Raw genomic sequence first — 47710 nt, 5'->3', positions numbered from 1 at the left:
GTCCCCCCCCCCCCCCCCCCCCCCCCCCCCCTCCCCCCCCCCCCCCCCCCCCCCCCCCCCCCCCCCCCCCCCCCCCCCCCCCCCCTCTCCTGTGCGTGGTGGGTCAGTCCAGCCCGGCCACGAGCCGGAACGCCGAGTCCGCCCGGTACAGATCGCCCTGCTGGTACGGGTCCAGCCGGATCTGGAAGTCCTTGTGGCGGAGGTAGCGGCCCGGGTAGTTCACCGACTCCAGCATGACCGCGCCGGAGTAGGAGGAGGAGCGGGCACAGAAGGTGGCGTCCTGCTTGAACAGCGAGGATCCGTCGCTGCGTTCGGAGCGCAGGACGAAGCTGCGGTGCCGCAGGTACGTCCCGTCGGCCGTGGCGAAGGAGTAACAGGAGCTGTTCGCCAGTCCCTTGACCACGGTGAAGGTGGAGTCCTGGCGTGACTCCGAGCCACGCACGCGATCCAGCTTCACCTGCCCGCCGCTCACGTGCCAGTACCGGTCGGGGTAGTTGACCGAGCGGACCGAGCGCTCCTGGTCGGCCGGTCGGGGATCGGACGGCTCCTCGGACGACGGCGCGGAGGCCGAGGCCGAAGCACGAGGCGTCGAACTCCCCTGGGGCCGGGGCGAGGAGCTGGCTTCTGAAGCGGACGGGGAAGCGCTTGCCGACGCTTTCCCGCCATTCTTCTTCCCCTCCGAAGCGGTCGCCCCGCTCGCGGAGGGCGTGGCGAAGGAGATGAGCCCGCCCGCGGTCTCGTCGTCCGACAGGGTCTGCCCCTCGCGGGACTTCGACGCCTTGTCAACTGGCTTGTCGTTGATGGCGATCGCGGTCACGCAGGCCACGATGGTGGCCACGGCGAGGGCGCTGGCCAGCCAGAGCCGACGGGTTCCGGGTGCCCGGGACGTGTCCGGGGCCCAGCCGTTCTCCCAGGGTTGTTCCTGGGGCGGCCGGGACTTGTCTATTGGCATGCGCTGTTCCTCCAGCGGCGCCTCCGAGGGCCGCCGCGGCTGCGATGGCCCGGTGTATGAACGGTGAAACAGTAGTGGAAGCCGTGGCTCACGTTCAGCCGTTTGAGTGAGAGGTTTCGATAACGCTTTCGTAGCACCGGCCCGCATGTTCAACGAAGGGCCGCACCACATGAGTCGGGCCCGGCCGCACACGGCCGCCCGTCGATATGTACGCTCGTACACATGGGATACCTGACGCTCGCCGCAGCCATCGTCGCCGAGGTGGCCGCGACGACCGCCATGAAGTACAGCAACGGCTTCACCAGACTGTGGCCCACCCTGCTGACGGCCTTCGGGTACGTCATCTCCTTCCTCCTCCTCGCCCAGACCCTCAAGTCCGTGGGCATCGGCACGGCCTACGCGATCTGGTCCGGCGTCGGCACCGCGACGATCGCCGTCCTTGGCCTCGTCCTCTTCGGCGAGGCCCTCACCCTCACCAAGATCGCCGGAATCGTGCTGATCGTCGGCGGAGTGGTGGTCCTGAACGTCGGAGGCGCGCACTGATGCCCCGCCGCTACGACCCCGAACGCCGCCAGCGGATCATCGATGCCGCCATCCGGGTCGTCGGGGAGAAGGGCCTGGCGGGCCTGAGCCACCGCACGGTGGCCGCCGAGGCGGACGTACCCCTCGGCTCCACCACGTACCACTTCGCGACCCTCGACGACCTCCTCACCGCGGCCCTCCGCCAGGCCAACGAGGGCTTCGCCAAGGTCCTGACGGCCCACGGCGACCTCACCTCCCCCCACGGCGACCTCCCCACCGCGCTGGCCGCGCTCCTGGGCGCCTGGCTGGCCGGCGACCGCACCGGCGTGGAACTGGAGTACGAGCTGTACCTGGCCGCCCTGCGCCGCCCCGCCCTGCGCCCGGTGGCCGCGGAATGGGCCGACGACGTGACCGCCCTCCTGTCCCTGCGCACGGACCCCCGTACGGCGAAGGCCCTGGTCGCTCTGATGGACGGAATCTGCCTCCAGGTCCTCCTGACGGACACGCCGTACGACGAGGAGTACGCCAGAGAGACGCTGGCCCGCCTGATCCCTTGACGAATGAAGGGGAAGGCCGGAATCGGCCTTGCTCACCCGCATCGACGACCGGGAAGGCCGCGAGACGGCGGGAGCGGGCCGTTGCCCGCTCCCGCGTCGCAGCCCGTCGCGTAGCTCGTCACTGCCCCGTCGAACCATGGCAACAGGCAGCAGTACGCCCAACGCGCGACGGGCTCGACGCACCGCAACGGCCCCGACCCACCCCGCCACCCCGCGCCGGCGCCCCACGGGCGGCCGGGCACACCACCGGAGCCCGCCACCGGAGCCGGCCCCGGAGCCCCGCAGCCCACAGCGGCCGCACGCCCCTCGGAGCACCCCGCCCGAGACCTGAGACGCCCGCCCCGCTGGTTAGCCTCCGCACGCTTCGTCCGGTTAGGTTGCCCTCATGACCGACACGACTGCTCCTCGCACCACCGGCGCCGCGGCCGCCGGCCTCGCCACCCTCGCCGCCGACGGCACCGTTCTCGACACCTGGTTCCCCGCGCCCGAGCTGATCGCCGAGCCCGGCCCGTCCGGCACCGAGCGCCTGTCCGCCGAGAAGGCCGTGGAGCTGCTCGGCGAGGGCGCGGCGAAGTCGATCGGCCCGGACGCCCGCCGTGGTGTGGAGGTCGTAGCGGTCCGCACGGTCATCGCCTCCCTCGACGAGAAGCCGGTCGACGCCCACGACGCCTACCTCCGTCTGCACCTCCTCTCCCACCGCCTGGTGAAGCCGCACGGCCAGAGCCTGGACGGCATCTTCGGCCACCTGGCCAACGTCGCCTGGACCTCCCTCGGCCCGGTCGCGGTGGACGACGTGGAGAAGGTCCGCCTGAACGCGCGCGCCGAGGGCCTGCATCTCCAGGTGACGTCGATCGACAAGTTCCCGCGCATGACGGACTACGTGGCTCCCAAGGGCGTCCGGATCGCCGACGCCGACCGCGTCCGCCTCGGCGCGCACCTGGCCGAGGGCACGACGGTCATGCACGAGGGCTTCGTGAACTTCAACGCCGGCACGCTCGGCACGTCGATGGTCGAGGGCCGTATCTCGGCCGGCGTGGTCATCGGCGACGGCTCGGACATCGGCGGCGGCGCCTCCACGATGGGCACGCTCTCCGGCGGCGGCAACGTGATCATCTCCATCGGCGAGCGCTGCCTGATCGGCGCCGAGGCGGGCGTCGGCATCGCGCTCGGCGACGAGTGCGTGGTCGAGGCCGGCCTGTACGTCACCGCCGGCACGCGGGTGACGATGCCCGACGGCCAGATCGTCAAGGCCCGCGAACTCTCCGGCGCCTCCAACATCCTCTTCCGCCGCAACTCGGTCACCGGCACGGTGGAGGCCCGCCCGAACAACGCGGTCTGGGGCGGCCTGAACGAAATCCTGCACAGCCACAACTGACCGACACGGCACAACCGAAGTAGAAGTACCGAAACAGAAGTACCGAAGCAGAAGAACCGGAGCGCCCTACCGCACCCGCGGCAGGGCGCTCCGCCGTACCGACGGCCGGGCCGAACGAGCCGAGGAACCTCGCCTGAACCCGATGGTGAACCCGATGGTGAACCCGATGGTGAACCCGATGGGGGAAGGGAGGCATAGCCGCACCGGCCCGCAGGCGTCACAAGGGACACAGGGGCCGGGCACAGGGCCCGCTCCCGGGGGAAGTGAAGGTGACGATGGATGCCGAAGGGCTGGAAGGTTTCCGGGACTTCGTGGACAACAGGTCGTCCGCGCTGCTGAGGACCGCCGTCCTGCTCAGCGGCGGGGACCGGCACGCCGGCGAGGACCTGCTCCAGAACGCCCTGGCCAAGGCGGCGGGCCGCTGGCACCGTATCGACGAGCCCGAGGCGTACGTACGGCAGGTGCTCTACCGGCAGCAGATCAGTCGCTGGCGGCTGAAGTGGCCCCGGCGGGAGGTGAGCGTCGCCGAACCCCCGGAACAGGCCGCGGCCCCCGACGCCTCCGCGGCCGCCGAGCTGCGCGTCGTGATGCGCGCCGCCCTGTCCCGGCTGACCGCCCGCCAGCGCACGGTGCTGGTGCTGCGCTACTTCGAGGATCTGCCGGAGGCCGACGTGGCCCGGCTCCTGGGCTGCTCCGTGGGCACCGTACGGTCCACCACCCACCGCTCCCTGGCCCGGCTGCGCTCCCTCGCGCCGGAACTCGCCGCCCTCGGTCCCGCGGACGTCGAGCAGCGGTCGTCCCGTGACTACTCGCCCGTGGAGGTGCGTCCGTGAACGTCGACGAACTCGTGCGTGACTCCCTGCGCGAGCAGGCCGACACGCAGGCACCGGCCGGGCCGGGGCTCGCCGACCGGGTGCTGGCCCTGCGTCGGCGCCGCCGTACCCGCAGGTTCGCGTCGATCGCGGCCGCGACGGCCGCCGTGGTGGCCGTCGCGGTGGCGGTGCCGATGCTGCGGTCCGACGGCGCGACCGATGTACGCCCCGCGGACGTCACCCCGCCGAACCGGATCGCCGCGCACCCGGACCAGTCCCCGCCGCGGGACCTGATCGCCGCCGGCGGGAAGGCGCTGGCCGCGTACTACGCGACGACGGTCGTCCCGCGGTCGGCGGACCGGGCGGTGTCGACGCGCACGTACTGGCTGCTGGACCCGACGACGAAGAAGTACGTGAAGACCACGAAGTGGTCGTGGGTGGCCGTCGCCCCGGGTCTGAAGACCGCCGCCGTCCTGGAGCAGAACCTGCCCGCCCGCCGGATCGGTCTGCTCGACCTGGTCAGCGGCGAGGTCAAGCGGTGGATCCCGGTCGACCACACCGTGGGCGGGCTGGCGTTCTCCCGTGACGGCCGCGAGCTCGTGGCGACGACGTACAGCGCCGACCCCGACCTGCGGATCAAGATGGACGGCTCCGAGGACTGGATGGCGGCCATGGAGTCCTCCCGTACCGGCTTCTACGTCTTCGACGTGGCCTCCGGGCAGGGGTCCTGGACCCAGACCGACGACAAGGGCAGCTCCGCCGCCTTCAACAGCCGCCAGGACTTCGCCTTCAGCAGGGACGGCCGGCTCATCTGGTCGGGCATGCCCATGGAGCCGGGCCACCAGTACTTCGACCGCAAGGGCAACAAGGTCGACCCGCCGGCCGCCGAGAAGTACATCCAGTGGTACGTCGACGCCGGACTCTCGCCCGACGGGAAACGGCTGGCCGGCGACTTCGCGGGCGTGAAGTACAAGACGTCCTCCTGGATCCTGGACCCCCGCACCGGCAAGCCGCTCACCGAGAGCCACGGCCAGCAGCTGCTCGCCTGGGCCGACGACTCCTCGCTGATCGCCTGGGACATCGGCAAGGACGGCAACGAGTTCCACCAGCGGCTGGTGCTGGTGACGCCGGGCAGCGAGAAGGTCGTGGTCCTGAGCGACTTCCGGGCCGTGAAGGACGACACCCTGGGACGCTGGGAGCCGGTCTTTGCGGATCGCTGACTGGCCCTCGCCGGGCGCCTCCCGGGAAGCGACAGCAGGTCAGGCCACCGGGCCCGCGGTCCGCCACGCATCGTCCACCAGCCGCTCGTAGGCCGCCCGCAGCCCGTCGACCGTCTCCCGGTCGGCGGGCCGCAGCGGGGCCCGGACCGGTCCGGCCGGCAGCCCCAGGTCGCCCAGCAGCCCCTTGGCGGTGACGGTGCCGGGCAGCCCCGAGGACATCATCAACCCGACCAGTTCCGTGGCGCGTCGCTGGAGCGCGGCCGCCCCGCGGGTGTCCCCGGCGTCGAAGAGGTCCAGCACGGCCCGGAGTCGCCCGGGGACCACGTTCGCGACCGTGCTGACGTATCCCGCCCCTCCGACGGCGTACAGCGCGAGGTTGTGCTCGTCGCAGCCCGCGTAGTACGCGAGCCCGGTGCGCGCGAGGACCTGCTGGGCGCCGAGGAAGTCGTAGGAACAGTCCTTGACCGCCACGATCCGGGGGTGCTCGGCGAGCCGGATCACCGTCTCCGGCTCGATCCGGGTGCCGGTGCGGCCGGGGATGTCGTACAGCATCACCGGCAGCGCGGACGCGTCCGCGACCTCCCGGAAGTGGGCTTCGAGGGCGTCCTGCGGGGGTCGGCTGTAGTACGGGCTCACCACCAGCACACCGTCCGCGCCGGCCTTCTCGGCGGAGCGGGCGAGTTCCACGGTGTGCCGGGTGTCGGAGGTGCCCACGCCCGCGACGACCGTCGCCCGGTCGCCCACCGCCGCCCGCACCGCCGCGACCAGCTCCGCCTTCTCGGCGTCCGAGGTGGTCGGCGACTCGCCCGTCGTCCCGGACAGTACGAGCCCGTCGCAGCCCTCTCCCACCAGCCGTTCGGCGAGCTGCGCCGCCCCGTCGAGGTCGAGCGCGCCCTCCTCGGTGAAGGGGGTGACCATCGCGCACAGGGCGCGGCCGAAGGGAGGGGTGGGGGAGGGCGCGTTCGTCATGGGAGTAGTGTCGGCAGCGCGATCGTGAAGCTCCACTTAAATCTTCTACGAGATATGAGTAAGGAACACTGAGAAGTCGCTCGGCGGACCCCGAATCGCCCTCTGCCCAGAACGCCTCTTCATGGGTCACCATGGCCGCAAACGGTCATCCATGGGAGGCGTCATGAAGCTCGGCAAGGCACTGGCCACCGGAGTCGCGACGGAAGCCCCGATCGTCGTCACCGCCGACGACGAACTCGAACTCCCGCAGAAAGCCGACGAGTCGGCGGAACCGACGGTGTCCGAAGAGGTCCCGGCCGCCCGATGAGGCTGCGGCTTCCGGAGGAACGCCCGACGGAGCCGCCGACCGGCTACAAGATCGCCCACCCGATGCTGTCCCAGGACGGCGGCCGGGCGGGGTTCACCGGTGTGTCGCTGGGCGGTGCGCTGCCGTACGGGGTGCTGGCCGACGCGTCCTGCGTCTACGGCCTGCGGCACCGGGCACCGCACCGCCGTTGCGACTGCGGTTTCCACTGCGTGCGCGATCGCGCGGCCGCCGAGGCGCTGCTGTGCACCACCGAGCACCGGGCGGCGGTGCTCCTCGAGGTCACCGTCCTGGGCGCCTACATCCGTTTCGAGCGCGGTTTCCGCTACGCCCGCCAGCGTGTGCGGACGGCGACCATCGGCCCGTGCGGCTGCGGCGCACCGGCCGCCGCCCTCGCCGATGCCGGCTGGGGCCGGCCCGGCTGGCACGCGCTGGCCCCGACCTGTGCGAGCTGCGCCGGTCCGCGGACGACGGTGTCGCCGACGGCGTTCGCCCGGCTGGCCGGGGACGGACTGCGGGTCACGCTCGCCTCCCGGACCGCGCCGCCCGACGCGCCGGACGACGGGCTGGGCGTACCCGAACTCGCCGCCGAGGCGGCCCTGTTGCAGGCCCGCCTCGACTGGTTCCAGACCCAGCTGGCCCGCCTCGACGGGCGCGGCGCGGGGGAAGGGTAGGGGGAAGGGCAGCCGGACAGGCAGCCCCTGCCCGGCCCCCCACCTTCCGGTCGTCCAGCCTCCACCGAAGACTGGATCTCACCGAAAAATGAACCTCACCGAAAACTATATCCGCCTGGACAAAAAAAGTTTTCGGTGGGAGGGTGGACGCATGCTGGACGTGACCGTGATCGAGGACCCCGAGGCCGCCGCCGTTTCCCTGGACCCCATACGGGCCCGGCTGCTGGCCGAGTTGGCTGCCGGCCCGGCTTCGGCCGCCATGCTGGCCGGGAAGGTCGGGCTGCCGCGGCAGAAGGTGAACTATCACCTGAAGGCGCTGGAGCGGCACGGCCTGGTCGAACTGGCCGGTGAGCGCCGCAAGGGCAACGTCACCGAGCGGCTGATGCGCGCGACCGCCGCGTCGTACGTGATCTCGCCGCTCGCCCTCGCCGAGGTGCAGCCCGATCCGGACCGTTTCCGTGACCAGCTCTCCGCCCGCTGGCTGCTGGCGCTCGGCGCCCGGCTGGTCCGGGACGTCGGCTCGCTGATCACCGGCGCGGACAAGGCCCGCAAGCGGCTGGCGACGTACGCCCTCGACGGCGAGGTCCGCTTCGCCTCGGCGGCCGAACGGGCCGCGTTCATCCAGGAGTTGACGGCGGGCGTCAGCGCGCTCATCCGCAAGTACGACGCCCCCGACACGGAGGGCGGCCGTGATCACCGGATCGTGGTCGCCGTACACCCCACGGTCAAGGACCAGCCCGCCATCCCCGAACCGGACCAGTAGTCAGCAGGAGTTCGCCATGTCCAAGGAATTCGAGATCATCCGTGACTTCGAGGTCGACGCCACTCCGGAGCAGGTGTGGGAGGCGGTGACCACCGGCACCGGAGGGTATCTGTGGCCGATGGAGCCGCCAGAGCCGCGGGTCGGCGGCAGGGGGCCCTTCGGGTCCACGGTCACCGCCTGGGATCCGCCGCACCGCTACACCAACCGCGTCGAGGACGTCGAGGGCATCTCGGAGCAGACCGTCAACCAGCTCGACTACACCGTCGAACCCCGTGACGGGGGCCGGGCCTGGGTGCGGTACGTGCACAGCGGCATCTTCGTCGACGACTGGGACAACCAGTACGACGGCGCCGCCAAGCACACCGACTTCTATCTGCACACCCTGCGCGAGTACCTGGTCCACTTCGCGCCCCGGCCGGCCGCCTTCGCCACCTTCGACGGGCCCGAGGCGTCCAAGGCCGCCGACGCCCTCGCCGTCGTCGGACGGGCGCTCGGGCTCGGCGACGACGTCGCCGCCGGCGCCCGGGTGACGGTCCGAGGGCCGGACGAGTTCGACGCCCTGCTCGATTTCCGCAGCCCGTACTTCATCGGGCTGCGGACGGACCGGGGCCTCACCCGCTTCTTCGGGCGCAACCACTGGGGGTACCCGGTCGGCATCTCCCTGCACGACTTCGCGCCGGGCGCCGACATCAAGGAGTGCGAGACCGCATGGCAGGGCTGGCTGAACGGTGTGTTCAGCCGGCCCTGATCCACCGGGACCTACGGCTCGAACCGCAGGATCTGCGGGTCGTGGTCGCTGATCTGGTCGTGGAACTCCGAGTTGATGTGCACGCTGTCGTACTCGAAGCCGCAGGCACGCCGGATCGACGGGCTGACCAGGATCTGGTCCAGGACCTGCTGGTTGCCCTGGTAGTCGTAGGAGTACCGCTCGCTCCTGGGCAGCGACTTGATCGCCGACCACAGCTCGCCGTCACCCTCCAGGATCTGCGCCGTGCCGGAGAACTCGAAGTCGTTGATGTCGCCGAGGGCGATCACGTCCGCGTTCTTCTGCACGTCGAGGATGTCCTTGACGAACGCGTTGACCAGCGTCGCCTGCTGGTGGCGCTGGGTCTCCGAGCTGCGCACCACCGGCTGGTACTGCGCGTGCAGCGCCTGGTCGCCGCCCTTGGAGTTGAAGTGGTTGGCGATCACGAAGACCGTGCGGCCACGGAAGGCGAACTCGCCGACCAGCGGCTTGCGGCTGGCCTTCCAGGCCGTGTTCGCCGGGTCGATCCGGCCGGGGGAGACCGTCAGAGCGGCCTTGCCGCGCTGCTTGGTCACGCCCGCGGCGGTCGTCGTGTCGCCGCCCGCGCGGTCGGTGAAGGAGACCCGCTCCGGGTTGAACAGGAACACCTGGCGGATGTTGCCGCCCGGCTCGCCGCCGTCGGTGTTGTTCGCCGGGTCGATCGAGCGCCAGTCGTACGTCGGGCCGCCCGCGGCGACGATCGCGTCGATCAGCTTGGTGACCGTGGCGTCGGCGGCCGTCGTGCCGTCGTTCGTCGCGCCGTTGTTGTCCTGGATCTCCTCCAGGGACACGATGTCGGGCGACTGCAGGTTGTGCACGATCGCGGCGGCGTGCTCCTCGAACGTGGCGTCGGAGGGGTCGAGGTTCTCGACGTTGTACGTCGCGACCGCCAGCTCGCCCCTCTTCTGCTTCTCGGTCGTCTCGCGCTCGAGACCGCCGCTCTTCAGCGTGCCGAGGCGGCCGGCCACGAGGGTGTAACCGCCGAACTGGTTGTAGTCCAGCGGGCCCGTGGTGGTGCCGCTCAGGACGTCACCGACGTTCGCGACGGGGAAGTCGGCGGGCGCGCCGAGCGACTGGATCTGGAGCCGGCCGGTGTTCTGCGCGGTGTAGGCGCCGTACACCGTGCCGCCGCGGCGGCTGGCGTTCTCGTGCGGCTTCACCGTGACCCACAGCTCGGTGTACGGGTCGGTGGCGGTGACCACGCGCGCGTCGGCGACCTGGATGTTCATGCCCTCCAGGGACTCGTAGTAGTCCAGGGCGTACTTCTTCGGCAGCAGGGTGAGCCCGTTGACCGAGTTGTTCGCGGCGGAGTCGCCGGCCGGGGCGTACGCGGCCGGAACCGACCGGGCGTTCACGACGGCCGGCGCGGGGAGCGCGTTGCCGCTGGAGACCACCGTCACCGTGGGCTTGGTTATCTCGGTGATCGACTGGTTGCCGGAGGCGGCGCCGCCGGGGACGAACTCGGAAACGGTGCCGGAAACGGTGACCGCGTCACCGACCGCGACCTTCGGCGCGGAGCTGGTGAAGACGAAGACGCCCTCACTGGTGGCCGGGTCGGCGTCCGGGTTCGGATCCTGGATCCAGAAACCTCTGGAGCCGTACGTGCGCACGCCGGTGACGATTCCGGCCACATCCGTGACCGCCTGGCCGGCGTACGGCGACATCCGGGTCGTGCCCTGGATGTCGTGGACTGCCACCGTGGCCGCGTGCGCGGGCGCGGTCAGGGCGACGGTGGACGCCGCGGAACACACGGCGGCGACGGTGAGCGCGGCGGCGCGCGCGGACTTCTTGCTCGGCAACGGGATCCCTCCGGGGACATACGTGGGTGCCGGGACGAGGTGTGGTGCGTGGAACGAGGGGCCGCGACCCGTGGGGTGGTGGCGACGCGCGTAGAACTTACAGTGAACAGATGTCCATCAAGTTTCTACGCGCGTCAATCTCCTGCCTGGTCAGGCCACTTGTCAAGGTTTCGGCCATGTACAGCTCCTGACGGAGACATGAACCGGGCGGCATGGGTGGATATCCGTCTAGGCTGAGTGGCCCAGTGCCCCAGTGGGACACGGGCACGACGCGCCCTAGGAGAACCCGCCGATGTCTGACAGCTCCCCCCTGCCGCCCGTGCGGCTGCACCCCGAAGCGGAGCTGGCGCGCGACGCGCTGTCCACACCGTTGCTCTCCCGCGCCGCGCGGCTCGCCCGCTGGGCCGGCCCCGGCACCCGGGTCGACGCCGGGGGCGGACTTGTCGAGGAGCAACTGCCGACCGCCGCCGAGGTGCTCGGGCTGACCGGGGACGACGCGGCCGCCTACGCGAGCGAGGCCTGGCGGATCGCCGTGGACGCGGGGCTCGTCGAGGTCACCGACGAGGCGGCCGGCACTGTCGCGGCCGCCGAGGACCTGACCCTGCTCACCGGCGGCACCCCGCACGACGTCCTCGCCGTCTGGCTCGCCGCCGTGGAGACCGTCATCGCCGACGCGGCCGTGCCCGACCTCGACGAGCTGATGGACGCCATGGACGACGGCGGCGAGGTCGACTTCTCCCGGCTGGACTGGGACCCCGAGGGCGAGGCCGAGTTCCTCGACGGTGTGCTCGGCAACCTCTACCTGCTCACCGCCAGCGAGGACGGCCCCGGCGACGGCCCCGTGCCGCTCCCCGCGCTCGCCGCCTCGATGATCGTCCCCGGCGACATGGGCGAGCCCACCAACGACGTCCTGGAGCAGGTCTCCGACGCGATGATGCGCCTCGACGACCAGTTCCGGCTGCTGGAGCCGATCGGACTCGTCGTCTACCGGCCGGTCGACGAGGCCCTGATGGCCGACCCCGACGAGGAGCCCGCCGCGGCCCCGGTCGACGAGACCGACGTCTCCCGCTACGGCATGGTCCGCCTCACCCCGCTCGGTCTCTACGGGCTGCGCGCCCGCCTGTTGGAGTCCGGCTTCGAGGCCCCGGCCGTCGGCGAACTCGCCGACAAGGGCGCCGACGTCCTCCTCGACGGCAGCGCCGGCTATGGCCCGCGCGCCGCCCGCGCCGAGACCGAACAGTGGCTGGACCGCCGCGAACCCCTCGCCGCCGCACAAGAGCTGCTCGCCGCCGCCCGCGGCTCGGACGCCGGGGCACCGCTGCGCCGGCTCCGCTGCCAGGAGGCGCTCTCCCTCGTCGGAGCGCCGGCCGAACCCGCCGTACGCGAGGTTCTCGACGACCCCGAGCTGGGCGGCCTGGCCCGCGTCTGGCTCACCGAGCTGGGCGCGACGGACGTCCCCGCCCCCTCCGAGGACCTCGTCTTCTGGCTCACCATCGACACCCTGGCCGCCCAGCTCGCCGCCGAGGGCAACTCCGAGGAGCTCCAGGCCCTCGTCGAGGGGCTGGCCCGGCAGCACGGCGGCTTCTTCGCGGCGGCCTGGCGTGTCGATCACCCCGCTACCCCGGAGGTCCTGGAGGCTATGGGCCGACTGCACCCGGACAAGAGGATCGCCAAGGAGGCGCGCAAGGCCGCGTTCAAGGCACGGTCCCAGCAGGGCGGCTGAGCCGTCCGCTGAGCCGTCCGGGGGCGCGCGAAGGAGTGTCGACCGGGAGCCGTACGGATGACCGGAACCGATACTCCGGAAGCCGCCCCCCGTTCAACTCCCGTTCAGGCATGGGCGGGACGGTGTCGCCGGACCGCGGCCCGCCACCCTCCACGGCACACCCACCGTCTCAGGAGACACCATGTCGCTCACCCGCAGGGACTTCGCCAGACGATCCGCGCTCACCGGTGCCGGCGTCGCGCTGGCGGGCAGCGTAGGAGCCCTCGCCACCGCGCCGAACGCCCTCGCGTCCACGGACACCGAGAGCGTCGGGGACACGGACGAGGAGTCGGCGGCCGCGCACGGAGGGGTCGGCTACGGGCCGCTGATCCCCGACCCGAAGGGCATCCTCGCGCTGCCCGCCGGCTTCACCTACAAGATCATCACCTACAGCGGCAGGACCAAGCTGGAGTCGGGCGAGTTCACCCCCTCCAACCACGACGGCACGGCCACCTTCGACGGCCCGCGCGGCACCACCCTCCTCGTCAACAACCACGAGCTGAAGGGCCCGCGCGCCAACTGGACGTACCCCGTCCCGCTCACCGAGGGCCTGGTCTACGACCCGGCCGCCTCCGGTGGCTGCACGGTCGTCGAGGTGCGCCCCGACGGACGGGTCGCCGAGTGGGTCGGCATCGCCGGCACCTCCACCAACTGCGCGGGCGGCAGGACCCCCTGGGGCACCTGGCTCACCTGCGAGGAGAACTCCGACAAGGCCGGCGTCAACGGCATGACCAAGGACCACGGCTACGTCTTCGAGGTCGACCCGGCCGACCGGCGCGCCAACAAGAACCCCAAGCCGCTGAAGTTCTTCGGCCGTTACGACCACGAGGCCGTCGTCATCGACCCCAAGCGCGGCCACGCCTACCTCACCGAGGACGCCGCCACCCCCAGCGGCCTGCTCTTCCGCTGGACCCCGCCGAAGGGTTTCGCGTACGGCCGCGGCGCGTTCCGCACCCTCGCCGACGACGCCGGCGTCCTCCAGGCGCCCAAGTGCTACGACTCCGGCGGCCAGTTCGTCGACGACCTCTCCCGCGCCACGAAGATCGGCACGGTGTACGGCGTCGACTGGATCGACGTCCCCGACCGCGACGCCCGCACCACCCCCGTCCGCAAGCAGTTCGCGGACGGCGAGATCACCCGGGCCCGCAAGCTGGAGGGCATGTGGTGGGGTGACGGCGGCGCCTACATCGTCTCCTCGTACGCCCGCGCCGAGAGCCCGAAGCAGCACGACGGCCAGGTCTGGTTCTACGACCCCAAGCGCCGCACCCTCACCCTGAAGGTGCTGCTCGGCGTGAACCCCGACCCCGCCGCCGACGGCGCCTTCGACGGCCCCGACAACATCACCGTCTCCCCCTACGGCGGCCTCGTCATCGCCGAGGACGGCGAGGGCGTCCAGCACCTGTTCGGCGCCACCGACAGCGGCCGCACCTACCCCATCGCCCGCAACGACCTGAACATCGGCACCGCCGAGGAACCGGAATTCAGCGAGTTCACCGGCGTCACCTTCTCCCAGGACGGCCGCACCCTCTTCGCCAACATCCAGGAACCGGGGATCATGCTGGCGATCACCGGGCCCTGGAAGCGCCAGAAGCGCTGCTGAATTAATTCAATGGCCCCGCCCTTGCTGCGCCTCCTACAGTGAGATCACGAACAGCGCACCTCCCGGTGCGAAGGCAGCGGCTACTTCTTTTGCCAAGAATCAGACGCCGCCGCCGAATTGATCTCGGGAGGCGCAGCATGCGGTGGGTGCCCGGTGCGCAGGCAACGGTTACTTCATTGGATCGGACGGTTGCGGGTTCGAGTCCCGTCATCGACCTCGGGTCGGTGTAGCTCAATGGGTAGAGCATCTGGCTAAGTCCGTCGCCGACTCCTGATCTCGGGCGCCCTCCCTTTGCTGTGCCTCTCTCCGAAATGGACCATGAATTCGGGGGAATTCAGCAATGGCGCGCTTCAATACGCGTATCGCGAAGGCACGGCCTCTCTCGCCCGTGAAGACCACGGGCCGTACGCTCCGCACCGCTCTCGGCGGCCGGGGCCACGAGCGGGACGCCCGCTCCGAACTGTTCCTGCTGGCGCTCGCCAACTTCGTCTCCCAGCAGACCTTCCACGAGTCCGGCGCCGACCGCGACGACCGCTTCGCGAAGCTCGTGCGCGAACTCGCCGTCGGCGACCCGTCCTGGACGGCCGGCCTGCTGCGCTGGCTGCGCGGCGAGGGCAACCTCCGTACTGCCGCACTGGTCGGCGCCGCCGAGTACGTGCACGCCCGGCTGGCGGCCGGCGCGACCGACGGCCCGTCGAACCGGCAGGTCGTGGGCTCCGTGCTCCAGCGGCCGGACGAGCCCGGCGAACTGCTCGGGTACTGGACCACGAGGTACGGCCGGGCCGTCCCCAAGCCCGTCAAGCGCGGGATCGCCGACGCCGTACGACGCCTCTACAACGGCAAGGCGCTGCTGAAGTACGACACCGCGTCCAAGGGCTACCGCTTCGGCGACGTCCTCAACCTGGTGCACGCGGCGCCCGACCCGGGCAAGCCGTGGCAGGGCGAGATGTTCCGGTACGCCCTCGACCGCCGGCACCACCCCGACACCGCCGTGCCGCCCGCGTCGGACCGGGTCCTGACCGCGCACCGCGAGCTGATGGCGCTGCCGGTCGAGGAGCGGCGCTCGGTCGTGACGTCGGACGGCGGCGCCGAGCGGCTCGCCGCGGCCGGGATGACCTGGGAGACGCTGGCGGGCTGGCTCCAGGGGCCGATGGACAAGGCGGCCTGGGAGGCGGTCATCCCGTCCATGGGCCCGATGGCGCTCGTCCGCAACCTGCGCAACTTCGACGAGGCCGGTGTCTCGGACGAGGTCGCCGCGCGGGTGGCGGACCGGATCGGCGACCCGGCGGAGGTCGCACGGTCGCGGCAGTTCCCCTTCCGGTACCTCGCCGCGCACCGGCACGCGCCGTCGCTGCGCTGGGCGTACCCGCTGGAGCGGGCGCTCGGCCACTCGCTGGCCAACGTGCCCGCGCTGTCCGGCCGCACGCTGGTGCTCGTCGACCGTTCGGGTTCCATGTTCTACTCGCGGCTGTCGGAGCGCTCGGAGCTGAACCGCGCCGACGCGGCGGCGATCTTCGGCACGGCGCTCGCGCTGCGGGCGGCGGACGCGGATCTCGTCGAGTTCGGCACGAGCAGCAACGTGGTGGCCTTCCGCAAGGGCGAGTCGGTGCTGAAGGTCCTGGAGCGCTTCGGCGACCTGGGCGGCACCGACACGACCGAGGCGGTGCGCCGGCACTACCGGCGGCACGACCGGGTGCTGATCGTCACCGACGAGCAGTACGCGTTCAGCCGCCACGGCGACCCGACCGACCAGGTCCCGGCGGATGTGCCGGTCTACACCTGGAACCTGGCCGGCTACCGGGCGGGCCACGGCCCGTCGGGCCGGGCGAACCGGCACACGTTCGGTGGGCTGTCGGACGCGGCGTTCCGGATGGTGCCGCTGCTGGAGGCCGCCGACGACACGCGCTGGCCGTGGGCGGCCTGACGGTCAGCTCAGGCGGGAGACCTGGTAGTGGCCGATCTGCCAGCCCAGCGTGAGGTTCCCGAACAGCACCCCGCGACCGTGCCGCAGCTCTGCTGCCCGGCACGCTGCCCGGCCTCGGTCTCCTCGAACAGGCGGCGCAGCCGCACCAGCGGTTCCGCCTCACTGTGCAGCACGCGGGCCCACGCGCGTCGCTGCCCGTCCCAGTGCTCGTCGATGACGGCCAGGGCGAGCGCTTCCTTGGACTCGAAGAAGTAGTAGAAGCTGCCTTTCGGCACCCCGGCCGCCTTGCAGATCTCGGCGACCCCCAGTGCCGAGTAGCCGCGCAGCTCGATCAGCGACTGCGCGGCGCCGAGGATCTTCTCCCGTGCGTCGCTGGTCCGTCCCATGCCGTCGAGTGTACGAACGGTCGTCTATCTGCCGTCCCTGTGCCCGAGTGCGCTCGGGCCTTGTGACCGCCCGAACTGACATCTAACATTTCAGTTCATGGAGGCCGTACCCCGCACCCTGCTCAGGGACCGCGCCTACGCCGCGATCCGGGACGCCATCGTGACCGGGGCCATCGAGCCCGGCACCGTGGTGCGGGACGCCGATCTCGCCGAGCGGCTCGGGCTGTCCCGGGCGCCGGTGCGGGAGGCGTTCGCCCGGCTGGTGGACGAGGGGCTGCTGGAGAGCAAGCCGCAGAGCTACACGAGGGTGACACCGGTCGTCGCCGCCGACGTACGGGACGCGGCGGCCGTGGTCGGCGCCATGCACGAGCTGGTCACCCGGGTCGCGGTGCCCCGGCTGTTCGCGGCGGACGTCGAGGGGATGCGCACGGCCAACGAACGGTTCGCCGCCGCGGTCGCCGCCGGTGACGTGGACACGGCCCTGCGCGCCGACGACGAACTGCACGACGTCCTCGTCCGGGCCGCCGCCAACCGCGCGGCCGCCGCCACCATCGCCCGCTACACCCCTCTCATCCGGCGGCTGGAGCGACGGCGCTTCGGCGAGGGCGGCACCTGCCGCTCGGCCGGTCTGCACGGACGGCTGATCGAGGCGTGCGCCGCCGGTGACGTGGACGAGGCGGTCCGGGTCACGGCGGAGATCTGGCGCACCCTCGCCGACCTGGCCGACACCGAATGAGCCAAGGAGGCTCCATGGCCCCGAAGTCCCTCTCCTCGTACGAGCGTTACCCCCTGCTCTTCGGGCCCTCGCCGGTCCACCCGATGGAACGGCTCACCGCGCACCTCGGCGGGGCCGCCCTCTGGGCCAAGCGGGAGGACTGCAACTCCGGGATCGCGTACGGCGGGAACAAGACCCGCAAGCTGGAGTACCTGGTCGCCGACGCGCTCGCGCAGGGCTGCGACACGCTCGTCTCGATCGGCGGGGTGCAGTCCAACCACACCCGGCAGGTCGCCGCCTGCGCCGCCCGCGCCGGGCTCAAGTGCGTGCTGGTCCAGGAGAGCTGGGTGGAGTGGCCCGACCCGGTGTACGACAAGGTCGGCAACATCCTGATCAGCCGGCTCGCCGGGGCCGACGTACGACTGGTGCGGGCCGGGTTCGGGATCGGGTTCAAGGAGAGCTGGGAGCAGGCGCTGCGGGAGGTCGAGGAGTCCGGCGGCAAGCCGTACGCCATTCCGGCCGGGGCCTCCGACCATCCGCTGGGCGGGCTCGGGTTCGCCGGGTGGGCGTACGAGGTCGCCGAGCAGGAGCGGGAGCTGGGGGTCTTCTTCGACACCGTGATCGTGTGCTCGGTGACCGGGTCGACCCAGGCCGGCATGGTCGCCGGGTTCGCCGCGCTGGAGGAGGCGGGCGGCCGGCCCCGGCGCGTGATCGGTGTCGACGCCTCCGCCAAGCCCACCGAGACCCGGGAGCAGATCGCCCGGATCGCCCACCGCACCGGCCGGCTCATCGGGGTCGAGAGCGAGCTGACGGTCGACGACATCGAGCTGGACGAGCGGTACCACGCCGGGATCTACGGCGTCCCGGACGACACCACCCTGGAGGCGATGCGGCTCGCCGCCCGCACCGAGGGAATGGTCACCGACCCCGTCTACGAGGGGAAGTCGATGGCCGGACTCGTCGACCTGGTCGCGCGCGGGGAGATCGACGCCGGTTCCACCGTGCTCTACGCCCACCTGGGCGGCCAGCCGGCGCTGAACGCGTACAGCGCCGTGATCTGAGCGGGAGGTCGCCTTCCCCCGACGGTGTCTGGCGTCTCCGGGCGAACTGGTGGACCATGCGGGCAGCACAGCCCGCAGGGACGAGCGTCCCCGGTTCGCAAGGAGTGACGGGATGACGCAGGTCAGACCCATGCGCGCGGATGCCCGCCGCAACTACGAGCGGTTGCTCGAAGCCGCCGCCGAGGCCTTCGCCGAGCACGGGGAGGGTGCCTCGCTCGACGACATCGCCAAGCGGGCGGGGGTCGGCTCCGGCACGTTGTACCGGCACTTCCCGACGCGCCGGGCGCTGCTGGAGGCGGCCTACGTCGACCGCATCGAGGCGCTGGCCGCGCGCGCCGACGTGCTGGGCGCGGAGCTGCCCGCGGGGGAGGCGTTGGTGGCGTGGCTCAACGAGCTGTGCGTCGGCACCATCGAGGTGCGGGGGCTGAAGTCGCTGGTGGGCTCCGCCGTGACGGACGGGAACGGGCCGGCCGCGACGGTGTGCGGGACGCATATGAAGGGTGCGGCGTCGCGGTTGGTGGAGGCGGCGCGGCGGGAGGGGGCGCTGCGCGGCGATGTCGACGCCGTCGACGTGCTGCGGCTGGCGCACGGGGTGGCCACGGCGTCGGAGCTGGGCCAGGGGGACGCGCAGGTCATCCGGCGGTACGTGGGGCTGTTGATGGAGGGACTGCGGGCGTAGCCGTCGCAGGGTGGCCCGCGGTGACGGAGCCCGAAGGCGGCCCGCAGCTACGAGCACGAGAGGCGGCCCGTAGCTGCGGTGCCGCACGGTCAGAGCGCCTGCGCCGCGGGCTTCACCATGTTGCGGACCGTCCGGGCCTTCACGAAGTCGCCCATCGCGGTCATCTCCCACTCGCCGGAGAACTGGCGGATGAGCTTGGCCATCATCACGCCCGTCTGGGGTTCGGCGCTGGTGAGGTCGAAGCGGACGAGTTCCTCGCCGGTGGTGGCGTCGAGGAGGCGGCAGTAGGCCTTGGCGACCTCGGTGAACTTCTGGCCGGAGAAGGAGTTCACGGTGAAGACCAGACCGGAGACCTCCTGCGGGATCCGGCCGAGGTCCACGACGATCACCTCGTCGTCGCCCCCGCCCTCACCGGTGAGGTTGTCCCCGGAGTGCTTGATCGCGCCGCCCACGATGGACAGCTTGCCGAAGTAGCAGCTGTCGATGTGGTTGCGCTGGGGGCCGTAGGCGATGACGGAGGCGTCCAGGTCGATGTCCTTGCCGCGGTAGGCGGGCTCCCAGCCGAGGCCCATCTTGACCTGGGAGAGCAGCGGGCGGCCGCCCTTGACGAGGGACACCGTCTGGTTCTTCTGGAGGCTGACCCGGCCCTTGTCCAGGTTGATCTTCCCGGCGCCGGGGGCGGGCGGGGGCGGCGCCTGGGGCATCGGCGGGGCGGCCGGAGCCGCTGTCGGGGCCGGTGCCACGGGAGCGGCGGGCGCCGCCGGTTCCTCGACCGTCACGCCGAAGTCCGTGGCGATGCCGGCCAGGCCGTTGGCGTACCCCTGGCCGACCGCGCGGGCCTTCCAGGCGCCGTTGCGCAGATAGATCTCCACGACCACCAGAGCCGTCTCGGCGCCGAGCTGCGGGGGTGTGAAGGTGGCCAGGACGTTGTTGTCGTCCGCGCCGCGGATGGTGGCCGTCGGTTCGACGCCCTGGAAGGTCTGACCCGCGGCGTCCGGGCTCGCGGTGACGACGATCTTCTCGATGCCCGGGGGGAGGGCGGCCGTGTCGACGGTGATCGCGTCCGGTGCCGCACCGCCGCCGGAGCGGTACGTCACGCCGGGGCCGGCCGGCTGGTTGTAGAAGATGAAGTCGTCGTCGGAGCGCACCTTGCCGTCGGCGGTGAGCAGCAGGCCCGAAACGTCGAGCCGCACGGGGGCGGAGACGTCCACCGTCACGCGGGTGACGGGGAGAGGGATGTTCGAGCCGGGGGTCATAGCTGTCATGCCGGGTGAACGAACGAGACCACTTTGCCGTTCCCTTACCCGCGAGCGGACCCCCGATCGGCCCACGGCGCCTCGGTCGGTGGGTCAGACGCGGATGACCTGGGGCCCGAGCAGGGAGTAGCGGTGGGCCTCGGCGGCGGGCAGCAGCGTGCTCGTGACGATCGCCTCCAGCGCGCCGATCTCGGCGAAGCGGCAGAAGCCGACCGCGCCGAACTTGGTGTGCACGCCCGCGAACACCGTGCGACGCGCGGCCCGGATCGCCTGGGCCTTGACCTCGCCGACCGCCGGGTCCGGCGTGGTCAGCCCGTGCTCGCGGGAGATGCCGTTGGCGCCGATGTAGGCCAGGTCGACGACGAAACCGGCCAGCATCCTCGTCGTCCAGTGGTCGACGGTCGCCATGGTGCCGGACCGGACCCGGCCGCCGAGCAGCAGCACGGAGGTGCGTTCGGCCCCGGCGAGGGCGCCGGCGATCGGCAGGGACGCGGTGACCACGGTCAGCGGCCGGTCCGCGGGCAGCGCCTCGGCGATGAGCTGCGGGGTGAAGCCCTCGTCGACGAAGACCGTCTCGGCGTCCCCGAGCAGTCCGGCCGCCGCGGCGGCGATCCGGCGCTTCTCGGGGACGTGGCTGGTGGCGCGGAAGGCGAGCGTGGTCTCGAAACCGGCGCTCTCCACCGGATAGGCGCCGCCGTGCGTCCGGCGCACCAGCCCGTGGTTCTCCAGGGCGCGCAGATCCCGTCGTACGGTCTCCCGGGCCACGCCCAGCTCGGCGGCGAGCGTGGCGACGTCGACCGATCCGGTGGCGCGGGCGGCGCGCACGATCGCGCGCCGGCGCTCCTTGGCCGTCCTCGGGGTCATGTCCGCGCCTCGCTTCCTCGCCCGTTCGGGCCCGGTGGGGCCCATGGGGGAAGTTCTACAGCGGGTGCGGGGCGGTGACCAGGGCTGTTGCGTGCCCGATGCCGCCCGGGCGGGTCCGTTCGGTGCCCGCCCGCGTGCCGGAAGGTCCGGATCAGTACGGCCAGATCGGCGGGTCGCTGACGAAGTGGCCGCCCAGGTGGGCGTGCGCGATGTTCCGCGGGTCCAGCTCGCCCTGTTCGGCGATCAGCTTCTCGGCGTACGGCTCGGAGTCGTCGCGCGGCTCGTAGCCGAGCGCCCGTGCCGAGGACAGGTCCCACCACAGGCGGGTGTTGGCGGAGGAGCCGTAGACGACGGTGTGGCCGACGTCCTCGGCGGTCAGGGCCGCGTGGAAGAGGCGGGCGCCGTCGGCCGGGCTCATCCACACCGACAGCATGCGCACGCTGGTGGGCTCGGCGAAGCAGGAGCCGATGCGCACCGACACCGTCTCCAGGCCGTGCTTGTCCCAGTAGAACTGGGCGAGGTCCTCGCCGAAGGACTTGGACAGGCCGTAGAAGGTGTCCGGGCGGTGCGGGGTGTCGACCGGGATCAGCGGGTCGTCGCCCCGGGGCCGGGGGGTGAAGCCGACGGCGTGGTTGGAGGAGGCGAAGACGATCCGGCCGACGCCCTCCTCGCGGGCGGCCTCGTACAGGTGGTACGTGCCCTCGATGTTCGCCTTGAGGATCTTCTCGAAGGGGGCTTCCAGGGAGATGCCCGCGAGGTGGACGATCGCGTCGACGCCCCGGACCGCCTCCCGGACGGCCGCCCGGTCCGCGAGGTCCGCGGTGATCGCGTCCGGCGCGCCCTCGACCGGGCGCAGGTCGAGCAGGCGCAGGTCGTAGCCGTACGCGGGGAGCAGGTCCCGCATCAGGGTGCCGAGGCCGCCGGCGGCGCCGGTGAGCAGGACGGTGCGGGGAGCGGGCATCCTCGGGTCTCCTTGGAGTCGACGACCGGATGAGCGGCCGCATGCATGGACGCTATTCACATGCGTGGACACGCTAAGGATCTCTCGCGCCCCTCGTCAAGTGTGCCGCGGACCTGGAAGTTCCGCTCTTCTGGTGCCCCGCGTCGGCTTGACCGGGCCGGAAAGGGCTTCATACGCTGAGCGTGTTCAGAAATGTGGACATCGGTCAGAAGAACGCACGCGACCCCGGTAAGATCCACAAGACACCCCCTAGGGAGAGCCGTGACGTCAGCCCCCCTCGCCGCCCGCCTCCGGGTCCCCAGCGGACCGCTGTTCTTCCCCGTCACCGCCTACGGACCCGACGGCTCCCTCGACCTCGGCACCTACCGCGCCCACGTCCGCCGCGGGGTCGAGGCCGGCGCGGCGGCCGTCTTCGCCTGCTGCGGCACCGGGGAGTTCCACGCGCTGACGCCGGAGGAGTTCGAGGCGTGCGTACGGGCCGCGGTGGCGGAGACCGCCGGGCGGGTGCCGGTCGTGGCGGGCACCGGGTACGGGACCGCGCTCGCCGTGCGCTACGCCCGGCTCGCCGAGGCCGCCGGGGCCGACGGGCTGCTCGCGCTGCCGCCGTACCTTGTCCTCGCCGCCCAGGAGGGCCTGCTGCGGCACTACCGGGAGGTGGCCGCCGCGACCTCCCTCCCCGTGATCGTCTACCAGCGCGACAACGCCGTCTTCACTCCGCAGACCGTCGTCGAACTCGCCCGCACCGAGGGGATCGTCGGCCTCAAGGACGGCCTCGGCGACCTCGACCTGATGCAGCGGATCGTCAGCGCCGTCCGCACCGAGGTCCCCGGCGACTTCCTCTACTTCAACGGCCTGCCCACCGCCGAGCAGACCCAGCTCGCCTACCGGGCCCTCGGCGTCACCCTCTACTCCTCCGCCGTGTTCTGCTTCGCCCCCGAGATCGCCCTCGCCTTCCACCGGGCGCTCACCACCGGCGACGACACCACCGTCCGCCGCCTCCTCGACGGCTTCTACCGGCCGTTCGTCGAACTGCGCGCCCAGGGCCGCGGATACGCCGTCGCCCTCGTCAAGGCCGGCGTCCGCCTGCGCGGGCTCGACGTGGGCGGAGTCCGCCCGCCGCTGCACGAACCGAGCGAGGATCATGTCAAGCAACTCGCCCAGGTGATCGAGCGCGGACACGCGCTCCTGGAGGAGGAGAACACGCAGTGAAGGCGTCGACGTTCGTCTACCCCTGGGACGTCAACGGCGATCCCGCGGCCCCGGTCCGGATCGCCTCCCTCGGCGTGGAGCAGGTGACGCTCGCCGCCGCCTACCACTCCACCCGCGCCCTCACCCCCCGCCACCCCCGCCACCGCATCGTCACCGCCGAGCACGCGGCCGTGCTCTACCCGACGGACGACCGGTGGCGGGGGCGGGAACTGCGCCCGTACGCGGCCGGCGACTGGGCCCCGGGCGACGCCTTCGGGGAGGCCGCCGAGGCCCTCGCGGGCGCCGGTCTCGAGGTGCACAGCTGGGTGGTCCTCGCGCACAACTCCCGCCTGGGCGCCGAACATCCTGACACCTCCGTCGTCAACGCCTACGGCGACCGCTACCCCTGGGCCCCGTGCATCGCGCAGCCCGCCACACGCGCGTACCTCGTCGACCTCGCCGCCGAGGCCGCCGTACGCCCCAGCGCGCGCGGCACCGAACTGGAGTCCCTCGGCTGGTACGGGCTCCAGCACCTGCACGCCCACGACAAGACCGGCGGGGTCGGCCTCGGCGACGCCGGGACCTATCTGATGGGGCTCTGCTTCTGCCCGGCCTGCCGGGCCGGGTACGGCGAGCAGGGCCTGGACCCCGACACGCTCGCCGCCGCCGTACGCGCCGCGCTGGAGCCGCTGTGGCGGGGGGCGCCGGAGGACGAGGGCTGGGCGGGCGTCGAGAAGCTGCTGGGGTCGACCTACGCGGCGGCCACGCGCGCGTGGCGCGACGACACCGCCCGCACCCTCCAGGAGACGGCGGTCCGGGCGGTGCGGGCCGCCGCCGCGGACGGCTTCCAGGTGCTGCTGCACGCCGACCCAGTGACGTACCGCGTCGGCGCCAACCCGGGCGTCGACCCCGCGCACATCCTGTCCGTGGCGGACGGTGTCGTGGTCCCGTGCGCGGGCGGCCCCGGCCCGCTCGTCCCCTTCGCCCAGCAGGGGCGCGACGACGCGGTCCTCGCCGCCAACCTCGGCGTGGTGTCCGGGATGGGCGGCAGCCCGGGGACGCTCGCGTCCGACACCGCCCGCGCGCGGGAGCGGGGCGCGACGGAGGTCCGCCTGTATCACGCGGGATTGGCGTCCGACGGGGACCTCGCGGCCGTACGGGAGGCGCTTGCCGCGCGCTGAGCCAGCGGCACGGTCGCCGTCAGCAGCGCCAGAGCGCACAGGACCAGCAGTGGCCCGAGGTCCACCAGCTCGACCAGGCCCGCCCCCACGGCCAGCCCGATCACGTTCGGCGTGAACACCAGCGTGTCGGCGGTCGCGCTCACCCGGCCCAGCAGCGGCCCCGGCGTCTCGCGCTGGACGGCGGTCAGCGCGGCGATCAGCACACAGGGCAGCCCGGCCCCGATCGCCGCGCCGCACACCAGCGCCACCGCGTCCGACGGCACCGCGCGGGCGGCGACCGCGACCGCCGTGAGGACGATCCCGCACGCGGCGAACCGGCGCTCGCCCAGCCGACGCAGCGCGGGCCCCGAGACCAGCCCCACCGCGACCGAACCGGCGCCCTGGGCGGCGTAGAGCGCCCCGGCGTACCCGGGGGAGTGGCCCAGGCCCTCGACGACCGCGTAGACCAGCGCGCCGTTCACGCCCGCGCACAGCATCGTCGTCCCGCCCGCCAGGACCAGCGGGCGCAGCCGGGGGTGCTCCCACAGGAAGCGGGCGCCCTCGGCGGTCGACGCCCGCAGGCCCTCGGCCGGCGGCCGCGGCCGTTCCTCGCGGACCCGCACGCACGCGTACAGCCCCGCCGCGCACACGAAGGTCGCCGCGTCCAGCACGGCCACGCCCGGGCCGCCGTACACCGCGTAGACGCCCGCGCCGGCCAGGGGCGCGAGCAGCTTCATGCCCTCGACGGCCGTGATGCGCAGCCCGTTGAAGTCACCGAGCAGCTCCGGGGCGACGGCGGCGGCGACGAGCGCGGACTTGGCCGCCTCGTGTACGACCGAGGCGGCGCCGTACAGGAACAGCACGGTGAGCAGCAGCCACAGCCGGCCGGGGGAGTCCACCGCGAGGAGCGTGAGCAGCAGCGCCGCCGGGAGGAGGTTGAGCGCGATCAGCAAGGGCTTGCGGCGGGTGAGGTCGGCGAGGGTGCCGAGGGCCGGGCCGGCCAGGGTGGGGGCCCACAGGGCGAGCACGCACAGCGCCGCGAGGCCGTTCGAGCCGGTGAGGTCCTTGACCCACACACCGGAGGCCAGCCACAGCGCGGACGTGCCGAACCCGGAGACCACCAGGGCGGCCAGATACAGCGCCGCGTCACGGTCCCGCAGGACGCGCACCACGGTCCAAGTCGATGTCATGCCTGGTCATCGTGGTGCTAAGGCGGGGGCGCGGGCATCGGGCAGGTGCCCTGTCCGGGGCAGGCGCGAGGGGTGCGCGGTGAGTGTCCGCATCGGGCAGGTGCCCTGTCCGGGGCGGGCGCGAGGGGTGCGCGGTGAGTGTCGCGATGAGTTTCCGGGCCGCGACCGGTCCACCCTGTATGACCGACATGACCGACGCCACGACCACTCTCGACCTCGGACCCCAGACCCTGATCCTGGCCCGCCTCGCGGCGGGCGTGCGGGACGACCAGCTCGCCGGCGGCACGCCCTGCCCGGGATACCCCGTGCACAACCTGCTCGGCCACCTGACCGGCCTCGCCGTCGCCTTCCGGGACGCCGGACGCAAGGACCTGGGCGTCACCACCGACACCAGTCCGGAGGTGACCGTGCCCGACATCGGACCCGGCTGGCGCGAGGAACTGCCCCTGGTCCTCGGCGAACTCGCCGCCGCCTGGCAGGACCCGGCCGCCTGGACGGGCATGACCCGGGCCGGCGGCATCGACCTGCCCGGCGCGGTCGCCGGCGCCGTCGCCGCCGACGAACTGGTCATCCACGGCTGGGACCTGGCCCGGGCCACCGGCCAGGCGTACACACCCGACCCGGCCGCGCTGCGCGCCTCGCACACGTTCCTGCGCGCGGCCGCCGACGACGCCGACCGCGGCGGCGGCATCTTCGGCCCCGTCGTGCCCGTGCCGGAGGACGCCCCGCTGCTCGACCGGACGGTGGGGCTGAGCGGGCGTGATCCGGGCTGGACGCCGTAGACGACCCGGGCGCGGCGGCGTAGACGGACGTAATCAGGGCACGTCCGGCGAGGGCTGAACGTACGCTCCCCACCATGCCCCTCAGCCTCACCGTCCTCGGTACCGCCTCCCCGCACCCCGGGCCCGGCCGCCCCTGCTCCGGCTACATGCTGCGCGGGGCGGGTGCCGAGGTGTGGGTGGACGCGGGGCCGGGGACGTTCGCCGAGTTGCAGCGGCACACGGATCCCGAGCGGCTCACGGCGATCTGGATCTCCCACCTCCACGCCGACCACAGCGCCGATCTCCTCGCCGCCGCCTACGCGTTCGCCTACGGCGGGCTGATCCCGCCGGTCCCGGTCCCGGTGTACGCGCCGGTGGACTGCGCCCGGCGCCTCGCGGGCTTCTTCGGACAGCCCGACGTACGGTTCCTCAGTGGTGTGTTCGACTTCCGTGCCCTGTACGACGGCCATACCGTCCGGCACTGGAACCTGCGGCTCACCTCCCGCGCGGTGGTCCACGACACCGAGGCGTACGGGCTGCGCGCCGAGTGCCAGGGGAGCGTCCTCGCGTACTCCGGGGACAGCGGGCCGTGCGACGCGCTCACCGAACTCGCCTCCGGGGCCGATCTGTTCCTGTGCGAGGCCGACATCGACCGGCATCGCGAGAGCGAAGGGTCGCACCAGGTGCATCTGACCCCGGAGGACGCCGGCGACGCGGCCCGCAAGGCGGGCGTGCGCGAGCTGTACATCACCCATGTCGGACCCACCCTCACCCGGGAGGCGGCGACCGCCCGCGCCGCCGCGGCCTTCGGCGGCCCGACCCGCACGGCCCGCGAGGGCGAGACCATCCCCTTCTGACCGCGCCCCCGGCGACCCCCGGGCGCCGCATCCCGGCTTCCTTTGTCAGAAGCATTGACGAAACACAGGGGCCCTCCTACCTTCAACGCGTCGTACTTCGTACGTCATATATGAGACGCGATACGTGAGATCCGATACGTGAGATCCGAGAGGCGCGCATGACCTCTGTGCCCACGCCGATCCCCTCTCGCACGCAGTACGTGCTGGAGGAGATCAAACGCCGCATCCTCACCGGGCGGTTGACGCCGGGTCAGGCCCTGGTCGAGACCGAGCTGGCCGCGCAGTTCGGGGTGTCCAAGACCCCGGTGCGCGAGGCGCTCAAGACCCTGGCCGGCACCGGACTGGTCGTCATGAGCCAGTACAAGGGCGTCACGGTGCGCATGGTGGACGCGGACATGGCGCGCGAGGTCTACGACGTGCGGCTGCTCCTCGAACCCGAGGCGCTCAAGCGGGCCGTGCGCCGCGGTGCCTCCCTCGACGCGGCCCGGGACGCCCTGACCCGCGCCGACGAGGCGACCGACACCGCCGAACGGTCCCTGGCCAACCGGGAGTTCCACCGCGCCCTGTATCTGCCGTGCGGCAACCCGCTGCTCGGCCGGATGCTCGACGAGGTCCGCGACCAGGCCGCCCTGGTCTCCGCCGTCGCCTGGGCCGCTTCGCCCTCCTGGGAGCGGGAGGCCGGCGAGCACCGCGAGATCCTGCGGCTCGCCCTGGCCGGCGACGCGGACGGCGCGGCCCGCGCGCTCCACGCCCACATCGCGTCCTTCGTGCACCGGGCGTTCCCCGAGACCGCCGCGGACAACCGGACATTGGAAGGTCAGGAATGAGCAGCGTGGCGTTCGAGACCCAGCGTGCGGCGCTGGCCGACGTGGTGGCCATCCCGGTGACCCCGTTCGCCGAGGACGGCAGCGTCGACCGGGCCGCCCACCGGGCCCTGCTGCGCCGTCTGCTCGACGGCCGGATCACCACCCTCACCCCGAACGGCAACACCGGTGAGTTCTACGCCCTCACCCCCGAGGAGCGTCGGCTGGTCACCGAGCTGACCGTCGACGAGGCCGGCGGCCGGGCCGTCATCCTGGTCGGCGTCGGGCACGACGTGCCCACGGCCGTCGCCTCCGCCCGGCACGCACGGGAGCTGGGCGCCCAGATGGTGATGGTCCACCAGCCCGTCCACCCCTACGTCTCGCAGCGCGGCTGGGTCGACTACCACCGGGCCATCGCCGAGTCCGTGCCCGAGCTGGGCGTCGTCCCGTACATCCGCAACGCCCAGCTGCACGGCGAGCGGCTCGCCGAACTCGCCGACGCCTGCCCCAATGTCATCGGCGTGAAGTACGCCGTCCCGGACGCGGCCCGCTTCGCCGGCTTCGCGCGCGACGCCGGGCTGGAGCGCTTCGTCTGGGTCGCCGGCCTCGCCGAGCCCTACGCCCCCTCCTACTTCTCGGCGGGCGCCACCGGCTTCACCTCGGGGCTGGTGAACGTCGCCCCCGCCGTTTCGCTGAACATGATCGAAGCGCTTCGATCAGGGGACTACCCAGGGGCGATGAAGGTCTGGGAACAGATCCGCCGCTTCGAGGAGCTGCGCGCCGCGAACGGCTCCGCGAACAATGTCACCGTCGTCAAGGAAGCCCTTTCCTCCCTCGGCCTGTGCCGCCGGGACGTGCGTCCGCCGAGCCGCCGGCTGCCCGAGGACGAGCGCGCCGAGGTCGCCGCCATCGCCGCCGGGTGGTCCATATGAAGCGCTTCGACGATCGTCTCCGCAAGCGCCCCGAGGACCTCAGAAGCCACCAGTGGTACGGCACCGACGGCCTGCGCTCCTTCAGCCACCGCGCCCGCACCCGCCAGCTCGGCTACCTCCCCGAGGAGCACCTCGGCAAGCCGGTCGTCGCGATCCTCAACACCTGGTCGGACATCAACCCCTGTCATGTGCACCTCCGTGATCGGGCCCAGGCGGTCAAACGGGGTGTGTGGCAGGCGGGCGGCTTCCCGCTGGAGTTCCCGGTCTCCACGCTCAGCGAGACCTTCCAGAAGCCCACCCCGATGCTCTACCGCAACCTGCTCGCGATGGAGACCGAGGAGCTGCTGCGCTCCTACCCGGTCGACGGCGCCGTCCTGATGGGCGGCTGCGACAAGACCACCCCCGCGCTGCTCATGGGCGCGGCCAGCGTCGACCTGCCCACGGTGTTCGTGCCGGCCGGCCCCATGCTGCCGGGCCACTGGCGCAACGAGGTGCTGGGCTCCGGCACCGACATGTGGAAGTACTGGGACGACAAGCGGGCCGGTCTGATCGGCGACTGCGAGATGGCCGAGCTGGAGAACGGCCTCGCCCGCTCGCCGGGCCACTGCATGACGATGGGGACGGCCTCCACGCTGACCGCCGCCGCCGAGGCGCTCGGCGTCACGGTCCCGGGCGCCTCCAGCATCCCGGCCGTGGACTCCGGGCACGACCGGATGGCGGCCGCCGCGGGCCTGCGGATCGTCGAACTGGTCCACCGGGACCGCAAGCTGAGCGACCTCCTCACCCGGGACGCCTTCGAGGACGCGGTCACCACCGTCCTCGGCCTCGGCGGCTCGACCAACGCCGTGATCCATCTGATCGCGATGGCCGGCCGCGCGGGCGTCACGCTCACCCTCGACGACTTCGACCGCGTCGCCCGTACGGTCCCCGTCCTCGCCAACGTCCGCCCCGGCGGCCGGACGTACCTCATGGAGGACTTCCATTTCGCGGGCGGCCTGCCCGGTTTCCTCTCCCGGATCCCGGACCTGCTCCACCTGGACCGGCCGACCGTCTCGTACGACACCATGCGCGAGCAGCTCGCCGGGGCCCAGGTGCACCACGACGACGTCATCCGGCCCCGGGACAACCCGGTCGCGAGCGAGGGCGGGGTCGCCGTGCTGCGCGGCAACCTCTGCCCGGACGGCGCGGTCATCAAACACATCGCCGCCGAGCCGCACCTGCTCAAGCACACCGGTCCGGCGGTCGTCTTCGACGACTACCGGACCATGCAGCGGACGATCAACGACCCGGAGCTGGGCATCACCGCCGACAGCGTGCTGGTGCTGCGGGGATCCGGCCCCAAGGGCGGTCCGGGCATGCCCGAGTACGGCATGCTCCCCATCCCCGACCACCTGCTCCGGCAGGGCGTGCGGGACATGGTCCGGATCTCCGACGCCCGGATGAGCGGGACGAGCTACGGCGCGTGCGTGCTGCACGTGGCGCCGGAGTCGTACGTCGGCGGACCGCTCGCCCTGGTCCGCACCGGCGACCCGATCACCCTCGACGTCGAGGCCCGCAGCCTCCATCTCCACGTGGACGACGAGGAGCTGGAGCGCCGCAGGGCGGCCTGGACCCCGCCGCCCACCCGGTACGAGCGCGGCTACGGCGCGCTCTACAACGAGCAGATCACCCAGGCCGACACCGGTTGCGACTTCGAGTTCCTGGCCCGCCCGGGCAAGGTCGCGGACCCTTACGCGGGCTGAACCAGCGCACCACCCCAGGCACGGCCAAGAGTGCACCGCGCACACGAGGAAAGCGCTTCCTGCACCGGAGAACAAGGCACGAGAACAAGGCACGAGCACAAGCACGAGCACCACCCACGCACGACGCACCCGAGAACGGAGAACAGTCATGGCACAAGCCGCAGCCGTGGCGAAACCGCCCGCGCCACCCCGGCGGCGCCGTGCCTCCGCCACGCCGCGCAGGCTGCCGTACCTGCTGATCGCGCCGGCGGCCCTGCTGATGCTGGGCTTCATCGCCTACCCGGTGATCAGCGTCTTCTACTACAGCCTCCAGAACTACAACCCCACCAAACCGTGGCGGAACGGGTTCGCGGGTTTCGACAACTTCGTCCACGCCTTCACCGACGACCCGCAGTTCTGGGGCACCCTGACCTTCAGCGCCCAATGGGTCTTCGTCGAGGTCGGGCTGCAACTGCTGTTCGGTCTGGCGCTGGCGCTGATCGTCAACCAGACCTTCGTCGGCAGGGCGTTGGGCCGCGCCCTCGTCTTCTCCCCGTGGGCCGTCTCCGGCGTGCTGACCTCGGTGATCTGGGTGCTGCTCTACAACTCCCAGACCGGTATCACCCGTTATCTCGCGGACGTGGGCATCGGTTCCTACGGAACCAGCTGGCTGTCGGACACCTCCACCGTCTTCCCGGCGGCGATCGTCGCCGACCTGTGGCGCGGGGTCCCCTTCTTCGCGATCCTCATCCTCGCCGACCTCCAGTCCGTCTCGAAGGACCTGTACGAGGCCGCCGAGGTCGACGGGGCGAGTCGGCTGAAGCAGTTCTGGCACATCACCCTGCCCCATCTGAAGGACGCCATCGTCCTGTCCACGCTGCTGCGCGCGGTGTGGGAGTTCAACAACGTCGACCTGCTCTACACGCTGACCAACGGCGGCCCGGCGGGAGAGACCACCACCCTGCCGCTCTACATCGCCAACACATCCGTCGACGCCCACAACTTCGGCTACGCGTCCGCCCTCACCACGGTCGCGTTCGTGATCCTGCTCGTCTGCTCGATGGTCTATCTGCGGCTCAGCAAGTTCGGAGGTGAAGGCAAGTGATCACCAAGGAGGCCACCGAGGTCGCGCCCGCACCCGCGCCCGCGCCCCCCGCCGCCGATCAGCGGCCGCGCAGGAAACACCGCGCCTGGGACGAGGCACCCCGCTGGCAGATCTACGTCCCGCTCTCGATCTATCTGCTCTTCACCCTGATCCCGTTCTACTGGATCCTGCTCTTCGCGCTCCGCCCGCCGGGCTCGACCTCGCTCGTGCCCTGGCCGATGACCTTCGAGCACTTCGAGAAGGTCTGGAACGAACGCGAGTTCGGCGTCTACTTCCAGAACAGCGTGCTCACCGGCGTCGCCACCCTGCTGCTCACCACCCTCGTCGCGCTGTCCGGCGGCTACGCCCTCGCCCGCTTCGAGTTCAGGATCAAGCGCGGCTTCATGATCGCCCTGCTGTGCACCCAGTTCGTGCCGGGCGCGCTGCTCCTGGTCCCGCTCTTCCAGATCTTCGCCGAGCTGAAGATGATCAACTCGCTGGCGAGCGTGATCATCGCCGAGACGGTCTTCCAGCTGCCCCTGTCGATGATCCTGATCAGCGGCTTCATCCGGAACGTGCCGTACTCCCTGGAGGAGGCCGCCTGGGTCGACGGCTGTAACCGTTTCACGGGTTTCCGGATCGTGGTCCTGCCGCTGCTGCGGCCCGGACTGATCGCGGTCGGCTCCTTCGCGTTCGTGCACGCCTGGAACCACTTCCTGTTCGCCCTGATGTTCCTGTCCGACCAGAGCAAGCAGACCATCCCGGTCGGCCTCAACACCCTGATGAGCTCGGACAGCGTCGACCTCGGCGCCCTGGCCGCGGGCGGCATCATCGCCGCCGTCCCCGTGGTGATCGTGTTCGCCTTCATCCAGAAGTGGCTGATCACCGGGTTCAGCGCAGGGGCGGTGAAGGGTTGATGAAGCGAACTACTGTTCGGCCTGTCGTGCCTGGGTGTGATGGTGGTGGGTCTTCCGCCTGGAATCCTGTGAGCGGGCATCGCGGACCCGTCATGGTCGCCTTGCCCGACAAGAGAGTTGGCGGACCTACCGCCGGACGGGCGGAAAGTGACGCCTGTGGAGGCCGACGTAAGACCGCACTCTTCGGGGAACGGCGGCGGCCTGCGAAGCAGGAACCCATGGTGGTGTCGCGCGGCGGCACGGACCAAAATCTCCGGCCTGCGGGCTGGGGAGGACGTCAAGGCCTGAAGAAGTACCCGGCCGCCGCACATGGTCCACGTACTCGGGGCTCGGCTGAGCTCTGTGGCGAACCGGAGGAGGCCTCGCAGGTCTCCTCCGGCAGGCAGGCCGAGCGGGTCGTCCTGACCGTGGGCTCCAAGACCACCGGCGTCGGCCTCGGCAAGGGCGCCGTCCTGAAAGGCGCGAGCCTCCAGGTCAGGAACGCGGAGAACGTCATCCTGCGCAACCTCGACCTGCGCGACGCCTACGACTGCTTCCCCGTCCGGCAGCCCACCACCGGCGGCCTCGGCGACTGGAAGACGGCGTACGACACCCTCTGGCCGACCGGCGCCACCCACGTCTGGGTCGACCACGTCACCGCGAGCGACCAGGGCCACCCCGACTCCGCCGAGCCCACCTGCTTCGCCCGCAACCACCTCCGCCACGACGGCCTGCTGGACATCACGAACGGCTCCGACCTGGTCACCGTCTCCTGGAGCCGGTTCGCCGACCACGACAAGGCGATCCTCATCGGCAGCGGCGACACGGCCACGGGCGACCGCGGCAGGCTCCGGGTCACCCTCCACCACAAGCAGTTCGAGTCCGTCGTCCAGCGCGCCCCGCGCGTCCGCTTCGGACAGGTGCACCTCTACAACAACCGGTACGTGGTGACCGGCGACGACTACCGCTACTCGCCGGGCGTCTCCACCGAGTCCGCGATCCACGCCCAGAACAACGCCTTCCACGCCCCCGGGCACATCGAGGTCGCCGACCTGGTCAAGAGCTGGAACGGCACCGCCCTGCACCAGACCGGCACCCTCTGGGGGTCCCCCCGGACGAAGTCCGGGGGAGGCCGGCCCGTCGACCTCCTCGCCATCCACAACGCCTACAGCAGCGGCAGCGAGCGGGATCTCACGGCGGACGTCGGCTGGACGCCTACCCTGCACGGAAAGATCGACAGCGCCGAGGTGGCCGACCGAGAGGTGGCACGCGGCGCGGGCGCAGGGAGAATCCCATGAACATCCCGATCGTTCTCGCGGGCGCGCGCGGCCACGGCCGCTGGCACCTGGACAACATCCGCCGGCTCCAGGACAAGGGGATCGTGCGGCTGGCGGGCATCTGCGAACTGACCCCGCTGACCCCCGACGAGATCCCCGAGGGCCTGGGCACGCCCGAGCAGTCCGCCGACTTCGGCGCGCTCCTCGACACCACCGGCGCCCGGATCGCGGTGGTCTGCACCCCGATCCCCACCCACACCGACCTGGCCCTGACGGCGGCCGCGCGCGGCGTGCACCTCCTCCTGGAGAAGCCGCCCGCCCCCTCCTACGCCGAGTTCCGCCGGATGGCCGACGGGGTCGTGAAGGCGGGCGTGGTCTGCCAGATCGGCTTCCAGTCGCTGGGCTCGCACGCCGTCCCCGCGATCCGCGAGCTGATCGCCGACGGGGTGATCGGCGAGGTCGTCGGGGTCGGCGGCGCCGGGGCCTGGGCGCGCCCGGAGTCCTACTACCGGCGGGCGCCCTGGGCGGGCAAGCGGCGGCTGAACGGCGTCGACGTGATCGACGGCGCCCTCACCAACCCGCTCGCCCACGCCGTCGCCACCGCGCTGGCGCTGGCCGGGGCCACCCGCGCCGAGGACGTCACCGGCATCGAGACCGAGCTGGCGCACGCCAACGCCATCGAGTCCGACGACACCTCCTGCGTCCGGATCACCACCGCCGACGGCCGCCCCGTCGTCGTCGCCGCGACCCTGTGCGCGGCGGACCCCGACGACCCGTACGTCGTCGTGCACGGCAGCCGGGGCCGGATCACCCACTGGTACAAGCAGGACCGCGTCCTGCTCCAGCGCGCCGGCCACGGCCCCGAGGAGCTGGAGTACGGCCGCACCGACCTGCTGGAGAACCTGGTCGACCACCTCACCGACGGCGCCCGCCTGCTGGTCCCGCCCGCCGCGACCGAGGCGTTCATGCGGGTCGTCGAGGCGATCCGGACCGCCCCCGACCCGGTGGCCCTGCCCGACGACGCCTGGCACCCGCTGCCCGGCGAGGAGCGCAGGGTCGTCCCCGGCATCGACGGGCTGGTCGCGGCCGCCGCCGACACCCTCGCCCTCTACTCCGAACTGGGCGCCCCCTGGGCGCTCACGACCGCGCATCCGAAAGAGGTGAGCACCTGATGACGGTACCGGCATCCGACTCCCCGGTCGTCCTGCGCGTCGCGGGCCGCCCGGTCGGCCGCTACGTCACCCGGCCCGAGCTGCCCCCGAGGCTCTCCCCACGCCCTTATCTGCACCCCGTCACCACCCTGGCCGGCACGGCGGTCACCGAGCTGACCCCGGCCGACCACACCCACCACCTCGGCGTCGGTGTCGCCGTTCCCGACGTCGAGGGGCACAACTTCTGGGGCGGGCGCACCTACGTCCGCGACCAGGGTCCGACCGAGCTGGACAACCACGGCGCCCAGCGCCACGGCTCCTTCCAGCTCCGCGACCCGGACGGGTTCGTGGAGGAGCTGCGCTGGGTCGCCGCCGGGGCCGAGCTGCTGCGCGAGCGCCGTACGGTCGCGGCGACCGCGCTCACCGACAGCGCCTGGGCGCTGGACTTCACCTTCTCCCTCACCAACGTCACCCCGGACCCGCTCTCCCTCGGCAGCCCGGCGACGAACGGACGTCCCGGCGCGGCCTACGGCGGCTTCTTCTGGCGGGCGAGGAAGGAGAGCGCGGCCCCCGACGTGTTCACCGCCGACGCCGAGGGCGAGTCCGAGGTCCACGGCCGCCCCGCCGACTGGCTGGCCCTGGCCGGCGCCGGCTGGACGCTCGTCTTCGCGGGCGCCACCGACACCACCCGCCGCGACCCCTGGTTCGTGCGCACCGCCGAGTACCCCGGCGTCGGCTCCTCGCTGGCCTCGGCGAGGCGGCTGCCGATCCCGCCCGGCGAGACCGCCGTACGCCGCGTCGTCACCGTCGTCGCCGACGGCCGGCCGGACCGCGACGAGGCGGCGGCCCTGGTCCGGAAGGCGGTCAGCCAGTGACGTACCGCAACCCGGTGCTCGACGCCGACTGGTCCGACCCGGACGTCGTCCGCGTCGGCGACGACTTCTACCTCACTGCCTCCAGCTTCTCCCGCGCCCCCGGCCTGCCGCTGCTGCACTCCCGGGACCTGGTCAACTGGGCCCTGGTCGGTCACGCCCTCGAACGCCTGGAACCGGCGGCCGAGTTTTGCACCCCGCGGCACGACTGCGGCGTCTGGGCACCCTCGCTGCGCCACCACGACGACCGTTTCTGGATCTTCTGGGGCGACCCCGACCAGGGCATCTTCCAGGTCAACGCCCCCGAGATCAGAGGCCCTTGGACCCGTCCGCACCTGGTGAAGGAGGGCCGGGGGCTCATCGACCCGTGCCCCCTGTGGGACGACGAGACCGGCGAGGCGTATCTCGTCCACGCCTGGGCGAAGTCCCGCGCGGGCGTCAAGAACCGGCTCACCGGCCACCGGATGCACCCCGACGGGACGTCACTTCTGGACGAGGGCAAGGTGATCGTCGACGGGGACCGCATCCCCGGCTGGTTCACCCTCGAAGGCCCCAAGCTCTACCGGCACGACGGCTGGTTCTGGATCCTCGCCCCGGCCGGGGGAGTGGAGACCGGCTGGCAGGGCGCCTTCCGCGCCCGGGACTTCTTCGGCCCGTACGAGGAGCGGATCGTCCTGGAGCAGAAGGACACCGACGTCAACGGCCCCCACCAGGGCGGCTGGGTGCGCACCGGGTCCGGCGAGTACTGGTTCCTGCACTTCCAGCAGCGCGGCGCGTACGGCCGGGTCGTCCACCTCCAGCCCATGCGCTGGGGAGCGGAGGGCTGGCCGGTCATCGGCGACGAGGGCGCACCCGTCCTCGAACACCGGCTCCCCGACCTGCCCGTGCAGCCGCCCGCCGCGCCCGCCACCGACGACGACTTCCCCGGCGGCCGCTTCGGCCGCCAGTGGCAGTGGACCGCCAACCCCCAGGACGGCTGGGCCACCCACCACTCCGGCGACGGTCTGCGCCTGGCCTGTGTCCGGACGGCGGACGCGCACGACCTGCGCCGGCTGCCGAACGTCCTCACCCAGCGGCTCCCGGGCGTCCCGTCCGCCGTGGAGGTGGAGCTGACCCTGCACGGCGAGGAGCCGGGTGCCCGCGCCGGACTCGCGGTCCTCGGGGACGCGTTCTCCTGGATCGGGCTGCACCGCGCGAGCGACGGCAGCGTCCAGCTCGTGCACCGGTTCGCCGAGGCGGTCGCCGAGCACGAACGCGACGCCGACCACCCCCGGCTCGCCCCCGAAGGACGGGTGCGCCTGCGGATCGAGATCGGCGCGGGCGCCCGCTGCCGTTTCGCGTACGACATCGGCGAGGGCCCGCGCTTCTCCGGCCCCGTCTTCGCCGCCACCCCCTGGCGCTGGGTCGGCGCCCTGATCGGCCTCTTCGCGCTCGCCCCCGCCGGGGCGGGGCACGCCGGGGCGGCCTCGTTCGACGCGTTCCGCATCAGATCCCTCTGACTCACTTTTCCCCGTACGCCTGTTGGGAGCCGCAGTGACGCACTTCCGTAGCAAGCGCTTGCCGAGAGCCGGTGCGGTGCCGGCCTCGGTCGTGGGCCTGATCGCCGGGCTGGGCCTCGGCCCGGTCGGCGAGGCGCAGGCCGCCGTCGGGTCGAAGGCCGTCGCGTCGGTATCCACCGCTTCGGCGTCCGCAGCCGACCGCTGGAGCGACCGCGCCCACGGTTTCGCCTCCCTGGCCGGCGGCACCACGGGCGGGGCCGGCGGCGAGGTCGTCACCGTCACCGACCAGGCGGCGCTGGCGAGGTACGCGGCCGCCGAGGAGCCGTACGTCATCAGGGCCAGGGGCTCGGTCGCCGTCGAGCCCTTCGGCTCCGACATCGTCGTGACCTCGAACAAGACGATCATCGGCGTGATCGAGCGGTCCGTGATCCGGCTGCTGAGCAGGGGCTCCACCACCAACAACGGCTATCTGACGGCCGCTTCGACCTGGACGGGCAACCCGTACGGGTTCCTGATCACCCGCTCGAAGGTCGTCAGCGACGCGCCCGACCAGACCTTCCACCTGGGCCGGCCCTGGCACCCCGGCGGCGAGCCGGAGGCGGTCGCCCAGGTGCTGATCCGGGACACCGAACTGCCGGCGGCCGTCAAGTCCTCGCCGTGGACCGACATGAGCGGGTTCTCGTGGCGGGACGCGCGGTTCGCGGAGTACCGCAACACCGGGCCCGGTGCGGCCGTGACCGCCGACCGGCCGCAGCTGAGCGACGCCGAGGCGAGGACCCGCACGGTCGCCGCCTACCTCCGGGGCGCGGACGGCTGGGCGCCGTACGCGCGCGCCACCCACTGACCCCCCACACCTTCATATCTCCGTTGGATCCAGAAGAAGAGAGCCGACCACATGAAGAGCAGCATCCGCAGAAGCAGGCGCGCCTCCCTGGCCGTCGCCCTGGGCTCCGTGCTCGCGCTGACCGCCACCGCCTGCGGCGACGACGGCAGCGGCAGCGCGGGGGACAAGGGAGGCGAGGGCTCGGGCAAGGGCGAGATCACCTTCTGGGACAACAACGGAGGTGTCCGCACCGACATCTGGAAGGAGATCATCGCCGACTTCGAGAAGGCGAACCCGGACATCAAGGTCAAGTACGTCGGGATCCCCGCCGCGAGTGCCCAGTCCAAGTACGACACCGCCATCCAGGGCGGCGGCCTGCCCGACGTGGGCGGCGTGGGCACCGCGATGCTCGCCGAGGTCGCGGTCCAGGGCGCCCTCGAGCCGCTGGACAGCCGGCTGGAGAAGAGCGAGCTGAAGGGCGAGCTGAGCGAGAACCTGGTGGCGAGCAGCCGGGCGGCGGGCGGCGGCGAGGAGCTGTACCAGATCCCGACCTCGTCCAACAACGGCACCCTGTGGTACCGCACCGACCTGTTCGAGAAGGCCGGTCTGGAGGCCCCGACCACCTGGACGAAGTTCTACGAGGCCGCCGACAAGCTCACGGACAAGAGCAAGAACGAGTTCGGCTTCACCATCCGCGGCGGCGAGGGCTCCATCGCGCCGGCCCTGGACGCGGCGTACAGCCAGACCGGTGTCGACACCTTCTGGAACGGCGACAAGACCACCGTCAACGACCCGAAGATCGTCGCGGCGCTGGAGAAGTACGTCGGCCTGTACAAGAAGGACACCCCGTCCGCCGACGTCAACAACGACTTCACCAAGATGGTCGCCCAGTGGGACAGCGGCACGATCGGCATGCTGAGCCACAACCTCGGTTCCTACCAGGACCACTTGAAGGCGCTGGGCGCGGACAAGTTCCGGGGCATCCCCAGCCCGACGCAGGACGACGGCAGCCGGGTGCAGATCTCCAACCCGGTCGACGGGCTGAGCGTCTTCAAGTCCAGCAAGAACAAGACGGCCGCCTGGAAGTTCGTGGAGTTCGCCGTCTCGCACGAGGAGAACTCCAAGTACAACGAGTCCGCGGGGCAGATCCCGGCGAACACCGAGGCCGCGAAGGACGCGTGGATCCAGAAGGCGGAGCCGACGAAGCTGGCGGCCGAGGCGCTGAACGGGGCCGGCACCAAGATCGTGCAGCTGCCGTACTACCTGCCGGACTGGAACACGATCTCCAAGGCCGACAACGAGCCGAACTTCCAGAAGGTGCTGCTCGGGAAGATGAGCGCGAAGGACTTCCTGGACACGCTGGCCGAGCAGCTGAACGCCGCGCAGGCCGACTGGAAGAAGAACCACGGATAGCTCGGGTGGTCGCGCTCGTGGGGGACTGCGGGTCCGTCGTGGCCGGTCGCGCAGTTCCCCGCCCCTAGGACCTGTCCGGCCGATCATGCCGCAGACCCCTGAACCCCTGTTGAGAGGTGCACCTCCGTGTCGCTTACCCGTAGACAGGTCACTTCCGCGGCTCTCGCCGCCGTCCCGCTGGGTGCGGTCGCCGCCGGTCCGGCCCGCGCCGGCGGCCGCCGCCCCCGAACCCTCTACATCGCCGGTGACTCCACCGCCGCCCAGAAGTACTCCGACGCCGCGCCCGAGACCGGGTGGGGCATGGCGCTCCCCTTCTTCCTGCACGCCGATCGGCCGGTCGCCAACCACGCGGTGAACGGGCGCAGTTCGAAGAGCTTCGTCGACGAGGGCCGGCTCGACGCGATCCTCGCCGCCATCCGGCCGGGCGACTTCCTGCTCGTCCAGTTCGCTCACAACGACGAGAAGAGCACCGACCCCACCCGCTACACCGAGCCCTGGACGACGTACCAGGACCATCTGCGGCTGTACATCGCAGGCGCCCGCGCCAAGGGCGCGCGGCCGGTGCTGGCCACGGCCGTGGAGCGGCGGCGGTTCGACGCCGAGGGGAACGCCGTGCCGACGCACGGCGAGTACCCCGCCGCGATGCGGGCGCTGGCCGCGCGGGAGCGGGTGGCGCTGCTCGACGTCCAGGCGCTGTCGCTCGCGCTGTGGCAGGAGCTGGGCGTCGAGGAGACGAAGACCTACTTCAACTGGACCGCGACCGAGCAGGACAACACGCACTTCAACCCGCCGGGCGCGATCGCCGTGGCGCGGCTCGTCGCCCGGGAGCTGCTGCGCGCGCGAGTGCTCGGACCGCGTGACGTGGTCCGGCTGCGCGACGAGATCCCCCCGTCCTGGATCACCTGGCCCGACCCTCTCTCATAGTCACCCAGAGGAGACCCGCACAGTGCGTACACAGATATGTCATGCACGCGTCATCGGTGCACTGGTGGGGTGCACCGCCCTGGTGCTCACCGTCACCGGACCCGCCTCCGCCCACGGCGCGTCCCGCGACCTCGGCCGCCAGGTCCTGCCCGCCGGCGACGGCTGGGCCTCGTACGGGACCGGGACCACCGGCGGCTCGGCGGCGGACGCCGAACACGTGTACACCGTCACCACCTGGGCCGAGTTCAAGGCCGCCCTCGCCGCCGGGGGCTCCGCCCCGAAGATCATCAAGGTGAAGGGCGTGATCGACGCCGTCGCCGAGGGCTGCGACTCCTTCGCCGCGCCCGGCTACGACTTCGACGCCTACCTCGCGGCGTACGCGCCCGAGACCTGGGGCCTGGACACCGACCTCGCCGCCGAGCCCGACGACAGCCCCGAGGGGCTGCGGCGCGCCTCCGCCGCCGCGCAGGACAAGGCCATCAAGGCGAACATCCCCGCCAACACCACCATCGTCGGCGTGGGCCGAGGCGCCGGCTTCAAGGGCGTCAGCCTCCAGATCAAGGCCGTCGACAACGTCATCATCCGCAATCTGACCTTCGAGTCGCCCATCGACTGCTTCCCGCAGTGGGACCCGACCGACGGCGCCAGGGGCAACTGGAACTCCGAGTACGACACCGCCGTCGTCTACGGCTCGACGCACGTCTGGCTGGACCACAACACCTTCACCGACGGCAGCCACCCCGACAGCGCGGCGCCGACCCACTTCGGGATGCTCTACCAGCAGCACGACGGCGAACTGGACATCGTCCGCGGCGCCGACCACGTCACCGCCTCCTGGAACGTCTTCACCGAGCACGACAAGACGATCCTGATCGGCAACAGCGACAGCGAGTCGACCGCCGTCGGCGACCGCGGGCACCTGAAGGTGACCTTCCATCACAACCTGTTCTCCAACCTGGTCGAGCGCGCGCCCCGGGTCCGCTTCGGACAGGTCGACTCCTACAACAACCACTTCGTCGCGAACGGCGACTACGCCTACAGCTTCGGCATCGGCAAGGAGTCCCAGCTCATCGCCGAGCACAACGCGTTCACGCTGCCCGAGGGGGGTAGCGCGGCCAAGGTGCTCAAGCGGTGGAACGTCGCGCCGGTCACCGCCCGGAACAACCACGTCAACGGCACGTCCACCGACCTGATCGCCGTACACAACGCGGAGATCCCCGCCGAGACCCTGGAGTCCGGCGCCGGCTGGACCCCCACCCTGCGCACCAAGGTCGACCCCGCCGCGTCGGTCCTCCGGATCGTCGACTGCGGCGCGGGCGCGGGCCGCCTGGGCTGACCGCCCCCCTACGACGGCCGGGGCGGCGCCCCGCTCCGCCCCGGCCACCCCCTCAGCCTCGCCAAGGAGCACCCGCATGCCGTCGCCCCACCCTCTGTCCAGAAGACGGTTCCTCGCCACGACCGCGGGGACGGCCGCCGCCCTCGCCCTCACCGCCGCACCCGCGCACGCGGGCACCGGAGGACGCCGCCCGTTCGGCCGCTTCGGCTCCCCGGCCGCCCGCCGCACCCCGCGGACCCTCTACGTCGACCCGCTCGGCCGGGGCGACTTCACCACCGTCCGCGACGCCGTCGCCGCCGCCACCGGAAGCGGCTGGACCCTCGTCCTGGCCCCCGGCACCTACCGGGAGACCGTCGTCCTGGACGCCACCCGCACCGAAACCACCTGGATCGGCGCCGCCGAGGACCCGGGGGCCGTCGTCATCGTCTTCGACAACGCGGCCGGCACCCCCAAGCCCGGCGGCGGCACCTACGGCACCACCGGCTCGGCCACCACCACCGTGCAGGCCGCCGGCTTCACCGCCCGCTGGATCACCTTCGCCAACGACTGGCTGCGCGCCGACCACCCCGGCATCACCGGCACCCAGGCCGTCGCCATCAAGGTCCAGGGCGACCGCTCCGCCTTCCACCACTGCCGCTTCCTCGGCCACCAGGACACCCTGTACGCCGACTCGATCGCCCTCGCCGCCTTCGCCCGGCAGTACTACGCCCACTGCTACGCCGAGGGAGACGTCGACTTCGTCTTCGGCCGGGCCACCGCCGTCTACGAGCACTGCCACTTCCGCACCCTGAACCGCACCGACCTGGCCGGCGCGCCCTACGGCTTCGTCTTCGCGCCCTCCACCGCCGGCGCCAACCCGCGCGGCTACCTCGTCACCCGGAGCCGGATCAGCGGCGAGGCCCCCGACGCCTTCTACAAGCTGGCCCGCCCCTGGGTCCCCAGCTCCGACCCGACCGCCCGCCCGACCCTCACCGTCCGCGACACCCACCTCGGACCCGGCATCGACGCTGTCGCCCCCTACACCGACATGTCGGCCTCCTTCCCCTGGCAGGACCAGCGGTTCGCCGAGTACCGCAACACCGGGCCGGGCGCCGAGATCACCGTCCCCGACAACCGCCCCCAGCTCACCGCCGACCAGGCCGAGTCGGCGACCCGCGCCGCCCACCTGGGCGACTGGGAGCCGTGGAAGAAGGAGTGCTGAGATGCTGCGCAGACGCACCCTCCTCGCGGGCCTCACCGGCGCCGCCCTGACCGGCGCGGCCCCGGCCCACGCGTACTCCCGCCGTGTGCTGCACGTCCGCCCCGGCGACTCGGTCCAGGCGGCGGTGGACGCGGTCGACGGGCCGGGGCGGGCGATCGTCGTGCACCCGGGCACCTACCGGGAAGTCGTCAACGTCCCTTCGGACAAGGGCGAGTTGACGATCCGGGGCGCGAGCCGCGACCCCCGCGCCACCGTCGTCGTCTTCGACAACGCCAACGGCACGCCCAGGCCGGACGGTTCGGGCACCTACGGCACGGCCGGCTCCGCCACCTTCACCAGCGCCGCCCCCGGCCTCACCGTCCGCGACCTCACCCTGGCCAACGACTGGCTGCGCGCCGACCACCCCGACATCACCGGCACCCAGGCCGTCGCCGCCTGCCTCACCGGTGACCGCTCGCACGTGGAGAACGTGCGCCTCCTCGCCCACCAGGACACCCTCTTCGCGGACACCACCGCGCTCGACGCCTTCGACCGGCAGTACTACCGTCACTGCTACATCGAGGGAGACGTCGACTTCGTCTTCGGGCGGGCCCGGGCCGTCTTCGACGCCTGCCATTTCCACACCCTCCAGCGGGACGTGACCTTCACCCCCAAGGGCATGGTCTTCGCGCCCTCCACCGCCCGCGCCAACCCCTACGGCTTCCTCGCCCTGCGCTCCCGGATCACCTCCGGCGCCGAGGACGCGGCGTACAAGATCGCCCGGCCCTGGGTGCCGTCGTACGAGACGACCGCCCGGCCCTCGCTGGTCGTGCGGGACACCTGGATCGGCCCCGGGATCGACGCCGTGACCCCCTACACCAACATGCGGGACGCCTATCCCTGGCAGACCATGCGCTTTCGCGAGTACGCCAACTCGGGTCCGGGCGCCCTGATCTCCGTACCGGAGAACCGCCCGCAGCTGACGGCCGAGGAGGCGGCCACGCACACCCGGCGGACCTATCTGGGGGACTGGAGGCCCCATGGGCGTCCCTGACGTCCTCGCGCTGAGGTCGCGCCTCACCTTCCCCCTCGGCTGGGGGAACTCCCCGATCCGCGACATCGACGACTGGCGCCGGGCCGCCCGCGCCCAGGTCGAGGAACTGCTGATCGCCGAGCGGGAGGACGCCACCCCGTACGCCCCCGCGTTCGGCGCGCGCCATCGGCGCGACGGTTACACGGCCGAGCTGGTGACGCTGTCCCTCACCCGTCACGAACGGGTCCGGGCCGCCCTCCTCACCCCGGACGGGCCCGGCCCCTTCCCGGCGGTCCTCCTCCTGCACGACCACGGCGGGCGGTTCGACATCGGCAAGGAGAAACTGGTCCGGCCCTGGTACGACGACGACCGGCTCGCCGCCGCGCGGACCTGGGCGCAGGGCCACTTCAGCGGGCGGTTCGTCGGCGACGAACTGGCCCGGCGCGGGTACGTGGTGCTGTGCGTGGACGCGCTCGGCTGGGGCGACCGCGGCCCGCTGGCCCACGACGACCAGCAGGCCCTCGCCTCCACCCTCTACCACCTCGGCTCCTCGCTCGCCGGACGCATGGCCCGCGAGGACGTCCGGGCCGCCGCCTTCCTGGCCGGCCTCGACCGTGTGGACCCACGCCGGGTCGCGGCCCTCGGCTTCTCCATGGGCGCCTTCCGGGCCTGGCAGACCGCCGCGCTCAGCGACGACCTCGCCGCCGCGGCCGCCGTCTGCTGGATGACCGGCCTGAGAGAAGTGCTCGTCCCCGGCAACACCATCCTGCGCGGCCAGTCCGCGTTCCACATGCTCCACCCGGGGCTCTCCCGGTACCTCGACTTCCCCGACGTGGCGGGCATCGCCGCACCCAGGCCGATGCTGTTCCTCGCCGGCGGGCTCGACCCGCTCTTCCCCGCCGACGGTGTCCGCACCGCCCACGAGAAGCTGCGGGCCGTCTGGCGGGCGTGTCACGCCGAGGAGCGGTTGTACCTCACGACCTGGCCCGACCTCGGCCATGTCTTCGTCGACCGCATGCAGGACGAGGTCTTCACCTGGCTCGACTCCGTCCTGTGAACCCTCCCCATCCGTACGAGAAAGGACCGCACTCCATGTCTCGTCGCACCGCTCTCACCGCCCTCGCCGCCCTGTCCCTGGGCGCCGGACTCGCCGTCCTGCCCACCCAGGCGCAGGCCGCGACCGTGGTCGTCAGCACCTCGACCGACCTCTCGAACGCGATCAAGAACGCCACCGCCGGTACGGTCATCCAGGTCCGCGGCGGCACCTACTACCCGACGGCCACCCTCCAGTCCACGGCCAACGGCACCTCGTCCGCGCCGGTCACGCTCACGGCGTACGGCTCGGAAACGGTGAAGATCGACGGCTCGTCGCTGCCGGACGGCGACTGGATCTTCAAGCTCACCGCCGACTACTGGAACGTCTCCCAGATCACCTTCCAGAACTCCCCGGACAGCGCGGTCGTCTGCCAGTCCTGCACCGGAACGGTCTGGAACAACATCAAGACCATCAACGGCGGCGACTCCGGCTTCACCCTCGCCGGGGACGGGACCGTGAACAACACGGTGAGGAACATCGACTCCTACGGGCACTACGACGCCGCGGGCCACGGCGAGAACGCCGACGGCATCGCCGTGAAGTACGGCTCCGGCACCGGCAACCTCATCACCGGCGCCCGCCTCTACAACAACTCCGACGACGGACTGGACTTCTGGTCCTTCTCCTCCCCGGTCACCGTCGAGCACACCTGGGCCTTCGGCAACGGCGTCAACCGCTGGTCCGACTCCGCGTTCGCGGGCGACGGCAACGGCTACAAGCTGGGCGGCGACGGCGAGGTCGTCGCCCACGTCGTCAACAACTCGGCCGCCTGGGGCAACGCCGGAAACGGCTTCACCGAGAACTCCAACACCGGTGCGATCGTCATCAACCGCACCACCGCCTACGCCAACAGCAAGTGGGGCTACTACTTCGCCACCGGCGCCGCCCGCCTCGGCAAGAACCTGGCCGTGAGCAACGGCGGCGGCCTGGTCAGCAAGGGCTCGTCGGTCGTCTCCGCCGGCAACAACTGGGACTCCGGCATCTCCACCCCGGCCTTCAGGTCGACGGACGCCTCGACGACGTACAACGCCCGCAGCTCCAGCGGCACCCTGCCCGCGACCACGTTCCTGACGACCGGGTCGACCACGATCGGGGCGACGATGAACTAGGAGCGGCATCCCTCGGTGGGGGTGCGGGGTGCGGGGTGCGGGGTGCGGAGGTGAGGGGGCGCGGGGGCGCGGTGCGACGGGACCGAAATTCTCGATCTCTTCCGCGCCGGCGGCAACCTGATCCGGCCACGGCGGCGACTGGATCTCGGAAACGGGCCGGGGCGGCCCCTCCGGCCCGTTTCGTCCCTCGCACCCTCACCGAAAGGAACGCCCCGTGCGTTTGAGCACCGGACGTCACCGCAGAACGCGCACCCTCTCGATCGCCGCCGCGGTCGCGGTCGCCGCCGGCGCGGGCGGTGTCTTCCTCGGCCTGTCGGACGACGGCGCCCAGGCCGCCTCCTCGACGGTCACCGTCTCCACCACCGCCCAGCTGGAGTCGGCCGTGAGGAACGCGGTCGCCGGCACGGTCATCCAGGTCCGCGGCGGCACGTACCAGCCGACGGCCACGCTGAAGTCGACCGCGAGCGGCACCTCGACCAGCCGGATCACCCTCCAGGCCTACGGCGGCGAGAAGGTGAGGATCGACGGCTCGAAGCTGGCCGCCGGCTCCTGGCTCGCCGGGATCTACGGCAGCTACTGGACCGTGCAGAACCTGACCTTCCAGAACTCCCCGGCCCAGGGCTTCGTCGTCACCTCGTCGACCGGCGGGATCTTCAAGAACCTGGTCATCGCGAACAACGGCGACTCCGGGTTCACCCTGCGCGGGGACAACACGGTCGGCAACCTCGTGCAGAACCTGGACAGTTACGGCAACTACGACCCCGCGGGGCACGGCCAGAACGCGGACGGCATCGCCGTCAAGTTCGGCTCCGGCGCGGGCAACCGGATCACCGGCGCCCGTCTGTACAACAATTCGGACGACGGCCTCGACCTGTGGCAGTTCTCCACCCCGATCACCATCGAGCACACCTGGGCCTTCGGCAACGGCAAGAACCGCTGGAGCGACTCCGCCTTCGAGGGCAACGGCAACGGCTTCAAGCTGGGCGGCGGAGGCGTCGCGGTCGCGCACGCCGTCAACAACAACGCCGCCTGGGACAACACGCTGAACGGGTTCACCGAGAACTCCAACACCGGCGCGATCGCCCTGAACCGCAACACGGCGTACGCGAACGCGCAGGCGGGCTTCTACTTCGTGACCGGCAAGGCGCGGCTGGCCCGCAACCTCGCGGTGGGCAACAAGGGCGGGCTGTCCAAGCTCGGTTCGTCGACGGTGTCCGCGGCGAACAACTGGGACAGCGGCGTGGCGACCCCCTCGCTGCGTTCGACGGACGCGACGGCGTCGTACGGCGCCCGCGCGGCGGACGGCTCCCTGCCCGCGTCGACCTTCCTGACCACGGCCTCGACCACCTCGGCTCGACGATGAACTAGGACCAATGCTGGTGACTTAAGTTCTGTCTTGTCGAGTGATACTGACGGTGTCCGGTGCGGGTGGTGTCCGGCTGCGATGCTCGGCCCGTTTGAGCGGC

Annotated in this window: 41 protein-coding genes and 4 pseudogenes; 37 read left to right on the top strand and 8 right to left on the bottom strand. The window is 71.9% G+C overall.

Annotation, left to right across the window (positions count from 1 at the left end):
- Positions 1–103: 103 nt before the first annotated feature.
- Positions 104–952, bottom strand: coding sequence for an AbfB domain-containing protein (locus ACZ6D7_RS03895; RefSeq protein ID WP_469483120.1), 849 nt, complete (start codon positions 950–952; stop codon positions 104–106).
- Between the two features lie 222 nt (positions 953–1174).
- Here ACZ6D7_RS03895 and ACZ6D7_RS03890 point away from each other — a divergent pair, with 222 nt between their 5' ends.
- The 5 genes from ACZ6D7_RS03890 to ACZ6D7_RS03870 all read left to right on the top strand — a co-directional run bounded on the left by ACZ6D7_RS03890 (position 1175) and on the right by ACZ6D7_RS03870 (position 5438).
- Positions 1175–1495: a DMT family transporter gene (locus ACZ6D7_RS03890; RefSeq protein WP_469483118.1), complete on the top strand. Its 321-nt coding sequence runs from the start codon at positions 1175–1177 to the stop codon at positions 1493–1495.
- Entirely contained in the window at positions 1495–2031 is a 537-nt protein-coding gene (locus ACZ6D7_RS03885) for a TetR/AcrR family transcriptional regulator (protein ID WP_469483116.1), read from the top strand. Before ACZ6D7_RS03890 ends, ACZ6D7_RS03885 begins: the two co-directional genes overlap by 1 nt.
- 385 nt (positions 2032–2416) lie before the next feature.
- Positions 2417–3406, top strand: coding sequence for a 2,3,4,5-tetrahydropyridine-2,6-dicarboxylate N-succinyltransferase (gene dapD, locus ACZ6D7_RS03880; RefSeq protein WP_469483114.1), 990 nt, complete (start codon positions 2417–2419; stop codon positions 3404–3406).
- A gap of 275 nt (positions 3407–3681) precedes the next feature.
- Positions 3682–4239 (top strand): SigE family RNA polymerase sigma factor, encoded by a 558-nt coding sequence (locus ACZ6D7_RS03875; protein WP_469483112.1) that lies wholly within the window; start codon positions 3682–3684, stop codon positions 4237–4239.
- Entirely contained in the window at positions 4236–5438 is a 1203-nt protein-coding gene (locus ACZ6D7_RS03870; protein WP_469483110.1) for an SMP-30/gluconolactonase/LRE family protein, read from the top strand. The genes ACZ6D7_RS03875 and ACZ6D7_RS03870 overlap by 4 nt, the downstream gene beginning before the upstream one ends.
- 39 nt (positions 5439–5477) lie before the next feature.
- On the opposite strand, the gene dapA is transcribed toward ACZ6D7_RS03870, so the two are convergent.
- The gene (dapA, locus tag ACZ6D7_RS03865) at positions 5478–6407 is read right to left on the bottom strand and encodes a 4-hydroxy-tetrahydrodipicolinate synthase (RefSeq protein ID WP_469483109.1); all 930 of its coding nucleotides are present in this window, start codon (positions 6405–6407) and stop codon (positions 5478–5480) included.
- Positions 6408–6570: 163 nt separating this feature from the next.
- On the opposite strand from dapA, the gene ACZ6D7_RS03860 reads away from it, so the two are divergent.
- The 4 genes from ACZ6D7_RS03860 (at position 6571) to ACZ6D7_RS03845 (ending at position 8896) form a co-directional block, all read left to right on the top strand.
- Complete coding sequence (locus tag ACZ6D7_RS03860) at positions 6571–6714, top strand: hypothetical protein (RefSeq protein ID WP_469483107.1); 144 nt, start codon at positions 6571–6573, stop codon at positions 6712–6714.
- The gene (locus ACZ6D7_RS03855) at positions 6711–7385 is read left to right on the top strand and encodes a hypothetical protein (RefSeq protein ID WP_469483105.1); all 675 of its coding nucleotides are present in this window, start codon (positions 6711–6713) and stop codon (positions 7383–7385) included. The genes ACZ6D7_RS03860 and ACZ6D7_RS03855 overlap by 4 nt, the downstream gene beginning before the upstream one ends.
- A gap of 151 nt (positions 7386–7536) precedes the next feature.
- Positions 7537–8148, top strand: coding sequence for an ArsR/SmtB family transcription factor (locus ACZ6D7_RS03850; RefSeq protein ID WP_469483103.1), 612 nt, complete (start codon positions 7537–7539; stop codon positions 8146–8148).
- A 16-nt stretch (positions 8149–8164) separates the two neighbouring features.
- Complete coding sequence (locus ACZ6D7_RS03845; protein ID WP_469483101.1) at positions 8165–8896, top strand: SRPBCC family protein; 732 nt, start codon at positions 8165–8167, stop codon at positions 8894–8896.
- 11 nt (positions 8897–8907) lie between these two features.
- Here the strand turns inward: ACZ6D7_RS03845 and ACZ6D7_RS03840 are convergent, their stop codons facing one another.
- The gene (locus ACZ6D7_RS03840) at positions 8908–10731 is read right to left on the bottom strand and encodes an endonuclease/exonuclease/phosphatase family protein (RefSeq protein ID WP_469483099.1); all 1824 of its coding nucleotides are present in this window, start codon (positions 10729–10731) and stop codon (positions 8908–8910) included.
- Positions 10732–11023: 292 nt separating this feature from the next.
- On the opposite strand from ACZ6D7_RS03840, the gene ACZ6D7_RS03835 reads away from it, so the two are divergent.
- The 3 genes from ACZ6D7_RS03835 (at position 11024) to ACZ6D7_RS03825 (ending at position 16017) form a co-directional block, all read left to right on the top strand.
- The gene (locus tag ACZ6D7_RS03835; RefSeq protein WP_469483097.1) at positions 11024–12454 is read left to right on the top strand and encodes a hypothetical protein; all 1431 of its coding nucleotides are present in this window, start codon (positions 11024–11026) and stop codon (positions 12452–12454) included.
- Positions 12455–12635: 181 nt separating this feature from the next.
- Entirely contained in the window at positions 12636–14093 is a 1458-nt protein-coding gene (locus ACZ6D7_RS03830; RefSeq protein ID WP_469483095.1) for an alkaline phosphatase PhoX, read from the top strand.
- A 340-nt stretch (positions 14094–14433) separates the two neighbouring features.
- Positions 14434–16017 carry a TROVE domain-containing protein gene (locus ACZ6D7_RS03825; protein WP_469483093.1) on the top strand — a complete coding sequence of 528 codons (1584 nt, stop codon included), beginning with the start codon at positions 14434–14436 and terminating at the stop codon, positions 16015–16017.
- 45 nt (positions 16018–16062) lie between these two features.
- Here ACZ6D7_RS03825 and ACZ6D7_RS03820 read toward each other — a convergent pair.
- Positions 16063–16403, bottom strand: a pseudogene (locus ACZ6D7_RS03820) (TetR/AcrR family transcriptional regulator); the annotation flags it as partial.
- A 97-nt stretch (positions 16404–16500) separates the two neighbouring features.
- Between ACZ6D7_RS03820 and ACZ6D7_RS03815 the strand changes: the two are divergent.
- The 3 genes from ACZ6D7_RS03815 to ACZ6D7_RS03805 all read left to right on the top strand — a co-directional run bounded on the left by ACZ6D7_RS03815 (position 16501) and on the right by ACZ6D7_RS03805 (position 18858).
- The gene (locus ACZ6D7_RS03815; protein ID WP_469483091.1) at positions 16501–17139 is read left to right on the top strand and encodes a GntR family transcriptional regulator; all 639 of its coding nucleotides are present in this window, start codon (positions 16501–16503) and stop codon (positions 17137–17139) included.
- A gap of 14 nt (positions 17140–17153) precedes the next feature.
- Positions 17154–18179, top strand: coding sequence for a 1-aminocyclopropane-1-carboxylate deaminase (locus ACZ6D7_RS03810; protein ID WP_469483089.1), 1026 nt, complete (start codon positions 17154–17156; stop codon positions 18177–18179).
- 112 nt (positions 18180–18291) lie between these two features.
- Entirely contained in the window at positions 18292–18858 is a 567-nt protein-coding gene (locus tag ACZ6D7_RS03805) for a TetR/AcrR family transcriptional regulator (RefSeq protein WP_469483087.1), read from the top strand.
- Positions 18859–18947: 89 nt separating this feature from the next.
- Here ACZ6D7_RS03805 and ACZ6D7_RS03800 read toward each other — a convergent pair whose 3' ends face one another.
- The 3 genes from ACZ6D7_RS03800 to ACZ6D7_RS03790 form a co-directional block, all read right to left on the bottom strand.
- Complete coding sequence (locus tag ACZ6D7_RS03800; protein WP_469484509.1) at positions 18948–20114, bottom strand: TerD family protein; 1167 nt, start codon at positions 20112–20114, stop codon at positions 18948–18950.
- Positions 20115–20207: 93 nt separating this feature from the next.
- Complete coding sequence (locus ACZ6D7_RS03795; RefSeq protein WP_469483085.1) at positions 20208–20978, bottom strand: DeoR/GlpR family DNA-binding transcription regulator; 771 nt, start codon at positions 20976–20978, stop codon at positions 20208–20210.
- Between the two features lie 151 nt (positions 20979–21129).
- The gene (locus ACZ6D7_RS03790; protein WP_469483083.1) at positions 21130–21939 is read right to left on the bottom strand and encodes an NAD-dependent epimerase/dehydratase family protein; all 810 of its coding nucleotides are present in this window, start codon (positions 21937–21939) and stop codon (positions 21130–21132) included.
- 261 nt (positions 21940–22200) lie between these two features.
- On the opposite strand from ACZ6D7_RS03790, the gene ACZ6D7_RS03785 reads away from it, so the two are divergent.
- Both ACZ6D7_RS03785 and ACZ6D7_RS03780 read left to right on the top strand, forming a co-directional pair.
- The gene (locus tag ACZ6D7_RS03785) at positions 22201–23148 is read left to right on the top strand and encodes a 5-dehydro-4-deoxyglucarate dehydratase (protein ID WP_469483081.1); all 948 of its coding nucleotides are present in this window, start codon (positions 22201–22203) and stop codon (positions 23146–23148) included.
- Positions 23145–24308: a hypothetical protein gene (locus tag ACZ6D7_RS03780; RefSeq protein WP_469483079.1), complete on the top strand. Its 1164-nt coding sequence runs from the start codon at positions 23145–23147 to the stop codon at positions 24306–24308. The genes ACZ6D7_RS03785 and ACZ6D7_RS03780 overlap by 4 nt, the downstream gene beginning before the upstream one ends.
- Here the strand turns inward: ACZ6D7_RS03780 and ACZ6D7_RS03775 are convergent.
- The gene (locus tag ACZ6D7_RS03775) at positions 24245–25477 is read right to left on the bottom strand and encodes an MFS transporter (RefSeq protein ID WP_469483077.1); all 1233 of its coding nucleotides are present in this window, start codon (positions 25475–25477) and stop codon (positions 24245–24247) included. The two genes, ACZ6D7_RS03780 and ACZ6D7_RS03775, sit on opposite strands and share 64 nt — an antisense overlap.
- Before the next feature lie 188 nt (positions 25478–25665).
- Between ACZ6D7_RS03775 and ACZ6D7_RS03770 the strand changes: the two genes are divergently transcribed.
- The 20 genes and pseudogenes from ACZ6D7_RS03770 to ACZ6D7_RS03675 all read left to right on the top strand — a co-directional run bounded on the left by ACZ6D7_RS03770 (position 25666) and on the right by ACZ6D7_RS03675 (position 47612).
- Positions 25666–26259: a TIGR03086 family metal-binding protein gene (locus ACZ6D7_RS03770; protein WP_469483075.1), complete on the top strand. Its 594-nt coding sequence runs from the start codon at positions 25666–25668 to the stop codon at positions 26257–26259.
- Between the two features lie 74 nt (positions 26260–26333).
- Entirely contained in the window at positions 26334–27095 is a 762-nt protein-coding gene (locus ACZ6D7_RS03765; protein ID WP_469483073.1) for an MBL fold metallo-hydrolase, read from the top strand.
- A 158-nt stretch (positions 27096–27253) separates the two neighbouring features.
- The gene (locus ACZ6D7_RS03760; RefSeq protein WP_469483071.1) at positions 27254–27922 is read left to right on the top strand and encodes a GntR family transcriptional regulator; all 669 of its coding nucleotides are present in this window, start codon (positions 27254–27256) and stop codon (positions 27920–27922) included.
- Positions 27919–28830, top strand: coding sequence for a dihydrodipicolinate synthase family protein (locus tag ACZ6D7_RS03755; protein WP_469483069.1), 912 nt, complete (start codon positions 27919–27921; stop codon positions 28828–28830). Before ACZ6D7_RS03760 ends, ACZ6D7_RS03755 begins: the two co-directional genes overlap by 4 nt.
- Positions 28827–30572, top strand: a complete 1746-nt coding sequence (araD, locus tag ACZ6D7_RS03750; RefSeq protein ID WP_469483067.1) for an L-arabinonate dehydratase — start codon at positions 28827–28829, stop codon at positions 30570–30572. The genes ACZ6D7_RS03755 and araD overlap by 4 nt, the downstream gene beginning before the upstream one ends.
- A 148-nt stretch (positions 30573–30720) precedes the next feature.
- Positions 30721–31656, top strand: a complete 936-nt coding sequence (locus ACZ6D7_RS03745) for a carbohydrate ABC transporter permease (protein ID WP_469483065.1) — start codon at positions 30721–30723, stop codon at positions 31654–31656.
- Positions 31653–32552 (top strand): carbohydrate ABC transporter permease, encoded by a 900-nt coding sequence (locus ACZ6D7_RS03740; RefSeq protein ID WP_469483063.1) that lies wholly within the window; start codon positions 31653–31655, stop codon positions 32550–32552. Before ACZ6D7_RS03745 ends, ACZ6D7_RS03740 begins: the two co-directional genes overlap by 4 nt.
- Before the next feature lie 284 nt (positions 32553–32836).
- Positions 32837–33829, top strand: a pseudogene (locus tag ACZ6D7_RS03735) (pectate lyase family protein); the annotation flags it as partial.
- Positions 33826–34980 carry a Gfo/Idh/MocA family protein gene (locus tag ACZ6D7_RS03730; protein WP_469483061.1) on the top strand — a complete coding sequence of 385 codons (1155 nt, stop codon included), beginning with the start codon at positions 33826–33828 and terminating at the stop codon, positions 34978–34980. The pseudogene ACZ6D7_RS03735 and the gene ACZ6D7_RS03730, both read left to right, overlap by 4 nt.
- Positions 34980–35834 carry a DUF6807 domain-containing protein gene (locus ACZ6D7_RS03725; RefSeq protein ID WP_469483059.1) on the top strand — a complete coding sequence of 285 codons (855 nt, stop codon included), beginning with the start codon at positions 34980–34982 and terminating at the stop codon, positions 35832–35834. The genes ACZ6D7_RS03730 and ACZ6D7_RS03725 overlap by 1 nt, the downstream gene beginning before the upstream one ends.
- Positions 35831–37330 (top strand): glycoside hydrolase family 43 protein, encoded by a 1500-nt coding sequence (locus ACZ6D7_RS03720; protein ID WP_469483057.1) that lies wholly within the window; start codon positions 35831–35833, stop codon positions 37328–37330. Before ACZ6D7_RS03725 ends, ACZ6D7_RS03720 begins: the two co-directional genes overlap by 4 nt.
- Positions 37331–37739: 409 nt before the next feature.
- Positions 37740–38174 (top strand): annotated as a pseudogene (locus ACZ6D7_RS03715) (pectinesterase); the annotation flags it as partial.
- 51 nt (positions 38175–38225) lie between these two features.
- Entirely contained in the window at positions 38226–39566 is a 1341-nt protein-coding gene (locus ACZ6D7_RS03710) for an ABC transporter substrate-binding protein (protein ID WP_469483055.1), read from the top strand.
- Positions 39567–39692: 126 nt separating this feature from the next.
- Complete coding sequence (locus tag ACZ6D7_RS03705) at positions 39693–40490, top strand: rhamnogalacturonan acetylesterase (protein ID WP_469483053.1); 798 nt, start codon at positions 39693–39695, stop codon at positions 40488–40490.
- Positions 40491–40512: 22 nt separating this feature from the next.
- A complete protein-coding gene (locus ACZ6D7_RS03700) occupies positions 40513–41826 on the top strand; it encodes a pectate lyase family protein (protein WP_469483051.1) in 1314 nt (437 codons plus the stop codon).
- 76 nt (positions 41827–41902) lie between these two features.
- Positions 41903–43027, top strand: a complete 1125-nt coding sequence (locus ACZ6D7_RS03695) for a pectinesterase family protein (protein ID WP_469483049.1) — start codon at positions 41903–41905, stop codon at positions 43025–43027.
- Between the two features lie 4 nt (positions 43028–43031).
- On the top strand, positions 43032–44060 hold the full coding sequence (locus ACZ6D7_RS03690) for a pectinesterase family protein (protein WP_469484506.1): 1029 nt from the start codon (positions 43032–43034) through the stop codon (positions 44058–44060).
- Positions 44047–45096, top strand: coding sequence for a dienelactone hydrolase family protein (locus ACZ6D7_RS03685; protein ID WP_469483047.1), 1050 nt, complete (start codon positions 44047–44049; stop codon positions 45094–45096). Before ACZ6D7_RS03690 ends, ACZ6D7_RS03685 begins: the two co-directional genes overlap by 14 nt.
- A gap of 35 nt (positions 45097–45131) precedes the next feature.
- Complete coding sequence (locus ACZ6D7_RS03680; RefSeq protein ID WP_469483045.1) at positions 45132–46244, top strand: right-handed parallel beta-helix repeat-containing protein; 1113 nt, start codon at positions 45132–45134, stop codon at positions 46242–46244.
- A 214-nt stretch (positions 46245–46458) separates the two neighbouring features.
- Positions 46459–47612: pseudogene (locus ACZ6D7_RS03675) on the top strand (right-handed parallel beta-helix repeat-containing protein).
- Positions 47613–47710 lie beyond the last annotated feature (98 nt).

This window comes from Streptomyces sp. NPDC041784, from assembly GCF_055591025.1.
This window is presented reverse-complemented; position numbering and strand designations above follow the sequence as displayed.

Excerpts from the sequence above, each read along its gene's own strand:
- ACZ6D7_RS03895 (WP_469483120.1), bottom strand. The coding sequence starts at position 952 with ATGCCAATAGACAAGTCCCGGCCGCCCCAGGAACAACCCTGGGAGAAC.
- ACZ6D7_RS03890 (WP_469483118.1), top strand. The coding sequence starts at position 1,175 with ATGGGATACCTGACGCTCGCCGCAGCCATCGTCGCCGAGGTGGCCGCG.
- ACZ6D7_RS03885 (WP_469483116.1), top strand. The coding sequence starts at position 1,495 with ATGCCCCGCCGCTACGACCCCGAACGCCGCCAGCGGATCATCGATGCC.
- dapD (WP_469483114.1), top strand. The coding sequence starts at position 2,417 with ATGACCGACACGACTGCTCCTCGCACCACCGGCGCCGCGGCCGCCGGC.
- ACZ6D7_RS03875 (WP_469483112.1), top strand. The coding sequence starts at position 3,682 with ATGGATGCCGAAGGGCTGGAAGGTTTCCGGGACTTCGTGGACAACAGG.
- dapA (WP_469483109.1), bottom strand. The coding sequence starts at position 6,407 with ATGACGAACGCGCCCTCCCCCACCCCTCCCTTCGGCCGCGCCCTGTGC.
- ACZ6D7_RS03860 (WP_469483107.1), top strand. The coding sequence starts at position 6,571 with ATGAAGCTCGGCAAGGCACTGGCCACCGGAGTCGCGACGGAAGCCCCG.
- ACZ6D7_RS03855 (WP_469483105.1), top strand. The coding sequence starts at position 6,711 with ATGAGGCTGCGGCTTCCGGAGGAACGCCCGACGGAGCCGCCGACCGGC.
- ACZ6D7_RS03850 (WP_469483103.1), top strand. The coding sequence starts at position 7,537 with ATGCTGGACGTGACCGTGATCGAGGACCCCGAGGCCGCCGCCGTTTCC.
- ACZ6D7_RS03845 (WP_469483101.1), top strand. The coding sequence starts at position 8,165 with ATGTCCAAGGAATTCGAGATCATCCGTGACTTCGAGGTCGACGCCACT.
- ACZ6D7_RS03835 (WP_469483097.1), top strand. The coding sequence starts at position 11,024 with ATGTCTGACAGCTCCCCCCTGCCGCCCGTGCGGCTGCACCCCGAAGCG.
- ACZ6D7_RS03830 (WP_469483095.1), top strand. The coding sequence starts at position 12,636 with ATGTCGCTCACCCGCAGGGACTTCGCCAGACGATCCGCGCTCACCGGT.
- ACZ6D7_RS03825 (WP_469483093.1), top strand. The coding sequence starts at position 14,434 with ATGGCGCGCTTCAATACGCGTATCGCGAAGGCACGGCCTCTCTCGCCC.
- ACZ6D7_RS03815 (WP_469483091.1), top strand. The coding sequence starts at position 16,501 with ATGGAGGCCGTACCCCGCACCCTGCTCAGGGACCGCGCCTACGCCGCG.
- ACZ6D7_RS03810 (WP_469483089.1), top strand. The coding sequence starts at position 17,154 with ATGGCCCCGAAGTCCCTCTCCTCGTACGAGCGTTACCCCCTGCTCTTC.
- ACZ6D7_RS03805 (WP_469483087.1), top strand. The coding sequence starts at position 18,292 with ATGACGCAGGTCAGACCCATGCGCGCGGATGCCCGCCGCAACTACGAG.
- ACZ6D7_RS03800 (WP_469484509.1), bottom strand. The coding sequence starts at position 20,114 with ATGACCCCCGGCTCGAACATCCCTCTCCCCGTCACCCGCGTGACGGTG.
- ACZ6D7_RS03795 (WP_469483085.1), bottom strand. The coding sequence starts at position 20,978 with ATGACCCCGAGGACGGCCAAGGAGCGCCGGCGCGCGATCGTGCGCGCC.
- ACZ6D7_RS03790 (WP_469483083.1), bottom strand. The coding sequence starts at position 21,939 with ATGCCCGCTCCCCGCACCGTCCTGCTCACCGGCGCCGCCGGCGGCCTC.
- ACZ6D7_RS03775 (WP_469483077.1), bottom strand. The coding sequence starts at position 25,477 with ATGACATCGACTTGGACCGTGGTGCGCGTCCTGCGGGACCGTGACGCG.
- ACZ6D7_RS03770 (WP_469483075.1), top strand. The coding sequence starts at position 25,666 with ATGACCGACGCCACGACCACTCTCGACCTCGGACCCCAGACCCTGATC.
- ACZ6D7_RS03765 (WP_469483073.1), top strand. The coding sequence starts at position 26,334 with ATGCCCCTCAGCCTCACCGTCCTCGGTACCGCCTCCCCGCACCCCGGG.
- ACZ6D7_RS03760 (WP_469483071.1), top strand. The coding sequence starts at position 27,254 with ATGACCTCTGTGCCCACGCCGATCCCCTCTCGCACGCAGTACGTGCTG.
- ACZ6D7_RS03755 (WP_469483069.1), top strand. The coding sequence starts at position 27,919 with ATGAGCAGCGTGGCGTTCGAGACCCAGCGTGCGGCGCTGGCCGACGTG.
- araD (WP_469483067.1), top strand. The coding sequence starts at position 28,827 with ATGAAGCGCTTCGACGATCGTCTCCGCAAGCGCCCCGAGGACCTCAGA.
- ACZ6D7_RS03745 (WP_469483065.1), top strand. The coding sequence starts at position 30,721 with ATGGCACAAGCCGCAGCCGTGGCGAAACCGCCCGCGCCACCCCGGCGG.
- ACZ6D7_RS03730 (WP_469483061.1), top strand. The coding sequence starts at position 33,826 with ATGAACATCCCGATCGTTCTCGCGGGCGCGCGCGGCCACGGCCGCTGG.
- ACZ6D7_RS03725 (WP_469483059.1), top strand. The coding sequence starts at position 34,980 with ATGACGGTACCGGCATCCGACTCCCCGGTCGTCCTGCGCGTCGCGGGC.
- ACZ6D7_RS03710 (WP_469483055.1), top strand. The coding sequence starts at position 38,226 with ATGAAGAGCAGCATCCGCAGAAGCAGGCGCGCCTCCCTGGCCGTCGCC.
- ACZ6D7_RS03695 (WP_469483049.1), top strand. The coding sequence starts at position 41,903 with ATGCCGTCGCCCCACCCTCTGTCCAGAAGACGGTTCCTCGCCACGACC.
- ACZ6D7_RS03685 (WP_469483047.1), top strand. The coding sequence starts at position 44,047 with ATGGGCGTCCCTGACGTCCTCGCGCTGAGGTCGCGCCTCACCTTCCCC.
- ACZ6D7_RS03680 (WP_469483045.1), top strand. The coding sequence starts at position 45,132 with ATGTCTCGTCGCACCGCTCTCACCGCCCTCGCCGCCCTGTCCCTGGGC.